The sequence below is a fragment of the Desulfobulbus alkaliphilus genome, from assembly GCF_016918545.1.
Lineage (GTDB): Bacteria > Desulfobacterota > Desulfobulbia > Desulfobulbales > Desulfobulbaceae > Desulfobulbus > Desulfobulbus alkaliphilus.
The window spans coordinates 1-57,671 of the sequence record NZ_JAFFQC010000004.1; the positions used below are offsets into that span (position 1 = coordinate 1).

Below are 57,671 nucleotides of genomic sequence, written 5' to 3' on the forward strand. Positions count from 1 at the left end.
CCTGGGCCCAACCACCCCCGTCCGCTATCGAACCGACAATTTCCTGCCAGCTCCAGGACATCGAACCTGTGCCGGTAAAATACTGAAAACCAACCCGGCTGCGATACCTGTTGGGGCGAACATGCCACAGTTCAATATGACCTTCATGTCCGCCAACATGTTCCTTGAACTCTACTGTCCCACCTATCTGCAGATCACCGGTCGTGCTACCAGCAGAACCTGACAATACCGGTGTATTGTCGATCGTGACGGAATAAGAACTGGAATGGCAGATACCCTTTGAATCACAGGCTCTGGCTGTAAATGTATGGGTCCCCTGGGCCATGGCCCCGCCATCCAGGGTGGTTGACCATTGCGCGGAACCGTTTCCTGAACTACTGCCGATATGGGAAGTGTAGCCATTGGGCCGGGCATGGGTGACGCGCAAGGTTCCAGAGTTATCGTACCAGCAGTCAGGTGGAGTTCTGTTGTTACAGAATTTATGTCTCGTAAAGGAGGCCGAGGCATTCAGCGATATCGCGCCTTCAGTACCGCTCAAAGTTATTGAGGCGCTGGTGGCTGCGCCAATAGCGGGCAGGAAGGCAATCAGACAGACGCTGAACAGCAGGCAGGTGATGATTCGCCTGATCAACATGAAGCAACTCATCGTTTTCCCTCGATTGACAGGGTTACAGGAGAGCATCAGGGGAGGAAAGAGACCACATGCCAGTTTTCACTGGCATTGGCGGCACGAAGACAGACCACCAGGGAAACCGGTTGCTGCGGCAGAGCAAGATTGTGCCGGACGAAAGCGTTCATCAGATCTTTTTTATGCACAGTGAGGGTTGGTTCCCTGGATTGCAGCGAGAGGATGACCCCTTGTTGATAGAAAATGTCCATGGCACCGGCATAGATCTCCTCAGCCGGATGAAAGGAGGCCTTGATGACCTCGATATTGCCCTCTTTATCCACTGTTGTGTTCACTTCGGGGAGGTGATCAACCGCAAAGGAGACAAACCTGGCAGTTTCCTCACCGTTGAGACCATGGGCAGTTATTTTGACGAGATGAATGCCTTGCGGCAGCGTTGCTGTTTTCAAGGGGCTGCCGAGCCATTCCGACAATTTTCTGGTGTTGCCATTGTCCTGGGCGGTCACCTCCACCATGCCGACCGGATGTTCGTCCATCGCCACTTCGAAGAAGCCAACGGTCTCCTCACCCTCTCCAAGAAAGTTGAGGGTTACGAATGGATCGAACCCTTTTTCCCCTTCCTGGTCCCTGCTGATTTCAACGGAAGGCGCAGCACGCAAAAGAAAAGCTACTTCAGCTTGATGGATTGTTCCCAGGCTGTACTGCAACTCGCAGCCAAGAAGATGTTCGCCGCTGGGAACTGTTTGCAACGAGATCTTTCTCTCGATAGCAAGAGTAGTTCCGGTGAAGGCTTCCTGGAAGATGACATGACCATTGAGCGCAAGTGTAAGCAGACCCCCCGGTGGGATTTGAAAATCTTCTTCCGCGGCGGAAGAATGGTGCTCCCCGGTAAAGATGATCCTGGCAACCACACCGGATTGCTTTTCGCTGAGTTCCAACCGCAAAGGAGACAGCTCCCCGGCCTTTTCGTCGACTTTGTCCGGCAAGATTTGAATGAATCCTCCAGCAGGGGTCGATCCAATTGCCGGTTTTGCAAGAGGAGCAAGCAGCAGGAGAACCAATCCGGTCCAGCATACAGTCCATGTACATAGTTTCATCGCGACACCTTTCTTCGATCAGTCAGATACACGCCGGGAAGACTGCCGATCACATCTGATCACATAAGATGCAAAGGCCGTGAGAGCAGTTGTCCTGACAGATTATGGGGGAGGTATAAAAAGATTTTCTACTTCGAGGATAGGGGGGTAAAAAAGTGCGGTCAAGGAAAAATCAACCTGGAATGAATCGATATTTCAACAAGATGTGTTGAAATTGACTGCGCGGCAATGCTTTTGAAGTTTTTGAGGGAAGAGAATTTTTTTTCTGATGCCTGAATCCGTGAGCGTTCGTCCGTGCGTCAGCTTCGTTGTTCGTGGCCGTTCGATTAAAGTAAACTTTATCGGACGGTTACGGGCAATGAAGATGGCGTGCGGACGGATGCCCCGAAGGGCGGCTGGTGAAAGGTATTGCCAAGGGTTCCGCTGCAATTATAAGATGATTACCGCAAGATATATCCGAAACAAGAGTCCAGCCGTCACGGATTCAGGTGATGAGTCGCAGAGCACGGCCTTTTCCGGACAGACTGCTTATGCCTCAGCTATGGTACCAGCAGGTCGAGTGGGTTGTTACCCGTAACCGTTCACCAGCACTCCATCTACGAACGATCAGGTGCCGTGTATGGGAATTCTTTCACTGCCTGCGCAGCAGGAGATAGGCTGCTCCATCCTCTTTCATGCGGCCGGCGGCACGGCCCGCCAGGTCGCCGGCACCCCAGAAAAGATCGACGCGGGCAGGCCCCTTGAGGGCCGATCCTGTATCCTGCACAGTGACAAATCGTTGCAGAGGCTGCCAGCCTTCGCCCTGGTCATCGGTGAGCAGCGGCTGTCTGCTGTCAAGGTAGACCAGAGAACCAGGGGGATAATACCGATGGTCTGCGGCGATGGAACGGCCGGCGGTCAACTGCCGCCCCAGACTGCCGATGACCGGGCCCGCCTCGGCCCAATGAAAAAAAATAAAAGATTGGTTCCAGTGGAGAATCTGGTCAACCTCTTCGGGGTGCTGCTCCAGATAGTGTCGGATGGAATCCATGGTGACATCGGCCAGTTGCATCCGCCCGGTATCCACCAGGTACTTGCCGATACTGCGGTACGGCCGCCCGTTGCTGCGCGCGTATTGCACCCGACGTAGGGAACCGTCCGGGAGGACGATGACTCCCGACCCCTGCACGTGGAGGACAAAGGCATCGAAGCGGTCCTTGAGCCAGACCAGCTCCGATTCCCGCAGCAGGTTGCCGCTCTCGATCTCCTCCCTGGTCCAGAAGGGAACAAAGCGTCCTTCCTCAAGCCGGCCGATCTCCATTCCGGCTCCCTGCGCGGGCCGCACCACCAGACTTTCAGGAACCCCGTAGAGGGGATACAGATAAGGAGCGCGGCGCTGGAGACTACCCTGAAAATAAGGATGATAGTACCCGGTAACCAGCAGGGAACGGGATACCCCGCTGTCAATACGCACAACTGTGTAGTGCTCTTGAATCAAGCGGTTCAATTCAGCTGCGCTGGGTCTTTGGGCGATCAACTTGCGAAAAGACTCCGCCGTGTCGATGAGGCGTTCCACTGTAACCGACTCCCCCGCAACGGTATAACGGGTGGTGCCGGCAAGGTTGCGGAGATGGACAAGGCTGACCACCAGGGCTTGATCGAGACCCTGGTAATCGAGATCATCTTTGAATTTGGGTGTTGATGCGGCAGTCGCAACCGGCAGAGAAAAAAGGAAGAAGACCGAAAACATGATCAGCAAAGCGACTCCGCGGCAGGTACAATTCCCTGACCGGAGGATGGCGGATCGGGTATCTTTTGCCGGAGGGTGGAGAAGAAGAGGCAGCGGATTCGAGGAGGGACCTTGGTGCATAAGCGGGAGCGAAATCAGGACAAAAGTATCACCTTCACCGGGTGGGGAGTACCCGGCCTCATTTCAAGAAAAGTGTTGAAAAAACCGGGAAAGAAACACCTCCAAATCCTGTGAGGCCAAGCGGTTGATTCCGGCGGCGCCGGCCCGGCCGCCACCGGTGAGAAACTGTCGGCACAACGCATCGGCACCTTGAGGGCTGGCCAGCGGTGCCCGCACACTGACCAGCCAGCTGCGGTCCTGATTGGCGATCAAAACGGCATGCGCCATCTCAGGGCGATCCCGGGCAATCTGATTGGAGAAGACCCCCACTACCCGCCTGGCCCAGTCTGCTTCGGGAAGTTGGAACACCCGGCCTGCCGGACCGGTCCGCATGGGCTGCAGCTCGGCCACCCGCTTTATATCATCATGATAGCCTCGGCGGATTTTCTCCAGCAGGCTGGAGTCACGGTGAAAAACCAAGGGGTCTTCAAATTGGAGAGCTTCAATAAACAAATCGGCGGGATGGACAAGCAGGTCGCTCAGGGTTGAACCGTAGCCATTATAATTGAGAAGCAGACCGATCTCATGAAGGCTGCGGGTAGCTTCGGCATCCAACCCGGTTTCCTTGGCATGGGCCGAGGCGATTTCGTCGAGATTATCGCCAAAAGCGCCGGCAATGGCCCAGGAACTCTGCTGCCCGGACAGCATACGGTCAACGAGCAGAGCGGTGCAGACGCGAGGGGAAGGGTCGATGCGGGCGTCAAACCGTGATGAAACAGGCAGAGCGCCGCTGTAATGGTGGTCGATGTAGAGGACGCGGTTGCCGGCTGCCAACAGGCGCTCCAGGTCCTCCCGGTTACGGTCCAGGGAGATATCGAGCACAGTGAGTTCGCTGTTCACCACCCCGGTCAGCCGTTTCAGCAAACGGATGTCACGTTTGACACCGGTAACCAGCCGGGAACCAGGACGAGGCGCATGCAGGCGCAATTGCACCAGAGCACAAATGCCATCCGCATCGCCATTGAAGACATCGATACTGTGCATGGTCTTGCCGACACCGGTCAGACCGGTGGAACCTGATCAGTTTCCGGAGATATTGAATCCAAGTGGAGACCCGATATTGAGAAGATGGAATGTCAACATGAAGGTCTGGTCCCCGGGTGTATTTTCCGCGGTAAATTCAACCGACCAACAAGCAGGCGAATACCTCAGGGTGAAAACTTCTTCCAGGGTCTCGCTGGCTTCTATGGCCCGTTCGATTCTGTAACCAACAGCAAGATAATACGGTAAAAGCTGCCAGATGCCGGCGGTAACAGAGTTGGTATCGGAACGTGAATTGTACCGATAGTCCAAAGAGTAGCGATCTCCCCGCCCACTGTTGTATTCCCCTTCGACTGCATGACGATAAGCCCCGTCCCCGTACATGTCGATATTGGTCCTGTAGCGCAGTCGCATGGCTTGGCGCGGATAAAGGCCAACATCAAAACTCAGATCCGTGAAAGGCTCATCACTTTTTTCGCTGCGCAGATCATACCCCTGTTGCATCCTGACATAGGCATACTGGCGCTCAAACGCGCGACCATTACGCGAACCGGAGGCATCAAAAAAATTATTGATGCCATAAAAGATAATGTTTTCCTCGCCCAGGGTATCGACACTGTCAAATCTGGGCAATGCGACCTTGTTGGGGATATCTGTATACGAGTAGGACACAAAGGGTCTGAGGGTATGGTTCAAGGTGTCGATATCTCCTATGCTCACCCCGAAATCCCGCATCATGGTCGTACCGACATTTCCACCCAGGGTATAGAGGAAACGATTTTCCGAATCAGTGTCCTCCCATGCGGTGGCACCGTTATCCTGAATCAGGTAGTGGGTATTGCGCACCCCCCCTCTGACCGTCGTCTCCAGATATGGCGTCAGCGGTACGGCCACGCTCAAGCGGGGAAAGAGGTCAAAACGATGGGCACCGACCCCCTCTTCCCGCCAGAAATTGACATATTCGGTGTCCCAGGAGAAATCAGCTCCCTGGAGAGCGGCAACCGGCATGAGTCCGGAATACTTCAGAGACGGCAGTTTCCAGGCAGGAGATGGCCTGTCCGGCGTGTAGGTCGCATCGCTGACATCGTTGATGAGCAGGAAATCACCCCGCAAAGAGGAGCCGTTGTCCCAGGACCGGAGAACACTGAAGGTATTGTCACGAAAGGCGGTGGTCCGATCCCTGAATCCGCGGCCAAAGCTCTCCAGATACCGTTCCTGTGAATTTGTTATGCCGGTCGGACCACTATCGAACTCCCGCAGGTAATCCCTGTCCGAGACGATCTCAAGATCAAGGCGGGTCGTCCATTCGTTAAAATCCTGGTCCACCTTGCCCCGGAGCCAGTACCTGTCCTTATTATCATGGGTAAAACCTCCTTCCCGGTAATACTCTACTTCTGACGGATCAGAGAGACTATCGTAGAGATAATTGCCCATGAACATTCCTTTGCTGTTTTCATCGGCAATGTAGCGGAATTCAGCTCCGGTCATGAGACCGCGGTTGACCATGTAGCGAGGATATAGGGTCGCGTCCATATTCGGCGAGATATTGATGAAAAAGGGTAATTCAAACCCGGTTCCATCACGATCCGAGAGATACACAGAGGGAAAGAGGAAGCCGGTCTGCCGTTTCCGTTTTGCCGGCAGAATCATGTAGGGTGTATAGAGGATGGGGACATTCTTGACCCTGAAGGTGGCATGTCTGAGGAAAGCGTAACCACCGTCGGTGATTTTGGTATCGGCGGCGGCAAAACTCCAGGGTGGAGTCTGCCCCTCTTTCAATTTACAGGTAATGATCCAGCCGTCATCAATATAATAGGTCACCTCACCGGTTTTTTCAATCACCCGTCCCTGCAGGTGCATGTCCATATGTTCTCTGATAATGGCGGCGTTTTCGAAAGTTCCGGTGGTATCATTGAGATTGATACTGCCGGATTCAGCCTGCAGCCGATCAGGACCGATATCGATCAGCAGATTGCCCCGGGCCCTGACCTGGCCAAGGTCGATATCATAAGAAATCCAGTCCGCCTTGATGGTGGTCAGAACAGTGGTGCTTGTGTAGGTCTCTGGTTCGACTTCGGGATCCTCCGGTTCTTCCTCCACATCCTCGCCGAGAAGATCGCTCCACCGGGATGGACGAGCGGCGGCCCGCGTCCTGGTCACAATCTCTTTTTTCTCGAGAACGACATTGCCTTCGGCAATGAGCGTGGGGGGATCCTCAAACCTGGTGATCCTGTCAGCCGTGATCTCCCACTGCTCAGCATCGGCGGTGACTGCGGATAACGCCGCAGGGGTATGGAAAAAACTGACCGCAAGAAGAAAAAAAAGTGCAACGATCGGGGAGGACAGGATACAATGCTTCACCTCGATCAGCTCCTCTGGAAGTTGAAGTGAGATAAGGACGGATTTGATCACCAGCTCTCCTGGATACCTCCCTGGCAGGACAGGTCGGCGAGTCCAGACGGATCAAAAACAATAACGATAACAATCACAAATGCCACCGCCGAATGTACGTGGCCACCGTTGCCGTGTCAAGGGAAAAGTCGTAGATTTGCCTTGCACCCCCGGCGAAATTAGTTTAAGTAACAAACGGTTAAAAAAATGGCCAACAGCCTGTTTTTACATGGATTGCGCAAACACCATCTGTATTCGGGACGTTTTGCGGCAGCATCAACCGATTGCGGTGGTGTATGAAATACATCTTCGGACCGGTTCATTCCCGGCGGCTCGGCCGTTCCCTCGGCATTGACCTGTTTTCAAAAAAACTGTGCAATCTCAACTGTATCTACTGCGAAGCAGGGGCAAACGCGGCCCTTGTCAACAAACGAGGACTCGCCACCCCAACCCGGGAGATCATAGCCGAGATCAATACCTTTTGCTCTGATGTCGCCCGCCTTGACTCCATCGATGTGTTCACCGTGACCGCCAAAGGCGAACCAACCCTGCACCTGGGGCTGGGGGAGATACTTCTTCATCTCAAAAAAATAACCAGCAAGCCGCTTGCGATCCTGACCAACAGCACGACCTTGACCCAGGCATCGGTCCGCGACGAATTGATGCCGGCCGACATTGTCATTCCTTCCCTCGATGCTGCCCGCCAGGAAAGTTTTTCTGCTGTCAATCGGCCGGCTTCTTCTCTGGATCTCGACGCGATTATCGATGGCCTGACCCGCTTCAGTCAACAGTTCCCACAACAGATCTGGCTGGAAATCCTCCTGGTCCGGGGGTTGAACGATAGTCCCGAGGATATGGAAGCGCTCCAGGCGGCCATCGCTCCGATGCGTATTGACAGAATTCAGCTCAATACTGTACTCCGACCGCCTCCGGAGGCGACAGCTTTGCCGCTGAGCCATGACCGGCTTCGGGCTATCGCTGCATCCATGGAAAAGGCGACAGGTTTACCGGTGGACTACCCCGAACCTTCGGGTACAGGACATGCCAGCGGCAGCCCGACCTCGGCCAGGCATCAGTTTCGACATTCTTCCCCGGATGCTCTCCGGGAAGAAATTGTCAATATGGTCCAACGGCGGCCTTGCAGCGCCGCCGATTTAGAACGGGTCTTTCAACTGGGAGGCCCTGAACAAGTTGAGCAATTACTCGAACCGCTTGTCAAGACGCGTATTCTGCATCGCTCAGTCCATGCCGGCACGCGCTACTATCAGGCGTCATCGATTCCTTTGGAGCGGCCCAGTTCCACCTCAAAGCCGGATCGTTGACCAGACCTTCGGGACAGGCAGCTTACAAAATTCACCCATGGAACAGACAACGAATGACAGAACACCCTGAAAACGAAAAGAAAAAAAAGACACCTCCCGTGCGCAAAGCGAAAACCGGTGCCTGGTGGAAAAGTGTTCCCACGACCCCGGACCCTGAACCGTCGACAGGCAATGTTGCCGCGGATGCGGTTGAGCCGGTAGCGCGGCTTGAACCCGAGACAGGAATCAAGTCCGAGACCAACCCCTCCACAACAACCGTCCAAACAGACCGGGAACAACGCGACGAACAGGGAAAACAGACGCAACCAGCCTCGGGCATGAGCAATACCCCGCCCGCATCCGTCAGCGAACGTCAAGCAGATACAGCCACCGTCCTGCCGCCCATCGGAGACGAACTGGCCGAAGCCGACCCATTATCACCTGAATTCGACCAGCCGGTTCCGGCAGGGGAAGAGGGCGAAACAGCTGTCGACCAGCCCGCTGCCAAAAAAAGACGGTCACGCCGAAGCGCAAAAAAGCACAACCGGCGCGGCGAAAACAAAAAAATGGACGATGCAGAGAGCAGTGACCAGCCAGCGGAACCGGAAAGAGAAGAGGATTCCGATGTCACAGTACCGGATGAGCCGGAAGCAGATGAAACCCTCGAAGCCACCGCCACTCCCGCCAAGGCAGTTGCCCATAAACTGCTAATCAACGCTGAAGAGCCTGAAGAGTGTCGCATAGCTTTGGTGGAAGACGGCCGATTGGAATCATTCCACGTCACCACCATCGACCGGGAACCAACAAAGAACAACATTTACAAGGGCCGAGTTGTTTCCATTGAGGCCAACCTGCAGGCTGCCTTCGTTGATATCGGTACGGGGAGAAACGGTTTCCTGCCCTTCAATGAAATCCATCCCGAATATTTCCGAGAAGACCTCAACGAACGGAATCGCAATCTCATTGCCCAGCATCAGTGGAAAAAACTGAAAATCGAAGAAGTCATGCAGCGCGGCCAAGAGGTGCTGGTGCAGGTCGTCAAGGAGGTGACCGGTAACAAAGGCGCCAACATGACGACCTTTCTCTCTTTGCCCGGACGCTGTCTGGTGCTCATGCCCGGCAGTGACAGTGCCGGCATTTCCCGCAAGATTGTTGGTGAAGAACGCCGAGCCGCTCTACGGGAGATCATGAGCGAACTCGATATTCCCGAGGGCATCGGCTATATCATCCGCACCGCCAGCGCTGAAATCACCAAGGCCGCCCTGCAGAAAGACCTTCAGTATCTGCTCACCCTGTGGGAAGAAATCAAGAACCGGGGCCAGAACATGACGGCCCCTGCCCTTATTTTCGAGGAGCAGGACACCGTTATCCGTTTTTTACGGGATCATTTTTTTCCGGATATCCAGGAGATCCTGGTGGACACCCAGGAATCGCTGGACAATGTCATCGCCTTTGTCGAGCAGCTCCCGAGCAAACAGCAACGGGTCAAGGTCCGGCTGCATCGTGGCTCCAAGCCTATTTTCAACCAGTACAATATCGAGGAACAGATCGAATCGATCTACAAACCACAGGTTACCCTGCCATCCGGTGGATCGATCGTCATTAACCCCACCGAGGCACTGGTCGCCATAGATGTCAATTCAGGCCGCACCTCGAAAAACAGTGATTTTGAGGAAACTATTTTTCTCGCCAACATGGAAGCGGCAGCAGAGCTGGCCCGGCAGCTCAGGTTACGCGATCTTGGCGGCCTGATCGTGGTCGATTTCATCGACATGCGCAACAAGAAGCATATCAGGGAAGTTGAACGCCAGGTGAAACTCAGCATGAAAAAGGATAAAGCCAAGGTCGATATCAGCAAAATATCCCGGTTCGGCCTCATGCAGATTTCCCGGCAGAAAATGGGTGCCCCCATTGAAAAGGGGAGTTATTTCAAATGTGAAAACTGCCAGGGTCGGGGAGTGGTTCGCTCGGTGGAAACCCAGGCCTTGTATTATCTGCGCCGTATTCAGACCGGTATCACCCGGAAAAAAGTCTCGTGGATCGAGTGTCAGTTGCCCTTGAATGTGGCCCAGTATCTCTTAAACAAAAAACGGGCTGAACTATCCGAACTGGAGGAAAAAAACAATGCCAGGATCGACATCATTCCCAGGGTGGAGATGAAGCCCTCGGAACATCAGATCAATTTCCTTGATGCCGAACCTAAGGGATAAACTGCACCTTTCGTGCTGCCAGCGCCGCAGCCTTTGCGGATTGGCAGCCCAGAAACCTCTTGTACAAACTCTGTTTTCAATGTATAAGGGGCCAACACATTTGCGCCAGTAGCTCAGCTGGATAGAGTGCCGGACTACGAATCCGTAGGTCGGAGGTTCGAATCCTCCTTGGCGCGCCAACAAAAACAGCCACTTATCGCACGGTCGATAAGTGGCTGTTTCTTTTTCATGTGACTTTGCAAGCACTTGCCGGTTATCCGATCAAGAATCAAGGGGCTTCGTTGTCAGCAACGGTGGCCTACATCTCATTTTTATTCTGCATTCCCCCCCACTATTGCTCAGCCTTTCCTTTCAGTCAACATTTCCCCCATCGCCGCAAAATTCGTGATAACCCGGTTCAGGTTGATCCTCTCGCCCCAACCTGCATCCTCGCCGAACTAGTATGTGAGATATGTCTACAGACCGCTGCACGGGGGTCTACCACAGAGGGGTACAGGTAAAAATACCTTCGGATATACAGCCATTTTGACAGGGTTGTCTTTTGAATTTAAATAGGGTAGAGGACTTGTGCATAGGTACAAAAGCTACCGAGGTCCACCTTGTTGATGTTCTGTTATTGGGGGAAGATTTCATGACCAACAAGCCGCAAGACTCCGTACAGCCCTTCGAAGCAGTATCTGTACAGCGCAAACAAGCCGAGGGGCAAACCGAAACCATGGGGTCGATTTTCTCTCCAGCGCAAGCCCCTGCACAACCTCAGCTGATACTCAACGAACTGCGGGTACGCCAGGTCGAACTGGAGAGGCAGAACGAGGAATTACGCACGGCCCGGGCCCAGATCGACGCAGAGCGGGCTCGCTATTTCGGCCTCTATGACGAAGCCCCAGTGGGTTACTGCACCCTGTCCGAGCAGGGAGTTATCCTGGGGGCCAATCGTACCGCCGCCACCCTGCTGGGGATGACCCGGGACGCGATGGTCAGGCAACCACTCTCCCGCTTCATCCACCATGATGATCAGGACATCTACGATCTGCACCACAAACAGCTCTTGAAGACAGGTACCCTCCAGAAATATGATCTCCGGCTGGTCAAGCCCGATGGCGGCTATATCTGGGCGCATTTGAAGGAAACTGTCGACCAGGGGGAAGACGGTGCGCCTGTATGCCGCGTGGTGATCAGCGATATCGGCGAGCGCAAACGGGCAGAGGAAGAGAACAGGAAATTCAGGACCATTGCAGACAAAGCGGTCTATGGCAAAGCGATTGCCGATCTTCAAGGACATTTGTTGTATGTCAACCGGTTCTATGCCGAAACCCACGGGTACAGCCCCGAAGAATTGGTTGGACGGAATGTCTCCATATTTCACAACCGGGAGCAAATGCCGGCAGCGGACCGTCTCATTGCCATGATAATGCGGGATGGGCATTTCCCGCCCACGAAGGTCTGGCATCGCCATCAGGATGGCACGGAATTTCCCTTGCTGATGAGCGGCATCCTTATCAAAGACGAGTACGGCAACTCCAAATGCATCGCCACCTCGGCCATCGATTTGTCCGCCCAGCACCAGGCGGAGGCAAGGCTTGCCGAGAGCGAATCGCTACTTAATGCCGTCGGTCAAATGGTTAATGCCGGGGGGTGGAAATTGGATGTCGATATGCAACGTGTGTGGTGGACCAGGCAAACCTACCATATCCACGGCCTGTCGCTGGACTATCAGCCAACAGTGGAAGAAGCCCTCAATTTCTATCATCCCGAAGACCGTTCGAGGCTGGCCGGGTCGCTCCAACAGGCACGAAGTACAGGCGAACCATTCGATGAGGAATACCGGATCACTAACGCGCTCGGCAAACCACTTTGGGTGCGGATCATCTGTCAACCGCAAATGGATGCGGGGGGAGCGTACAAGCTTAAGGGAACCATTCAGGACATCACTGAACGGAAACTATCCAATGAGCGCATACGGCATTTAAATTCGGTGCTGAAATCCCTTGTCATGGTCAGTGAGATCATTTCCACCTCTCAGGACCAGGGCCGGTTGCTGAAGGATATCTGCCACGCCTTAACCGCAACCAGAGGGTATCATAACGCCTGGATTATACTTGTGGACGAAGATCACAGGGTCACGGACTCGGCCCAGGCCGGGGTGGGGGATGCCTTTCAGGACCTACTCTCCCGATTTCGACAGGGAGAGATGAGCTCCTGCGCATGCAAGGCTCTTGATTCACCCCTGCTGCAGGTTGTTCCAGACCCGCAAACTGCATGTACCGATTGCAATTTGGCCGGTCAGTATTCCGGCAGGGCGGGTTTCGCTGTTCGCTTGGAGGCAGCAGGGCAACCTATCGGTTTGCTTGCCGTTTCCGTACCCAGGGAGTTGGCGCAAGACCGTGAGGAACACGAACTGTTTATGAATCTGGCTGGAACCATTGCCATGGGCGTTCAGAGGATACGTCTGGAGCAAATCCGCCGCGAGCAGGAACGACGTCTTCAGTGCTATGAACGAATCATCTCCAGGATCAACGACCCCATGTCCCTGGTGGATGAGAACTACAGATACATAGTCGTGAACGACGCCTATCTGCAGACATTCAACAAGTCACGCCATGAGATCGAAGGCCATACCGTGGAAAGCCTGGTTGGCAAGGACGTCTTTTTCAACCGGGTCAAGCCGCGCCTGGACCAGGCGCTTGCAGGGCGGGAAGTGGTGTACGAGGACAGTTTCCCCGGCCTTGATGGATCGCCGCGCTAACGGATAATGAATTATTATCCTTTTCATGATGCAAAGAATGAACTTAAAGGGGTTGTCTCAAGGGCCTTGGACATCACTGACCGTAAACGGTCGGAAGATGCTCTGCGGGAGAGCGAGGCGCGTTTCAGGGCTCTCCACAATGCCTCGTTTGGTGGTATCGCCATCCACGACAAAGGCGTTATCCTGGAATGCAACCAGGGACTCTCCGAAATTTCCGGTTTTGGTTATGATGAACTCATTGGAATGGATGGGCTTCTACTGATCGCGGAGCAATCCCGCGAAGCAGTCATGCGCAATATTCGTTCCGGTTATGAGCAGCCCTATGAAGCATTCGGGGTTCGCAAAAATGGGGAGGAATACCCCCTGCGCCTGGAGGCGAGAAACATTCCCCACAAAGGCAAGACGGTTCGCGTGGTTGAGTTCAGGGACATCACGGAACGTAAGAGGGCGGAAGCAGAACACGCAAAGCTTCAGGAGCAGCTCATCCAGGCGCAGAAGATGGAAACAGTCGGCCGGTTGGCCGGAGGGGTGGCGCACGATTTCAACAACATGCTGGGCGTCATCCTCGGGTATACGGAAATGACCCTTGAGCAGGTGTCACCCGGCCACCCGATGTATAAAGCCTTGCACGGCATCCAGCAGGCGGCCCAGCGTTCCGCCGACCTGACCGGCCAGTTGCTGGCTTTCGCCCGCAAGCAGGCCATTGCCCCCAGGATAATCGACCTCAACGAGACCGTGGAAAGGATGCTCAAGATGTTGCGCCGGCTCATCGGCGAAGACATCGACCTGATCTGGCTGCCCGGCCGCAACCTTGAACCGATCAAGATGGACCCCACCCAGATTGATAAGATCCTGGCCAACCTGTGCATCAACGCTCGGGATGCCATCGCGGGTGTGGGCAAGGTCACCATCGAGACGGCCGCAGCCTCACTTGACGAGGCCTGGTGCGCCGTCCACAACGAGACTGTACCCGGCGAGTACATGCTGCTGGCAATCAGTGACAACGGTTGCGGCATGGACCGGGAGACCCTCAGCCATCTGTTCGAGCCCTTCTTCACCACCAAGGAGCAGGGCAAGGGCACCGGTCTCGGCCTGGCCTCGGTGTACGGAGCCGTCACCCAGAATAAGGGCTTTATCAACGTGTACAGCGAACCTGGCCAGGGTACGACCTTCAAGATCTACCTGCGAGCCTATGGGGATCAATCAGCCGGGGTAGAGGGAAAGACGCTGGAACTGCCGGCGGAACACGGAAGCGAGACCATCCTCCTGGTGGAAGACGAGCCAGCTATTTTGGAAATGACCATGATGATGCTGGAGAGGCTCGGCTATACCGTGTTGGCCGCCGCCACCCCCGGCGAGGCCATCCGCCTGGCTCATGAGCATGCAGGTTCCATCGATCTGCTCATGACCGACGTGGTCATGCCGGAGATGAATGGCCAGGAACTGGCTGGATACCTCCTCGCCCATTCCCCCAATCTCAAGTGCCTGTTCATGTCCGGCTACACCGCCAACGTCATCGCCCAGCACGGTGTCCTGGACAAGGGTGTACACTTCATCCAGAAACCGTTCACAATGGAAGACCTGAAGCGAAAGCTGGGCCAGACTCTAAATCGTGAGTAGAACTCCAGGCTTTCGCGTACCTTTTCTCTTGAATCAGGAAGTCGCCGGATTGGTCGATTATCTTTCCAAGATCTCCGGATTTGTCAGGTACTTGCCGAAATTCTCAGACTCCTGGTGCAGTCTTTTCACGCCGGGCAGGCATTCAGCCCCTCTGGAATCTTTAATTTGATTCCGTCGCCGATCAATATGAAGGTACCGGCAACGGGTACGTACAGCCCCATGCCGCAAAATCAAAACCAGCCAATGGGCAAGGGTTTTTTCGTACTTCAGCGCCTCGAAGCGGAAAAAGCCGGGAATCCCTCATAAGAATTGGACAGGATTCGCAACCAGGGAATGCTCGACGACACACCGTGATGATCAATCCGCACGATGAAGCCGAAAACAGCAACCACGAACCACTCAAACGTTGCTCTTCCGGGGAAAGCCCTCGCAAGGTCTTCAGTAAAAGACACAGTTTTCCTATCATGTTCCTGAATCTGTGAGAGTTCGTCCGTGCGTCAGCTTTGTTGTTCGTGACCGTTCGATTAAAGGAGACTTTTATCGGAAGGTTACGGGCCATGAAGATGGCGTGCGGATGGACGCCCCGAAGGGCGGCTGGTAAAGGTTATCTTCAAGAATTCCGCTGCAATTACAATGTGAATACAGCAATATATATTCAAAACAACAAAACAAGAGCCCAGCCGTCACGGATTCAGGATGTTGCTCCCCTCCAATATTCGTACAGACAATAATCAGAATGTTCACTGATCGCCTGGAGTTGATTTCCGGGCAAGAAACCGACGATAGGGACATCAACCGGACCAATACGATGTACACTCGGGCGGTCAGCCCGTTCCGCGGATGCACTGAAAAATCCCTGTCGGTTGCTTCTTTCACTGGAATATGTTTTTGTTATAATATATTGCGATGCATGTCGACTCAGCCCTGCTGCAAATTGACAATGCTCCTTCCACCTTTTTTTCCACTCTTGGCGGTAAACGCAGGAACCAATACACAAGGCGCCGTATAGGAGGAACCACCATGCCCCCCAAAGCCATAACCAGAACCGATGTTGACGCGGTACTGTTCGACCTGGATGGCGTTGTCACTGAGACCGCCAAGGTGCATTCGGTCTGCTGGAAAAAGGCATTCGACGATTTCCTCGAACAACATGCCCAGCAGACCGGTCAACCCTTTACCCCCTTTGACATCAGCTCCGATTACAACCAGTATGTGGACGGAAAATTGCGTCAGGAAGGAGTGCGCAGTTTCCTCGCTTCACGGAACATCGAGCTGCCGTACGGTGACCCGGAGGGACCTTCCGACCAGGCAACCGTCTGGGGGATCGGCAAGCGTAAGGATGAAATGTTCACAACGGTCCTGCGCGAACAGGGGGTGGACATCCTGGAAGACGGCATGGCCCTGGTCCGTCATGTGCGTGCCCTGGGTTGCAAAACTGCGGTGGTCTCATCAAGCAAGAACTGTCTGGCCGTCCTGAAAGCAGCCGGCATTGAAGAGTATTTCGACGTCCGGGTGGACGGAACCACGGTCGATGCCTTGGGCATCAATGGCAAGCCGGCCCCGGACTCATTTCTCAAGGCCGCCGAACTGCTGGGAGTATCCCCGGATCGATCGGTGGTGGTGGAAGACGCTATTGCCGGAGTTCAGGCCGGGAAGAGCGGTAACTTCGGCTTGGTGGTGGGCGTGGCGCGCAAAGGAGATGAGGAGGCGCTACGAGCAAATGGCGCCGACATAGTGGTCACCGACCTACAGACCCTCATCGTATAATTGCCATCATTTCGAATAGCTGCTCTCTATCGACCATGAGTGATGGAGGACAACCCCTGGAGAAAAAAGCATGCAGTACAGATCACAGGACAGGCGAAAAAAGGATCGACGCAACCAGGAACGCCGCAAACAGGCCAACCTGCCCCGCTATATATATCCGGGTGATGAATGGAAAATCATTGAAAAAGAATTCTGCCCAGAGAATATCGGCCAGATGGAATCTATTTTTGCCCTCAGCAATGGCTACCTGGGCATGCGCGGCACCTTCGAGGAAGGGCGGCCCTTTTATGATCATGGAACGCTCATCAACGGCTTTTATGAAAGTTGGCCGATCATCTACCCGGAACAGGCCTATGGCTTCGCCAAGACCGGCCAGACCATCGTCAATCTCCACGATTTCAAGATCATTCGCTTGTATGTGGATGACGAACACTTTTCCCTGATGACCGCTGATTTAAAATACTTCAATCGTACCCTGGACATGAAGGAGGGGATCCTGACCAGGGATATTGTCTGGGAAATGCCCTCGGGTAAACTGATCTCTATCAAATCGACCCGCTTGGTTTCATTTGAACATCGCCACCTGGCGGCCATCCACTATGAAGTGACAGTGCTGAACAGCAAGGCACCGGTGGTGATCGTCTCGGAAATCACCCCCCATCGGACCATCCGCGGCACCAGCGGTGATCCGAGGGATACCAAGGTTTTCAGAGAAAAAGTGCTGGATCCGCAATGCAACATCGTCGATGAGCTGCAGATTATTCTCGGATTCAAAACCCGCAACAGCCAGATGACCCTGGGATGCGGTTTCGATCATACCGTTGACAGCGAAACCCCCATTACCAGTGAAAATGAGGCCTCGAACGATGACGGCCGCATCATTTTTTCCGTGGATGCGCAACCGAATGTCCCTATACGGATCACCAAGTGGATAAGCTTTCACACCTCGCAGAAATCCGACCCTGGGGATCTCTGCAGGCGGGTCCAGTGGACTCTGGCCCGGGCGAAACAGGACGGATTCGAATCGGTTGTCCGCAGACAAAAACAGTTTCTCGACAAATTCTGGCGTAGCTGCGATGTACATATCAAGATCAATCAACAGCGAGGTATCCGCTCGTCAAAAGATTGGCAGCAGGCGGTGCACTGGAATCTGTTTCAGCTCTGTCAAGCGGCAAGCCGGACCGAGGGGACAGGTATCCCGGCCAAAGGCCTGACCGGGGACGGGTACGAAGGCCACTATTTCTGGGATATTGAGATTTATGTTCTCCCTTTTCTCATCTACACCAATCCCCGCATCGCCAGAAACCTGCTTCGCTTCCGCTACAATATGCTGGACAAGGCGAGACAACGGGCCCAGGATGTCAACCAGAGAGGCGCCCTGTTCCCCTGGCGGACCATCAATGGGGATGAGGCCTCGGCCTATTATGCCGCCGGCACCGCCCAATATCACATCAATGCCGATATCATGTTCGGCATGAAAAAATATGTGGAGGTCACCCGAGATTACGAATTTCTCTACCGGGAAGGGGCTGAAATGCTGGTGGAAACGGCACGCCTGTGGCTGGACCTCGGTTTCTATTCACAACGTAAAAACAACAAATTCTGCATCCATGGAGTGACCGGTCCAGATGAATACAATACCGTGGTCAACAACAACGCCTATACCAACCTCATGGCCCGGGAAAACCTCCGCTTCGCAGTGGCAACCATTGAGGAGCTGCATCATAAAGATGTGGAAACGTACCGAGACTTGCAGATTAAAACCGGTCTGGAAGCCACGGAAGTGGAAGAGTGGCGGCGGGCTGCCGATAACATGTACCTCCCCTATGACAAGGACCTTGGAATCCACCCCCAGGATGACAATTTTTTAGAAAAAAAAGAATGGGATATCGACGGCACGCCCCTGGAGAAATTTCCCCTGCTGCTCCATTATCATCCCCTGACCATCTACCGTCACCGGGTGATCAAGCAGGCAGATCTGGTCCTGGCCATGTTTCTGTTGGGCAACGAGTTTTCAATCGAAGAAAAAAGACGAAACTTCAAGTATTATGATCGACTCACCACCGGAGATTCTTCCCTGTCCATTGGTATCCAGAGCATTGTTGCCTCTGAAATCGGCAATCACCGCAAAGCAGAGGAGTATGCCCGGTTCGCGGTCCTGATGGATCTGGCCAACATCAACAACAATATCCGCCACGGTTGCCACATCGCTTCCATAGGGGCGGCATGGATGGTGCTGGTGTACGGGTTTGCCGGCATGCGGGATTACGGTGGTAAGATCACTTTCAATCCCAGGCTTCCCGACGGCTGCACCCAGTTGCGTTTCCGCCTGACCTTCAGAGGCAGCCTGATCGAGATCGAACTCCTTCCTGAAACCTCCGTCTATCGACTCCTGGAAGGCCCGGACCTCATCTTTCATCATCGGGATAAAGAAATTGAGCTGAGCCAGCAAAAACCTGAAATAGTATGCGCATCTGCCTGTGTGCTGCCGACCTGAACCGAAACGCTGCATGTGGCCCCGCTCAAGACCGGCTTGGCACCGCACAGGGAAGTTTGGTTCGCTGGTCTTAAGCCTGGCTTAACAGCGCAGGCAGGCTTTCATCCTTACCAGGAACAGAGAGTTCATCTTTCCTCATCATTTCAAGACCATACGAGACCCGCCAGCTTGTGATGCCGAGCCGCACCGCCAGCGGACCAACCACCCCGTGCAAGGCTCACGGAGCCAGACCGAACAAAACAAAGGAAGACGATTATGCCGCAATTCATCATGCCTGATCAAGTGCATACGCCCGCGGGCGATATCCGCCACGTTGGGATCGAACTGGAGATGGCCGGCCTGGACCTCATGGACATGGCCAAAGCCGTGGCAGTCGTTTTCGGCGGCCAGGTCACATCGAAAAATTCGTTTGAGATCGAGGTCACAAACTCCCGGTACGGGACCTTTCATATCGAACTGGATGCCAGTCTTCTTAAGGATCATGCCTACCTGGATTATCTCGCCAAAATAGGCATTGAACCGCAGGACCTGGAAGAGCAGAAAGATATCGAATCGACCCTGTCCCGACTGGCTCGAAGTGTCGTCCCCAGCGAAGTCGTCGCTCCGCCCATTCCGGTGACCGCACTGGCGGAAATGGATACACTACGCCAAAGGCTGCATCAGGCCGGCGCCAAAGGCACCCGGGCAGCATTGATTTACGCTTTTGGCGCCCAGTTCAACATCGAAACAGCCAGTGCAAGCGCTTCCTATTTTCGCGATATCCTGCGCGCCTATGTTCTGTTGCATGATCGGCTGTCCGAACGCGGCACCGTGGACATTGCCCGGAAGGTCGCGCCGTATATCCGCGCTTTTCCCGGTGAGTACATTCGGCTGATCCTGAGCGAAAACTACGCGCCCAGTCTGACCGACCTGATTGGGGACTATCTCCTCCACAATCCAACCCGCAACCGTCCCCTCGACATGCTGCCTCTCTTTGCGCATCTGGCCCATGATCAGGTGATGGCCGCTCCGGTGGAAACCCACCTGATCAAACCGCGCCCCACATTCCACTATCGATTACCGAATTGCCAGATAGACGAACCTGACTGGTCGCTGGACCAACCATGGAACGACTGGGTCATGGTGGAAAAACTGGCGGCGGATACAAAACGCCTGGCACAACACTGCCATACCTATCTCGAACAACCTGGAGAGATCGTGGCCGGCATGGTGGACGAGTGGATGAACAACCTTGGAAAATGGTTGAACACTTGAAGAGCCGCCGTCCATTGATCGGTATTACCGGACCGGACCACGGCGGCCTGGCGGCCTGGTGGTTCACCCGGATCGCCGTGTGGCGCGCCGGGGGACGAAGTGTGCGCATCACTCCGCAACACCCCCGATCCATCCATAATCTCAGCGGGCTGATTCTCGGTGGCGGCGCTGATGTCGCTCCGGACCTGTATGGAGCCAAGCTCCTGACTCCGGAGGAAATAACCGTGGGAGAACAGGGCTGGGTTCGCCGCGGCATTGCTTTCTTGGTTTTCCCACTCATGCTCCTCCTCCGACGGATTCTCACCACGCGCAACCCGGGCCTCAACAAGAATCGTGACCAACTGGAGCAAAAGCTGCTCCAGGAGGCATTGGCGCACGATATCCCCATCCTGGGCATTTGCCGCGGAGCACAACTGCTCAATGTGACCACAGGGGGGACTCTCCACCAGCATCTAGCCGGGTTTTACCAGGAGAGTCCAAACATACGCAGCCTGCTGCCGCGGAAAATCATTGCTGTCCAGCCCGAATCCCGCCTGGCGGACATACTCCGCTGTACAACATGCCGAATCAATGCCCTCCATGATCAGGCTATCCATCAGCCGGGAACCGCTGTGCGCATTGTGGCCACCGAAAGCAACGGTGTTATCCAGGCTATCGAATTAACGGATAAACACTTTGCCCTTGGCGTCCAATGGCATCCGGAATACCTGCCCCATCATCGCCGTCAGCAGCGACTGTTCAAAGCGTTGATCCAGGCAGCGAAAAGTAGCTCGCGGACAAGCGGGCCAGAAGACTCCCTGGGTCCGTGAAAAGTAGGAGAGCGCCTCAATCCTGGTGATCAGGGGCTCGATGCCGCGCACCGCCTATTTCAAATCCTTGCCCGTGGTTGTGGTGACCAGTTTCCCATGCTTGACCCCTTTGGTGCCGATGAGTTCGTCGGCAAGTCTTTGCACCTCACGGGCCGTACCGCGCACCACCGCCACCTCCAGACAGTTGTGGGCATCAAGGTGCACGTGGAGTACGGAAATGATGGCATGATGATGACTGTGCTGATGTTCGGTGAGTTTGTCGGCAAGATCACGGGTATGGTGATCATAGACCAGGGTAACCGTGCCGACGGTCTCCTCATCTTCCCGGGTCCATTGCCGTTCCACCAGTGCGTCACGCATCAAGTCTCGAACCGCTTCGCTACGATTCTGATATCCCTTTTCCCGGATCAATTCATCAAATTGTTGCAACAGACTCTCGTCAATGGAAACGCCAAAACGGACCGTTGTCGCCATAAAAACCTCTCTGTGTAAACGCTGACCGGTGGAGCGATGCCTGTCGATGGCGCAACAGGCTTTCGTTTCTCCGTATTTTCTAGTCACGCATTTTATACCGCACTTCTCTTGCCTGTCATCCATTTTCCGCATCAGCTTATTGACGACATCCTGCAAATTCCTTTGACAAACCCTGGATTATTATCTACTGTTGCTTCGTGTCACCAACCATTCAATCGTGCTACGCGCACCGGTTGTGCATCCCCCCGCACAACCGCACCAAGGAGAATTCCATGGGTCTTTGCAAACAGAGCATTTTTCGTTGTCTCTTCGGATGCCTGTTCATCTTCTCCATTATGGCGGCACCGGTTCAGGCCGGGACGCTGACCTTCTACGCCAGCGGTGAAGATCTAGCCACTGAAGGATTTCAAGCCCCCCGCCTGACCAAGGACGGCTGGGCCCTGACCTTCAGCCACATCTTCGTCACCCTGACGGACATCACCGCCTATCAGACCGATCCCCCCTATGATCCCAACCAGGGCGGCCCCATCCCCGGAAAGACTCAGGCCACATTACCAGGCGTCCATACCCTGGATCTGGTCATGAGCGCCCAGGAGGATGACCGGGTCCTGGTCGGCGCGGTCATGGATGCCCCCGCCGGGCACTACAATGCGCTTTCCTGGAAAATGACCAGGGCAACGGAAGGCATCCTGGCCGGCTATTCCATGGTCCTGACCGGCACGGCGGAAAAAGAGGGAGAAACCGTCCCGTTTCAGCTCTATTCCGAGGAAGAGCGAACCTATCGCTGCGGCGAGTATGTCGGCGACGAACGGAAAGGATTGCTGGCGGAGCAGGGGGAGGCCGACCTGGAGATAACCTTTCATCTCGACCATATCTTCGGCCGGGCCGACAAGCCCGCCGACGATCCGATGAACACCGAAGCTCCCGGCTTTGCCCCCTTCACCAATGGCGACGGCAAACAGACTCTGACTCTGCACGGCCTGCACATCGGTCATGCAGGGGAAGGACACTGCAACGTCGAATGGCACTGAAACGATCCCTTTACCAACATATCCGGCAGGTTGTACCGCTGAGGCAACGCCTGACCTTTGGCGGATTGCTCCTGCTCATTGCTCTGGCGAACGGGTTGAGTCTCTCTCTGCCCGTTCCGCTCCTGGCCCACGGTGCTCTGCTCAAGTATACCCATACCGCCGCTATCACTGTTCAGGCAGTCTACGATACCGGCCAATCCATGACAGGCGCGCAGATAACAGTTTATGCACCGGATAACCCGGCCCGCCCATGGCTGACCGGCATCAGCGATGCAGAGGGACGCTTCAGTTTCGTCCCCGACCCTGACCTTCCGGGGACCTGGAGTGTCCGGGCCAGGCATGCCGGACACGGGGCCATGGTACACATTCCCATCAACCCCGAGCAGCCGGAGCATAGCCTGAGAAAGCAGGGCTATACCGCCGGACAACGGGCTCTGATGGCGGCCAGTGTGGTCTGGGGATGCATTGGCACGGCGCTCTATTTTTCCAGGCGGAGAACATCCTGATGCACATCCCCGATGGCATCCTGCCCCTCCCCATCACCCTGGGCGGCTATGTACTGGCTGTGTCCGTGACCTGGGCCTGTCTCCACAGGATCAACCAGCGTGAGGACCCGCGGGAAGGTATCCCCAAAGCGGCTCTGCTCACTGCGGCCTTTTTTCTTGCCTCCCTCATTCATATCCCGCTGCCACCGGCCAGTGTCCACCTGGTTCTCAACGGCCTGCTTGGCATCCTGCTGGGTCCTTTTGCCTTTCCCGCCATCATCATCGGCTTGTTTTTCCAGGCGGTCATGTTTGGCCATGGGGGGTTGACCACCCTGGGTGTCAATGCCATCATTCTCGGAGGACCAGCCCTGGCGGCGGCTGCCCTGTTCAGCGTGCACACCCGGGTCAATGGTCCCTCTCCTGGAAAAGTGACCGCATTTGCTTTCCTGGCCGGCGTGGTCGCGGTGAGCTTTTCGGTGCTCCTCTTTGCCGCCTGCCTGTTGATCGGCATGCCCGCCCACATTGATGCGGTGGTGGAACGTTCCGCCCTCACGCTCCTGGTTTTGTCGCATATCCCGCTGATAGTCCTCGAAGGCCTGATCGTCGGCCTGGTAGCCGCTTTTCTCTTTCGGGTACGCCCGCACCTCCTGGAAGGTCTATGAGCCACCAAGACAACAGGCCCGATGCCGCCCTGCTGTACCGTTGGGATCCCCGTTTGCGAATCGTGGCCCTGCTGCTCCTGGCCTTTGCCTTTTCCTCGATCAAAGAACTGCACGCCATCCCGGCTATAACGGCCCTGACTCTGTTTTTCTGGGTGATCTCCGGCCTGCCGGCTCGAAGGCTGTGGCATCGGTTGCGATACCCTTCGCTTCTCATCGTGCTTTTGGCTGTGACCCTGCCTTTTGCCGGCGGTTCGACCCCGTTGCTCAACCTTGGCCCGCTGACCATGACCCAGGAAGGCCTGGAATCGGCCCTGCTCATCACTGCCCGGTTCTACGCCATCCTCATCCTGGCCCTTTGTTTTCTCGGCAGTACCCCGGTACACCAGACCATTCGGGCCTTTCAGGCGCTGGGCCTGCCGGGTATCATGGCGGATATAGCTCTGCTTATGGTACGATATCTGGAAGTTTTGGCTCAGGATCTGCAACGGATGCGCCGGTCCATGCAGGTCCGCGGATACCAGGGGCGGGCCTGTTCCTGGAAGACCATCCGGACAACGGCCCTGCTGACCGGCAACCTGCTGCTGCGCAGTTACGAACGGGCCGATGGTGTTTACAAGGCCATGCGTGTGCGCGGGTACGGCCACAAGAGACCCACTCGAGGCGGATTCTCCGCCACCATGGCCGACAAAGCAGCCATTGCCGCCGTGACCGTCATGGCCATAGGCTTGACCTGGTTCGGGTAAAACATAATTCCATAAACCTGTGATGCCGCCCTCCATGCCCCCTGCTGTCCAATTTTTCAACCTGGATTTTTCCTATCCGGACAAAACCGATGTGCTGCGCGACATCAGTCTCAGCATCTCTCCCGGGGAACGGGTCGGCCTGATTGGTCCCAACGGAGCGGGGAAAACCACCCTCTTCCTCCTTGCCTGCGGCCTGCTCAAGCCAACGAGCGGAGAAATCCGCCTGTTGGGACAACCGGTTGTCAAGGGCGGGTTCAACCCTGACATCGCCCTGGTTTTCCAGCGGTCCGACGACCAGCTCTTCTGTCCAACGGTCGGCGAGGATGTGGCTTTTGGCCCGGAGAACCAAGGCCTGACATCAAGGGAAGTCGACCTGCGTGTCCAGGAAGCTTTGACGGCTGTTGGTGGACAACACCTCTCTGCCCGTCCGGTGCATCACCTTTCCGAAGGAGAAAAACGCCTGGTCGCCATTGCCGGGGCCCTGGCGCTGCGACCTCGGATCGTCATTTTTGATGAACCAAGCGCCGGTCTCGATATCCGCGGCCGACGACGTCTGATCCCACTCCTGCAGCAATCGGCGCCGACAGTCCTGATCGCTTCCCATGACCTGGAACTCATCCTGGAAACCTGCACCCGGGTTCTGCTTATGGATATGGGGCAGATCATCGCCGACGGACTCCCCCGCGATATCATGAGCGATGAGGTTCTGATGACCGCCCACGGCCAGGAAAAACCCCATTCCCTGGTGCCGCATCAGGTTGCCCATCGACATACCGCTGCCTGAACAACTCAAGAGAGCCGCACTCTTTTGCCCAGCCATTCATGGATGGTGCAATTCCATGGTGGACAACGCTTCTCTCTTGTGAGCGGCCCAGGTATCCCTGGCCTGCCCAGACGGAGCTGTTGGCCATGGCCCCCAATGGGCAGGTAAGCAGTCGCGACTGTGCCGTGATGGCCACCCCGATTCCCTGGCTTTTGCCTGCCGCTCACCACGCAAAAAAATCCTGCCGCCTTTTTTTGTTTGTTTCGCCTGGATCTCCTTTTTTTTGTACAATGAACCAAATGTATTTGCAGCGGCCATCAACCATGTTTTCGCGCCAGGAGTTGTGCCTGTGAAACCCAAGGATATCGAAGATTCGCACTCTTTCCTCAAGGTGATCGACTGCCAGTACGTCTGTCCGCATTGCTCCATCTGCGCGGAACGCTGCCCGACCTCGGCCTGGAAGATGCGGAAATCCCTCTCTCATGCACCCCAGGCGGGACAACCATGACGTACCTGCACAGCATCAACGATTGTGTGATCCGTTTTGCCAACATCAACGGCTCCGGGTCGGCCAGTGCCAATAACCTCTTTGCCAGGGCGGTATTCCGCATGGGGGTGCCGGTCAGCCCGAAAAACATCTTTCCCTCCAACATTCAGGGCCTGCCGACCTGGTATGAGGTGCGGGTCAACGAACAGGGGTATCTGGGCCGACGCGGGGATTATGACCTGGTGGTGGCGGTCAACGGCAAGACTCTGCAGCAGGACTTTACCGGCCTGGCGCCGGGAGGGTATTTTCTCTTTGATTCTTCCCAGCCGCTGCCGGAGATGCTGCAGCGCAACGATGTCCGGGTGATCGGCATCCCCATGACCCTGCTCTGCAATGAACATGTGGAGAATCCGCGCCTGCGCCCCCTGCTCAGAAACATCCTCTACGTCGGGGCGCTGGCCTTTCTGCTCGACATGGAGTTGCCGGTCTTCAAAGATGCCCTGACCAGTCAGTTCGGCACAAAGGACAGCCTGGCGGCAACCAACATCCGTATCCTCGAACTTGGTTACACCCATGCCAGGGAGCACCACCCCGAGACCTGCCATCTCGCGGTACACCGCCGCGACCGGACCGGAGAGGCCATCATCATGGACGGCAATACGGCTACCGCCCTGGGAGCCCTGTATGGCGGGGCCACGGTGGTCGGCTGGTACCCCATCACCCCTGCCACCTCAATCATCGAAGCCTTTGGTCGCGCTGTCGAACAATACAGAAGGGAAGCGGACACCGGCCGGTTCACGGCCGCCATTGTCCAGGCGGAAGACGAACTGGCGGCGATCGGGATCGTTATCGGTGCCGCCTGGAACGGGGCCCGGGCCTTTACCGCCACCTCCGGGCCAGGCGTATCCCTGATGGCCGAATTTCTTGGCCTGGCTTATTTCGCGGAGATCCCGGCGGTGCTCATCAATGTCCAGCGGGCCGGGCCCTCCACCGGCATGCCCACCCGCACCCAGCAATCAGACCTTCTTGCCTGTGCCTATGCCTCCCACGGCGACACCAAAAATCCCCTACTCCTGCCCGCCGACCCAGATGAATGCTTCACCATGACCGCCGAGGCCTTTGATCTGGCGGACCGCCTGCAGACACCGGTGATCGTTCTCAGCGATCTTGATCTGGGCATGAACGATCATCTCTGCGCGCCCCTGACCTGGGACGATGAACGCCCCTACGACCGGGGCAAGGTGCTGGATGCCGAGCAACTGGACGCGCTGACCGTCCCATGGGGCCGGTATCTCGATGTCGACGGGGACGGCATCTGTTACCGAACCTATCCGGGAACCCATCCCACCAAGGGTGCCTATTTCACCCGGGGAACCTCCCGCAATGAGTATTCCGCCTACAGCGAAGACAGTGCCACGTACCAGCGCAACATGGAGCGCCTGCTGCTGAAATGGGAGACCGCCAAAAGCCTGATGCCCCGACCGGCGATCACTATCCATGACCCGGCTGCCCGTCTGGGGGCTCTTTTTTACGGCACCACCAGCGCAGCCGCTGTCGAGGTGCTCGACGGTCTCCGTGCCCGGGGACTGCCCATTAACACCTTGCGCCTGCGCGCCTTTCCCTTTCAACAGGAGGTGCTCGATTTCATCGCCCAACACGAACTTGTTCTTGTCATCGAACAGAACCGTGACGGTCAGATGCGCACCCTGCTGATCAACGAACTCAACCTGGAAGCCGGCAAGCTGGTGGCCATCACCTGCTTCGACGGCCTGCCCGTGGCCAGTCGTGCTCTTGCCCGGACCCTGGAAGCAGCCTTGAGCGAACGTGGCCTGATGCCGCCATCGTCCCTATCCGAGCAAGGAGACGTATCATGACCTTTTCCCGACCGACTTTCCGCCACCCTGATCTACCGCCCAACAGCGCCGGATTCCTCCGCCAGGACTATGAAGGGGCCGTTTCAACCCTGTGCGCCGGTTGCGGCCATGACTCAATCAGCAATGCCATTATTCAAGCCTGCTTCGAATTGGCGCTGCCACCGCACCGGATCGTCAAAATCTCCGGCATCGGCTGTTCCTCCAAGACGCCGGCTTATTATCTGGGCAGATCACACGGTTTCAACTCGGTACACGGCCGCATGCCGGCGGTTGCCACCGGGGCCAACATGGCCAACCGCGACCTGATCTACCTGGGGGTCTCCGGGGACGGCGATACCGCCTCCATCGGCATGGGGCAATTTGTCCATGCGGTGCGCCGCAACCTGCACATGCTCTACATCGTCATGAACAACGGCTGTTACGGTCTCACCAAGGGCCAGTATTCGGCCACCGCCGATAAAGGCTCCAGAAGCAGAAAAGGTGGAGTCAACCCCCTGGAATCCATCGACCTCTGTGAACTGGCCATTCAGCTGGGAGCGGGCTTTGTCGCTCGCAGCTTCTCCGGCGACAAACAGCAGCTGGTGCCCCTGCTCAAGGCCGGGTTATCCCACAGCGGTCTGTCCTTCATCGACGTTATCTCGCCCTGTGTGACCTTCAACAACAACCCCGAATCGACCAAAAGCTACCACTGGGTCCGGGAGCACAGCGAGGCGACCAATACCTTTGATTTCGTGCCCTTTCGCCAGACCATCACCACCGAGTACCCGGACGGGACAACCAAGGCCGTGACCCTGCACGACAACTCGACTATCTACCTGCATAAACCGCCTGAGGGCGCCGATGTCACCGACCGGCGGCAGGCCATCGATAACCTGGAAGACCACAAAGACAAGGGAGTCGTGCTCACCGGGGTGCTCTACATCAATCCGGAATCCGCCGACACCCACGAAATCCTCCACACCACGACAAGAGCGCTCAACAGCCTCACCAGGACCGACCTCTGCCCGGGAAGCGCCGCCCTGGAAGCCATCAACGCCAGGTACCGATGAATAAACAAGCGATGCGAGAGGACCTGTTTTCGAGCTGAGTCTGGGTGCAACGCTCCTCGGGTAACCGGCGATACCCCGCAATTCAGGTGCTATTCCCCCTGCTCAAAAACAGTCCTGATGGCGATGGCGAGTTTCTGCATGGAAAAGGGTTTCTGGATGAAATGAACTTCGGCATTGAGCACACCGTGATGGGCAGTCCCCTCGATTGACCGGTATGGCAAGAACCTGAATCCGTGACGGCTGGACGCTTATTTTGGACATATCTTACTGTAATAATTTTATAATTGCAGCGGAACCCTTGGCAATATCTTTCACCTGCCGCCCTTCGGGGCATCCGTCCGCACGCCATCTTCATTGCCCGTAACCGTTCGATAAAGTGTACTTTAATCGAACGGTCACGAACAACAAAGCTGACGCACGGACGAACGCTCACGGATTCAGGAAGAAAAGCATCCACACCCAACTCGGAACAATTCCGTTCCAGCTCGTTCCCGGCAAAGATAGCGGAGACCACGAGTATCGGGATCTGCTTGCATGGAGAGCAACCTCAGACAGCAGAAGAGGACGGCTCAAATCTCTTGTCGATGGGCAAGACCCTCATACTCCCCTGGAAATAGCAGTCAATGATTTTCCGGTCCGCTGCAAAGGCATAGTCCATGCGCTCATGCTGATCCCGATCGATCCATCGCAGTTCGGTCAGATCATCCCCCGGCTGTTGCCGGCCACCTGCAACATCCCCAATCAAGATAATGACAATGGTATGGTGGTAATCATCAAGAAGATTTGATACCACATTGACAATCCCTTCGATGCGTATCTCCAGGCCGGTTTCCTCCCTGACCTCTCGATGCGCTGTTTCAATGAAGCTTTCTTCATATTCAATGTAGCCACCCGGCAGGCACCATTTATTACCATAACGCGCTGTTGACGATCGTTTGCCGATCAATATTTTCTTCTCGGACGACCTGATCAAGACCGTAATGCCGGGATCAGGATTGAGATACGACACAAAATCACATTGGCGGCAGGTCTGTCTGGCAAATTCTTCCAGCTCTTTTTCCGCAAAGGCCAGCCCGCACCGGGGGCAGAACTGCAGGCGCTTGTTGTTGCCGGCCAGGGTACTCGAACTCCTGAACACCTGATACAAGTGCATTAAACAATCCTCACAGCAAAAATCGTGGCGTCCCATGCAGAGGTCGGCATAAAGTCCTGAAGCACTCTGCCTGGAGGAACACTGGCCAGGATCAAACCGTTCTCAACGGTGACCGGTGACTATAGAATCAAGGCAGGATTGAATTACTGAAAACAGGAAATTCAACCATCTGTTTGTTCCTGGCTGCGATCCGGAAAAACCAGGGTCCATCGCGTGCCGGCCCTGCGATCGACATGGTATTGCCCTCCCAGTTGATGCTCCCCGAGCATTCTCACCAGGGTCAGGCCAAGGGTTTTGGTCGTGTCCAAATCGAAATCAGGCGGTAGGCCAACACCATTATCAGCAACAGACAGGGTGAAACTGTTGTTGTCATGGGTCATGGAGATCTGGAGACAGTCCTTCCCGTGCTCGGTTGCCCGCTGCTCCCCGGGAAAAGCGTACTTGAGGGCATTGGTCACCAGTTCATTGATGATCATGCCACAGGGTACGGCCAGGTCAAGCGGCATATCAACCCCATGAGCGTTCACCTCACAGTGAAGATCGGCACTGCCAAACGAGGTGCACAGGCTGGTGACCAGCGACTGGAGATATTCCTGAAAATCGATTCGGGCCAGGGACTCGGAACGATAGAGTTTTTCGTGGACCAGGCTCATGGCCTGGACCCGGGAACTCAATTCGGTCAGCACGGACCGGGCCTGGGGATCGGCGATGGCTTTGCATTGGAGATTGAAAAGTCCGACCATGGCCGCCATATTGTTTTTCACCCGATGATGCACTTCGCGCAGCAACACTGCTTTCTCATCCAGGGAGGCCTGCAGGGCGGCTTCAGCCTCTTTTTGCTCGGTGATGTCGGTAGTTACGGTGGCAAAATGATTCTGGTGTGGAGAAACCACGGAGATGGCAAAGTGCTTACCCATGGGCTCGTACCAGGTGGTGTATACATAGGGTTCACCGGTCAGCGCCACCCGGGAGAATTCCTGCAGATACGGTGGTTCTTCAGTGCCGTACACATCGGTGGCCAGCCGACCCACAGCCTGATCCCGGGGGATACCGGTGACCTGGGTGAAAGCATGGTTGGCGTCAATAATGCGATAGTTGACCGCTTTCCCCGCCCTGTCAAAAACCAGTTCGTGCAGCACCACCATTTCACTCATGGCGGCAAAAAGAGTGGCCAGTTTTTCTTCACTTTGCTGTAAACGCTCTTCCTGGGCATACTTCTCGGTCACATCGCTGAAGACCAGCACCACTCCGGTGACATTGCCTGCCCGATCGCGAATAGGGGCTGCACTGTCGGCAATCTGATATTCAGCACCATCCCGGGCCAGCAGCAAGGTGTGGTTGGCCAGGCCGACCATCTGCCCGGAAACAAGGACCTCCTTGACCGGATCCGCAGCCGGCTGCCGGGTCTTGGCATTGACAAGGGGCAACACCTCGCTGAGCGTTCTGCCCTGAGCTTCGGATAATTCCCAGCCGCAGAGTTGTTCAGCCACCGGATTCATGTTGACGACCCGACCCCGGGCATCGGTAGCGATAACACCATCACCGATGGAATGCAGGGTGGTGGCCAGATTTTCCTCATTCTGCCCCAGGGCATTAATGGCGATGTGCCGCTGGCGCAGACTGGTGGCCAGACGGCCGACCAGGATCAGCAGTACGATAATACCGCCTGCCAGAATGACCATGAACCAGCGGGTGCGAATAGCCAGATTTGCTTCCGCCAGCTTGCGGGCAGTGATGTCGAGCACGGTGAAAGTGACCCCCTGGGACAGGTCGTTGGGATCAAGCGGGGTGGAAGAAAGGATCACATGCCGAATGGAGCCGTCTTTGTGCTGCCAGCGGGTTTCCACCGACCCGGTCCCGTGCGCTGATATCTGGTGGTATTTTTCCTCACCGACAAAATCATAGTCTGCCTGGGTGGGGTAGAGGATGCGCGCATTTTGACCGAGCAATTCCTCCCGCTCGTACCCGGTCAAATCGAGAATATAATCATTGACCTGCGTCAGCACCCGATGCTGTACCATGCCGATACCGGTGGGCGCACTTTTGTGAATGCTGGCCAGAATCTGTTCTGATCTGGCCAGGCTGCGAACAGTGAAGGGAATCCTGTCTCTGAGCCGCTCAACAGCACTGTGGTTGAGGCGGAGACGAGGTTCCGGGTCATTGAGGATAGGCATCTGGTCAATGGGTCTGCCGTTGACCAGGTGATCGACCAGCATCATGCCAAGCATCCAGCCAAGCTTGTGCTCATCGGCCACTATCCCGGCCAGGGCACCCTGTTCCACTGCCTGCTCTGAATGGCTGAAGACAACACGCTCTTCTGCCGCTTCCAGCAGGACAGCGGCATTATCCATCAGCAGTTCCTGAACACCAAAAACAAGGACGTCATCGGCTTCCGCGGTACGAATGGCAGCAATGCCATCCTCAATGGTTGCGCAGAACACCGGCCGAGCGGACAATCCCATGGCTATGGCCGCATCGGTGGTCTCCTTGACATCGATCAAACTGCCGGGGTGACCGGCTTCCACCAGCAGGAGAAATCTGGTCATCGCCGGATAGACCTGGCGAAGGGTCTCAAGTTTAAGTCGGCCAGGTAGATAATAGGTCACCCCGCTTATATTGGCCTTGGGTCGGTTCAGACTCTCCGCCACGCCCAGTTCAACGGGATTATTGATCCCCCCGATAAAGGTGGGGATGGCAACGCCTCGCCGTCCGAGCAGTTCCGCGCCGTTGCTGCGCAGAATGACCATCGCCTGCTTGCCGGCCTCGAATTCATGTATCACCGCCTCCAGAGCGACCAGATTCTCCAACTCTTTCCTGATCTCCAGCCTGATCCAGGGAGCATGCTCATTGAGGGCATTCTCTACACCTGCAAGCATTCGAACAGGCATTTCTGACTTGCCCTGCCAGGCCACTCCGACATCGATGACCTGCCTCTCCCTGTCATCCGCCCACAACGGCATGGCTGTGAACAATATCAAGACAAGAAAGCAAAGAAGACCTGGCAGCCCTCCCCCATGAGACAACACCTGGACGTACGACTCCGGATTGAGATCCCACTTCCGCGATATCTGGCCCCCACTTTTCTTGCGCATCACCCCTCCCCACCCCATCTTCCCTGGTGTCCGCACATGATTCGCCGGCTTGCTAGCGAAAAACTGCCTGGCACCCGCCGCCTGGATCCATGATCGAAACGACATCGAATGGATGCTTCAACTACAGCACCGGCTTCACAGGCCTCAGGTCCGACCCGGCAAGGGTGCCGGCCCTGGACGTTGAGACAATTGCAGACAATCAGCTACCCGAAATGCTCCGTTATTCCCCCCTGGACAGGCTTCCGGCTGGATGCCACCTCCTTGATCTCCCGTGCGGAAAGGCGTGCTTTCTGGATTTCCGTGCTGCCAACGCTTCACTGATACTCAATCCGTACCCGCAATTCCTGCCGGCCCCACTGTAACGCCTCTGTATGGGAGGAAAAATAAAGATCTATCCGATCCCTGCCCTTGATCGCGCCGCCACGATCCTCCACCCTGCCCCAGCCGTATCCAGGCACATACATCCGGGTACCAAAGGGATAATAGGCGGTATCAGCAGCGATTGTCCCATCCCTGGGAAGCAGCGCCCAGGGGAACAAACGAAAGGGTATCATCCAGGGACGGGTTACCGAGTCCATGGAAAACAGGCCGGGTGCCGGCTCACGGGGGACGGTGCCGCTGGCGGTCAAACCGCTGTACGGTTGCCCCTGCTGCGGACCGGCACTGACATACCGGTTCCAGAAATCCAACTTGAGATATCGCCAGCTTCCCCTTTCCCAACTGCAGCAAGAAGAACAGCCGCAATAGGCTGTTGTTTCCATGACCCGCTCAACCCTTGTTCCAGCACAGCCTCCCAGCAGCAGGCACAAGGCCGTTACGATCAGGACAGCATGCCCGCGGCAGGTCTTTTTCGCAATTCGTAAGATGTTCACACTCCTTTCAAAACAACATGTGCCGGCAGTCCAGTTTTATAGACACTGTCTAAAAAAGTAGACAGCACAACTCTTTTCTATCATCACCCCAGATTTGAGGCAGCATTTCCCTTGCCACGCTCGGCATCATGGCGGCTCCCGTCTCTTCCCCCAAAAAACAACCGGGAAAACGACGAGTAACATATTGATTATTTCAGGCTGTTACCCTGTGAATCGCCCGCTTGGCAAGCGTCGGGAAAAAAATGACTTTTCCTGAATAAACCTCATCACACCAAAAAAAACAAGACAGCTGTTTACCGTCTGCATCGGTAGGAATGAATGGCCAATGCAGTACCATCTGCTGGCCCTTGCGGCGCACATTTTAAAAAAAATCCTGAATTCGTGCCGGCTGAACGCTTGTTTTGGATATATCTTGCTGTAATCAGATTGTAAATGGAGCTCCATTCTTGATAATACCCTTCACCAGCAGCCCTTCGGAGCGTCCACTCACGGCTCCAGGAACGTATCAACAACAAGCCATTCATTTAAAATCTCAACTGGCCTTAAATTTGCTAATTGCTCTGGTACGGTGCCTCCATTCCCACCCCTTGACAAGCAGAGAGAGATCCGAAAGAAGATATCTTCCTGGATCCGTGACGGCTGGACTCTTGTGCTGATTCTCGGCACGCCGATGCGTTGCACCGCACACATACAACTGCTCTTCCGAGGATACGGTTTGCGGATGCTGAAAAGAATCATCGGAACATAACCAGTTTCAGCAACAAACCGCTACCACTCACCCTTAACAGGAGATCGCCCATGGCCCCTCAGGACGAGACCTACCCGCCGCCAGACAGCCCACCGATCACCCCAGACCCATTAACCGCAACGGATAATGCCTCGGTCACTGTCCATGACCAGGGCCCGATCAGCGAGACCCTCCCTGACGGGGCCGACAAATCCCCCGCCGCATCGACAGCCGAGAGCAGTATCCGGGTGTCCGTCACCCTGCTCGATCAATTGATGAATCTTGCCGGCGAGCTGGTCCTGTCCCGCAATCAATTGCTCCAGACCATCAGCTCCGGAAGCGTCCACGAAGCAGAGGCCGTGGGCCAGCGGATCGACCTGGTAACCTCCGAGTTGCAGGGGGCCATCATGCTCACCCGCATGCAGCCCATCGGCACCATCCTCGCCAAGATCCCCCGCCTGGTCAGGGACCTGGGCAAGGAACAGCACAAGGAAATCGGCCTGTCCCTCATCGGTCAGGAGGTCGAACTCGATAAAACCATCCTCGAGGCCATCAATGCGCCGCTGACGCAACTGGTCCGCAACAGGGTCATCCATGGCCTCGAATCGGCCCGGAACCGACAGGACCTGGGCAAGGATCCGTGCGCTTCCCTGACCATCAAGGCCTACCACGCCGCCGGCCAGGTGGTCATCGCCATCAGTGACGATGGCCGGGGCATTGATGGCAAACAACTGGCCGAACGCGCCGTGGCCAAGGGCGTTCTCACCGCCGAACAGGCGCAACTGATGTCGACCAAGGAACGGCTGCACCTGCTCTTGCTGCCGGAACTCTCCACCGATGAACAGGGGGTCGACCTGGCGGCCATCAAGGAGAGCCTCGATCAACTGGGCGGCTCCATGGACCTCGATTCCGTGCCTGGACAGGGGGCCACCATTGCCATCAAGCTGCCGCTCACCCTGGCCATCATCCCCTGCCAGATCGTCATGACCGGTAATGAACGCTATGCCATCCCCCAGGCCAACCTCGAGGAGCTGCTGCGCATTGCCGCTGCCCAGATCAAGGATCGGGTCGAGCGGGTGGGCGATGCCGAAGTGGTCCGTCTGCGCGGCAACCTCCTGCCGCTGATCCGCATGGCTGATGTCCTCGGCATCGAGCGAACCTATCTTGATCCTGAACAGGGTGATCGCAAAGCGGATCGCCGCCACAACATCGCTGACCGCCGCAGCCGGAAAACAGAGGCCACGCAGGCAAGCAGCCCTGCCCCGGTCCCGGCGGACCAGCAGCGACAATCGCCGGATCGTCGCCAGAGTCCTGCCAGCGCCCTCAATATCGTGGTGGTGTCCACCGGATCACTCAAATACGGTCTGATCGTCGACCGCCTCCTGGATTCGGAGGAGATCGTCATCAAGCCCCTGGGCCGCCACCTGCAGCAGTGCCAGGGCTATGCCGGGGCGACCATCATGGGGGATGGCCGCATCGCCCTCATCCTCGATGTGGCCGACCTGGCCCGCATGGCCGGGCTGACCTCGGTCGAAGGCTCGAAACGGGCCGCCGAGGTGGCCAGTGAAGCCCTGGCCCAGTCCCGGGAGCGGCAGGCCTTTCTCACTTTCCGCAGCGGACTGAATGAGCAGTTCGCCGTCCCCTTGAACCTGGTGGAACGGGTCGAAAAAATCGACCGGAGCGAGATCGAAGTTCTTGGCAGCCGCCGGGTCCTGCAGTACCGCGACAGCAGCCTGCCCCTGGTCCGTGTCGACGATGCCGCCGCGGTCGAACCAGTGGCGGACCAGGACAACCTGCTGGTGATCGTCTTTCGCCTGGAGGGCCGGGATGTGGGCCTGCTGGCCTGCGGGCCGGTGGATGCGGTTGAAGTGACCAGCGACATCGACACCGATACCCTGCGGCAGACCGGCATCAGGGGCTCGACCATCATCGGCGGCACAACCACCATGCTGGTGGATATCCATGAGATCGTCGGCTGCCTCCATCCGGAATGGTTTGCCGAGCCCTTGCCCGCGTGACCGGACCAGAAGGCAGCCCATAATTCCGGCGATCATGACCGCCCGCATCAACCGTGGTCAATCGCCTGAATCCGTGATGGCTGGACGCTTGTTTTGGATATATCTTGCTGTAAGCATAGTATAATTACAGCTAAACCCTTGAAAAGAACTTTCACCAGCCGCCCTTCGGGGCATCCGTCCGCACGCCATCTTCATTGCCCGTAACCGTCCGATAAAGTCTACTTTAATCGAACGGCCACGAACAACGAAGCTGACGCACGGACGAACGCTCACGGATTCAGGAATCGATCAACCATCATTCAGGAACAGCCATGACAACCACGAACACCAGCAGTCAATTGACGGAACTGGCCACCTTCCAGGTCGGCGAGGCCATTTGCGGCATGGAGATCCTGCAGATCCAGGAAATCAACAAAGTGACCCAGATGACCCGGGTGCCGCAGGCGCCGGAGGATGTGCTCGGCATCCTCAACCTGCGCGGCCAGATCGTCACGGTCATCGACCTGGCCCGCCGCCTGGGTCTCGTCGCCATGGAACCACCATCCCAGGCCCGGGTGATCATCGTCAACACCAGCGGCGGCAAGGTCGGCATCCTGGTCCATCGGATCAGGGACGTGGTCGCCGTGGACCTGCTCCAGAAGGAGGCGGCCCCCGCCAATATGCGCGGCATTCAGGGTCGGTACTTCACCGGGGTCTGCAAACAGGACAACAACCTGATCGGCCTGCTCGACATCGACAGGATCCTGGCCATCCAGGAGGATTCCTGAGGACAAAAGACGAGGACGACAGGCGCTGCAGGAAGCGAATACAAACGAGGGCCTTTTGAACAGGCGTACCAGGGATCGGCACGGGCAGCACACCGAGACCGCACAATCAACCACAAGGAGAGAACGATGTTGAAAAATTTCAAGATTGGAACACGGCTTGGTTTGGGATTCGGTGCCATTCTGGTGCTGCTGATGGTTGTCGGCGGCGATGCCATCATGGAGATCCGCTCCCTGCACCGACAGATTGACCTGCTTGTCACCGACCGGATGGTCAAGACCGAACAGGCCAACAGTGTCATCGATGATCTCAATGTCATTGCCCAGGCATTACGCAATATCTACATTGACACCAACAGGGAGCGCCAGGGAGAAGAACTGCGCCGGATCGCCGATGCCCGGCAAAGGATCGCGACCCAGGTGGATGAATTCAGCCGAACGATCACCTCCGAGCGCGGTGTAGCTCTCCTCAGGGCGGTGACCGCTGTCCGCCCCGAATACATCCGCCACACCGAAGCCTACATGGATTTGATCAGGACGGAGCAGCTCGAACCTGCCAGAGCGCTGCTTCTCAGCGAAATCCGTGAGGTGCAAGGGGCCTATATTAACGGCATCAATGAACTGATCGAGTATCAAACCTACCTGGCCAACAGAGACGGCCAGCAGGCGGGTCAGGATGCCTCCCGGGCCACGACCGTGATCGGCATCCTGCTGCTGGTCGCCCTGGTGCTGAGCATCGGTCTGGCCTTCCTCATCATCCGCTCCATCACCGGCCCGGTGGGCAAGGCCTCGGTCCTGGCCGAGACCATGGCCAAAGGGGATTTCACCGCCAAGCTGGACATCAATCAGAAGGACGAGATCGGCCTTATGGCCACCTCCCTCAACACCATGGTGACCCAGCTCAGCACCATGATCCGCGACATTATCAGCGGCGTCGATCGGCTCGCCGCCTCCTCCAACGACATGGCCGCGGTGTCCAAGCAGCTGTCGACCGCGGCCAAGGATACCGCGGACCGGTCCAGCGCCGTGGCCGCGGCGACGGAAGAGATGAGCACCAACTTCCAGTCAGTGTCCGCCGCCATGGAGCAATCCTCGAGCAACGTCAACATGGTGGCCTCCTCCACTGAAGAGATGACCGTCACGGTCAACGAGATCGCCCAGAGCGCGGAAAAAGCCCGCTCCATCTCCGAGAACGCGGTCAAGCAGTCCCAGCAGACTTCCGAGAAAATGACCCATCTGGGCGAGTCGGCCCGTAAGATCGGCCGGGTCACCGAGACCATCACCGAGATCTCCGAGCAGACCAACCTGCTGGCCCTCAACGCCACCATCGAGGCGGCCCGGGCCGGCGAGGCCGGCAAGGGCTTTGCCGTGGTCGCCAACGAGATCAAGGAACTGGCCCGCCAGACCGCCGAGGCCACGGTGGACATCAAGAATCAGATCAGCGAGATGCAGGCCACCACCACCACCACGGTGGAGGATATCGAGAAAATATCCGCGGTGATCAACGAAATCAACAGCGTCATCAACGGCATTGCCACCGCTGTCGAGGAGCAATCCGCCGCCTCCAATGAAATCGCCAACAATATCTCACAGGCCTCCCAGGGCATTGCCGAGGTCAATGAGAATGTCGCCCAGAGCACGGTGGTCGTTGCCGAGATCACCCGCGACATCAATGGCATCAACGAGCAGTCCGGTCAGGTGGGCGACGGCAGCGCCCAGGTGCAGCAGAACGCCCAGGGGCTGGCCGAGTTGGCCACTCAACTGGATAACCTGGTGAAACAATTCAAGGTCTGACAGCAGCTCCAGGGTCAAACTTCAGGGGCGAATGCAGCAGTTGTGCATTCGCCCCTGTGTTTCTCGCCCAATCGGCTCAGTGTACCTCTCACCGAACGATTATCCACGCTTGGTCATCGCGATCCTTTTACATATTCAGGGTACAATTTTATAACGCATTCGGGGCAAATACCATGGCTTAATTCAGCTTCGGGATGGCGAATAAGATAATGCTCAACGGGGTGCCAATTATCTTCTTTGTCTCTGATGCTTTTGCAACTCGAACAAATCGGCACAATGCCTCGCAAGGCCTGCAGTTCCATCAAATAGTCTGTCAATTGCTTGTTCTCATCGACAAGAGCTTGATTTAAAAAAATCAGTTCAAGGTGAGACTCGATCATATCCTTGAATTTCAGCATGAGTTGCTCGACGACCGGAGAGTATTCATTCCGCTTGTTATCCAACACACAAATCGTGCCAAAAGGTTTCTTCGTTGGCAGAAAAACCGGAAACCCCAAATAAGAAATCATATTCAGCCTTATATCCGGGTTGTTTTTCCAATTTTCGTCCGCCAAGGCATCAGGAATCAGAAGTTTGCCCCTGGAGTTAATCACAGTTTCACAATACAGTCCTGAACCCTGGAAATGTTCTTTATCTCCGAGACGATAAGGATTATCCTGGCTGCGATTTGAAACAAAAACTTCAATATCAGACTCGTCTAATCTCATGATCAACCCGACAGGCACGTTGCAAACCTGCGTGAGGATATCAACGATTTCCTGCCAGTTATTCTGAACATCCTCGGGAATGGTAATTTCAATTCTTTTATTCAGCATCTTCAGCTCTTAAAGTGGGTCATCCAACGGACAGGGGCTTTTTTTGCGGTCTCCTTCGCACCAGCAAATTCCAAAACCTGATCATTAAATTGACGTCAGTGTTTTTTTCACGCTGCGGTTTCTGCCCGTTTTTTTAGCCTCATACAAGGCGTCATCAACGATTTTCAACATCTGGTCAGGCTCGGCTATTTCTGGAGTGTAGACTGTGACTCCAATACTTACAGAGATATGAAACGGGTCGAGGTCGGCTGGAATCGGGCTTGTTTCCAGGTATTTCCTGAGTCGTTCCGCTATGAAGTAGGCTCCATCAAGGTCGGTCCTGGGCAGAAGCAGCATGAATTCTTCACCGCCGGTTCTGGCAAAAATATCCACTTTGCGGATGTTTCCGGTGATGACCATGCTGAAATGCCGCAGGGTGGCATCGCCCACGTCATGACCGAAACGGTCGTTAATGGCCTTGAAGTGATCTATATCCAGCATCAGCAGAGAAAAGGGCTGTCCATACCGCCTGGCGCGCAGTATTTCCTGTTGCAGCGCCTGCATGAAGTGTCTTCTGTTCCAGAGACCGGTGAGTTCGTCTGTTGCGGCAAGGTAACTCAGCTTTTCTTCAGCCGCCTTCCGGTCGCTGATGTCAATGATCAGCCCTTCTATGCCCAGCACGTTGTCATGATCATCATAAATCAGGACACCCTTTTCATAAACCCACTTCACTGTCTTATCCGCGGTGATAATCCTGTATTCCAGCTCAACCGGAAGTTTTGAACTTCTCGCCTTTTCCCATTGTTCAACAATACTTTCCCGGTATTCAGGAACAATAAGACTATTGTAGGAGACAACCCGGTTGTCAACCAGCTCCTCGCTTTCGTAGCCGGTCAGCTCCCGACACCCTCTGGATACGAACTGCATGGTCCAGTCCCGGTCATACAGACACCGGTAGGCCATGCCCGGAATGTTGGCAATGAGCACTGACTTGCTCCGTTCGGTTTCCCGCAGCGCGGCAAGGGCATTCTTCAACCGATGATTCCAGTAAAAAGACACCGTGAGCAATACACCAATAAAAACAATCAGACGAATGAACCAGGCCAGGTCAACCGCCTGGACGAATTCGATATTGACATGGCGGTTTATGATTTCCTCCCGTTCCCTCGGCGTAATGGTGAGGATGGCCTTGTTGAGAATATCCGTCAGCTCGTGCGTTTCCTTGAGCACCCCCATGCGCAGATGGTTGACATAATGAGGCTCAGGGGGTTGTCCGGCAATTTTCAGGTTGAACCAGCCGTCTTTGCGGATGGTGTAGGCAGCTATGGTCAGGGAACGGAGGGTCATGTCCGCCTTGCCCTCGGAAACCATGCGGTAACACGCATGTTCACTATCCACGGTGATGATGTCCAGGTTGGGATAATCCCGGCGCAAAAACTCCTCCATGGATGTACCGTGAGGCAGGACCACTGTCCTGTCCACCAACTCGGAGGGATTTGAGATGAAGTCGTGCTCGTTCCTGGTGATGAATACATTGGGGGCGACAAACAGAGGCTCCGTGAAATCCAGCCACTCTTCCCTTTCAGTGGTCTGATTTAAAAAGGGGATGAGCATGCAACCGCCTTCTCTGGAAACCACAAGGGTTTCCTGCCAATCCACCGTGGGCACGATCACAAAGGGGATACCCAGGCGCTGTGAGATAATCTCCACAAGGTCCGATGCAATTCCGGTAAAGTTGCCCTGTTCATCCATGTGCTCATACGGTTGCCAATCCGGGTCCACGCACATGGTGACCTTGCCCAGCCGGTCCAGGTACGCCCGTTGCTGTGCAGTTAGTTCCATTGCGATTGCCGATGAAAGCGGGAGGAACATGATCGCCACGACCGAAAGAAATCTCATGCCCACGTTCAGCACTGCCCTGCCAGACATCTTGGCAAGGTCATTCGGTCTCGTCTGAAAAAGTACATAAAGGGTATTATCCTTGCCTGCATTCTTAAGCGAAGGGCGGCTGGTGAAGGGTGTGAGTCATGGGCCCGAGGCCTCCGGTCAGCCATGCAGTGAATCACCTTTTTTCCTGTCGGTGAAAGTCAGGGTGATGCTGGTGCCATTATCCTGGTCAACAACGTACTGGCCGCCGAGTTGGTGCCGACCCAGCATGCGAACGAGCGTCATGCCCAAGGTTTTGGTTTCCGTCCAGTCAAATCCAGGCGGCCAGCCGATACCGTTGTCGGCCACAGTGAGAGTATAGGTATCCTTGTCCCGGTGGAAGCTGACCAGAATTCGGCAATCATTGTTGCCGGGGCGGGGTTTGCCCTCCGGAAAGGCGTATTTGAGGGCATTGGTCACCAGTTCGTTGACAATCAGGCCACAGGGCGAGGCCAGGTCCAAGGGGATATTGCTCCCCGGAGCATCGACCAGGCAAGTGATCTCAGGAGAGCCGAAGGTGGTGCGCAGGTGGGAAATCAGGGCCTGGGTGTAGTCATGAAAATCGATGGTGGCCAGTGAATCGGCCCGGTAGAGTTTTTCATGAACCAGGCTCATGGATCGGATGCGGTTACTCAGCTCGGTGAAGATGACCTGGCCGTTGGGATCCTCGAGGGTCCGCCGTTGCATGTCCATGAGGCTGATGATGGCGGCCAGGTTGTTTTTCACCCGGTGATGGATTTCGCGCAGCAGGACCTCTTTTTCACTGAGAGCGGTGGCGAGCTGTTGTTCGTAACGTTTCCGCTCGGTGATGTCAAGGATGACACCGGAAATCCTGACAGAATCACTCACCCTGTTTTGTTCAATTTCCGCCATTGAAAAAATGTTTTTTAATTGGCCAGTGTTTTTGGTGATGATATCATATTCCAGGTTGCCCGGTTTGCCATTTTCAATCAGATCAACCATCGCCTGATGAACCCTTGCCCGCTCAACAATGCAGCTTTCCACCTCCTCTGCACTGAAACTCTCTTTGTCCAGGTCAAACCCAAATATTTTTCTTGCTTCATCGGAACCCCAGTATTTTCCGGTTTGCGGGTTATATTCCCAAATACCCACCTTGGCCAGCGCCTGGGCCTTTTTGTACCGTGATTCACTGAGCCTTAGGCGCTCTGTCTGGTGTTTGCTTTCTGTAATATCGACATGGGTCCCTATCACCCTGTCAGGTTTCCCGGTGGCATTTTTAAAGATGTTCGCCCTGGAGAGGATGTGCATCCAGTGTCCGTCTTTATGCCGCATCTGAAATTCCACCTCAAACCGTTCGCGCTTCCCTTTCAGGACCTCCCGCATTATCTGCCAGGATTTTTCAACATCTTCTGGCCTGGTTAGTTTTTCCCACACCGAAAAATCATCGGGCAGTTCATGTGGTTCGTAGCCAAGCATGCGTTTCCATCCAGGAGAATAGTAAATTTTCCTGGTCTCCAGATCCCATTCATAAACACCATCCCTGGTCGCATCCATGGCTAAATGAAAGCGTTCCTCGCTTTCCTTCAGTGCCTTTTCCGTCTGCTTTTTCTCGGTTATATCCTCGATGGCGGCAATATGCACCGCCCTGTTGGCAAGATAAAAATGTTCGGAGGTGACTTCTACCGAGAGTAACCGCCCATCCTTTTTTCGATAGACTCGTTCTTGTTTTGATACCTTTACCCGACACGCCTGGCGGGTCGCTTCAGGGGTCGTAGACAGGTCTGCCATCTGCATGGATACCAGTTTTTCAGGGGTATAACCGAACAATTGCGAGGCTTTGGTGTTGCACTCCAGGATTTGGGTGGTCTCATTGTCGACTAAAAACATGGCATTCACACCCATGTTAAAAATCAGGCGGTATTTTTCCTCACTCTCTTCCGCCTTTTTCCGCGCCGTGACATCCGTATAAAAACCTTGATGCGCAACGATTTGCCCATCCTCTCCCCGTACCGCGTGAACATTGCTGGAGACCCACAACTCGGTGCCGTCCCTACGTCGAAATCGGCATTCGTGGTTGACCACCTCGCCCTGTTCTTCCATCAGGCGCATGAATTTCCTCCTGTCGACGGGGTCGGCATACACCTGAGTGGCCATATCGGTGACCGACTCGATCAGCTCTTGCCGGGTATCGTAGCCAAGCATTTTCGCTGTCGCGGGATTGACCGAGATATAGCGCCCTTCGGGCGTGGAAGTGAAGACACCCACGGGGGCCCTCATGAAGAGGTCCTCAAGATCAGAGTCGGGCATAGGGCCACTGCCGGTGCTGGAAGTAGTTGATTCGGACATGGACGGCTCCTCGGGATGGCAACCGCTTCCCTCGGGAAAACAGCGACCGAGATCGGAAAACCAATCTTACGGCCTGAAGTGTTTGCACATATTTTCCAGACACGACGCCAGGGCACCAAACCCGTCTTCAGCGAAGAATATCAGTCGGGGAGCAAGCAACCAGGTATCATGACTGAAAAGTTGTTCTTCCTTTTCCAGCACTAAAAGTATTCTGAAGGAAAGATACTCTGACCGTGATTGTATCAATTGGTCGAGATCCATTTCATTGGCGGCGAAAAGGATCATGACATCATTACTGCGCAGCTGCAGGCTCACGGGAGAAGTCAAACCTGAACCCGGCGGCAACACGCATAATCTGCCGTTGAACGGAACCGTCCGCAGATATGCCTCGAGCCGACGATACTCGTCCGAGTCACTGGTGCCGTACAGAAAAACCTTGTTCATCTTGACCTCCGGAACGGATCAGACCCTGTATGCTCATGCATAACGCCTCTGCAACCGTTCTCTGCATGATTCCTGCCTGAACAACCGGATCAAAACTTATTCTCAAAAAAACCTATTTTCAGCACATTGAGAATTTTTCATCGCCACGGGAAGTTTTGGAGATCATCGGTGGACATCGCCTGGGACGAGTCAGTCTATTTTTCCAGACAGATATTGTCTGATTTTATGGACAGCCATGGAGGCTGCGAGCAAACCAGAAATGCCGTCAGGACCATGACGGAAAAAAGGGGGCGTAGGAAGGAAAAAGCTTCCCCTGGATTCAGTCGGAATTGAAGGGAGAGGATTTGGGCAGGTTGTGAATGTTGATCAACTGGTAGAGTCTGGCTCGGGAGAGCCCGGAAATTCGGCAGGCCTCGATGATGTTGAACCCGGTGCAATCAAGCAGGTGCTCAAGGTAATTCTTCTCCATGGTACTCTTGAACTCCTTCCATGCCGGCAGAGCTCTTGCCACCTGAGAACCGTCATCAGAATGCTCTTGCTCCTGCTCCGCGGCCATCCCTTCCAGGGTTTTGCGCACCCGGAAATGCTCAGGCAGATGGAAGGCGTACAGGGTTGGATGGCGCACAGCAGCGGCGAAGACCTGCTCCAGGGTCTGCTGAAGCTCCCTGATGTTGCCAGGCCAATCATAGGCATGCAGATGTTCAAAATAATCCTCGGTTATGCCTTTATGGGCGATTTTCAAACGGTCACAGAGGCAGGCCAGAAAATGCAGGGTCAATTCACGGATATCTTCCTTTCTTTCCCGGAGCGGCGGCAGATGAATATTGAAAGAGCGCAGGCGAAAAAACAGGTCGGAACGAAAAATCGCGTTTTCCGCGTCGTGCTCAAGATTGCGGTTGGTGGCAGCTATAACCCTGAAATCACTGTATTCTTCTTTGTCGCCGCCCACCGGACGGTAGCGACCCTCCTGCAAGACCCGCAGGAAGGTTTTCTGGATTCGCTCGGGCATTTCGCCGACTTCATCGAGAAACAGCGAGCCACCATGGGCCATCTTGATCAAACCGCCGGCACTTCTGTCAGCCCCGGTGAAGGCCCCACGAACGTGACCAAACAGGGCGCTTTCAATCAAAGTCTCCGGGAGCGAGGCGCAGTCAACCACGACGAAGGGATGTTTGGCCCGGGCGGAATTGTCGTGCAGTGCGCGGGCAAAGACCTCTTTCCCTGTTCCGGTTTTCCCAGTGATCAACACGCTGGCATCGCTGGCCGCTGCCTTGGCCAGTTGATCCAGGCAGTACTTCAGCAGGGGGCTCTTGCCGATAATCGCCTCCCGTTTCAAGGCAACGGGCACCGCGCCGATTTTGTTTTTCTCCTGGCGGTATTGCAGGACTCTGGTGAGCGGCAAGAGAAGATTTTCCAAAACGTGTGGTTTTTCCAGATAGCTCCAGGCCCCTGAGCGGATAGCCTTTTTCGCGCCGTCAGGATCTCCGCTGCCTGTCATGATGATAATTTCCGGATTTGAAGCCACGGTCTTGAATTGTGGAAAAAAATCCAGGCCATCCCCGTCAGGCATCTGGACATCGAGAAAGATGACATCAAAGGCACGGCTGCGGGCCAGGTCGACCCCATCCTTGAGCGTGTTGGCTATTTCAGCCCGATACCCGGAGCGTTGGAGTTTGGTGGCCAGCATCTCGGCCAGCATGACATCATCGTCAACAATGAGAATTTCAACCATATCTCAGCAGGAAAGTGTGGAAAAAGTTCCGTGGTGTATTGCCGTTATCGTCCATCACCGCCAATCATGACTGCCCTTCGCCGATATCCTTGTGATCCAATACTGTTCTCAGGCGTGTTGCAATCTCTATCCTGGTCATCGGTTTCATGACAAACCCTTTAATACCGTACGCAGCGACATTTTCTTCGCTGACCTGATTGCTGAAACCGGTACAGAGGATGATGGGCAGGTCAGGCCTGATCTCAAGCAACTTCCGGGCAAGATCAATCCCGGTCATACCTGGCATGGTTTGATCGGTGATGACGGCATCAAACAGCTCCGGCCGGTCGGCAAATGTGGCCAGCGCCTCTGCACTGCTTGTCTTAACCGTCACCTCATAGCCCAACCCCTCCAGTATACTCTTGCCCAGTTCAGTCAGAATAACTTCATCATCGACAAAAAGGATATGTTCTTTTCCTGTTGACGCTGAGGCCTCCAGGGACTCTTCAGAGCTGGCATCCTGATCCAGGGCAGGCAGGAAAACCCGAATAACCGTTCCTTGACCGGGCTCACTTGCACAACGGACAAAACCGCCGGAAGCAGTCACGATACCATGGACGATGGCCAGGCCCATGCCGGTACCCTTGCCGATTTCCTTGGTAGTGAAGTAAGGATCAAAAATTTTACCTTGCACCTCAAGGGGTATGCCCGGGCCGGTATCCGCAACCATGAGCATGACAAAGGGGCCGGGTTTGATCCCCGGGTATTGGAGCAGATCCTCTTGAGTCAGTCGGCAATTTTTCAGGCCGATTGTAAGAGAGCCACCATCCTGTTCCATGGCATGAAAGGCGTTGGTGCACAAATTCATGACTATCTGGTGAAGATGCGTCGGGTCCGCAAGCACGGGTTTGGTTTTTTCAATGTCCTGTTTGATGGTAATGGTTGATGGCAAGGTCGAACGCAGCAGTTTGAGCGCCTCCATGACAGCGCGCCCCGGTTCCAAGGGGATACGGCTCGTTTCGGCCTGGCGACTGAAGGCAAGGATCTGCTTGACCAGGGCCGCGGCCCGTCTCGCCGCTTCCAGGACCTTGTCCAGATCTCTGGCTATCCTCGATCCCGCGGGACTGGCCTCCCTGGCCATTTCAGCATAGCCGAGAATTGCACTGAGAATGTTATTGAAATCGTGCGCAATACCTCCAGCCAGGGTACCGATGGATTCCATCTTTTGCGCTTGAATCAATTGAGCGTGGAGTTCTTTCCGCTCTTTTTCCGCCTCTATTCGACCGGTAATGACTTCAGTATAGAGGATGATTCCGCCAATTGCACCATCTCCCTGATACCAGGGACGACATTGCCATCGAGTATGATCGATGGTCCCGTCCTCACGGACAAATTGATCATGTTCAGCACTTATCACCTCGCCGGCAAGAGCTCTTCTGTGAATATCCCGCCACTTCTGCGGGATATCAGGGAAAACATGGTAATGGTTTTTGCCTATGACATCCTTTTCCCGTACCCTGTAATCGTTGAGGTACCGTTGACTGACAAAAATATAGTTCATGTCCCGATCATGAACAGCGATGGCGCTCGGGTCATGCTGAATGATGGACCGCATCAACTCGTTCATCTCCTGGATTCTCTGCTCCGCCCACTTCTGCTCGGTCACATCCACCACCGTTGACAACCACAGCGGTCCATCCGGTATCTCGGTTGCGTACGCCGAGATGAAGCGCGTTTCTTCACCGGCTCGAGGGATGGGGATCATTTCCCAGGCCATTCTTGTGGGGTCGCCACTGGAGACATCGTTCAGAACACGGGATTTGATTTGTTGGCGAAAATCAGGGTCCTCGTAGACGGCATCCCAAAACTGGTCGGGCTGGGAGAGCGCTTCACGGGTTGTGCGATAAAATTTGACGAAATTATCGTTCATGTACACGAATTCAACCGCGGGAAACACGGAATTGACGGCAATACCGATGGGAAGATGGTCCATTATTGTCTGACTGAAGGCCTCACTTTTTCTCAAGGCTGCCTCGGCCTGCTTTCTTTCCGTGATATCACGAATAATATGCTGAAAAAACCAGGACTCATTGATACGTATGCGTCGGACACTTGACTCCACCTGGAATCTTGTCCCATCCCCGCGGACATGCACTGCCTCGTACATATAGCCGTTGTCAACATTGGCACGACCTTGTATCAATTCGTACGGTGGGCTGTGCTCGGGGTCCCGTAATTCCTTGATATTTTTTCTCAGCAATTCGTCCCTGGAAAAACCGTAGACCAAACTGGCCCGTTCGTTGGCTTCAACAATCCTACCGTCTTCAGTGATCAAGAGAATAATATCGTTTGCATAGCGGGTCAGGTATTCAAACCGCTCCAACATCGCCTGCCGTTGTTGTTCATCCCGCAGCTGCTGACGGAGCAGCGAGGTGTGCTGGTGCCGTCGATAGAGAAACAGCACCAGGGAAAACACCAGGGCCAGGGTAAAAACAGCCAACCATCGTAATCGGTTCTGTTGCCTGATGATATCCTCGGTTTTCAACAGCACCAGTTCTTCAAGGCGATTTCTGTACCGGCTCAGTTCCTCGGTATCGAGGATTTTCGCATCAGCGTCATGGATAATGGAAAGCAGGAGACTCTCCCCGCTTGAGGAGACAAACGGGGCGCTGTAGACCTCAACCATGCGGATGGTGCCATCAGCAAGGCGGTGGGGAAAGATGAAATAGGTGCGGGTCTCATCCCGGGCCCGCTGATACTCAGCTTCAATCTCCTGGGGGGACAACATGTTGATGTCCTCTATGTTCATACCCCGCAGGCGATCCCCCGGATACCCGTAAAAAGCAAGAGCGGTTTCGTTGGCATCGACAATTGCCCCATCCCGAGGATCGATAATCAGGACAACAGCAACATGATTGTTCAAGGCGGGCGGCAAAGTCGTCGAATACCCTTTTGGGGCAAAGGAAAAAAGAAAAAACGAACAGATAAGAAACAATAAGCAAGAAGAAAATGTTTTGAACATCTTATCTTTTTAATCCTCGACATTTGTTACGAACAAAAAAAAGCGGCCAGCTGTCCAGGGTCACCCGGCTTTTCAGCCAACTCGGTCAATTTTTAGACAACTTTTAACACCATCCAAACATATTCAAGATACCATGGCAGTACAATAGATCCACGCCCAAAATTCAACCTACAACCAACCCCAGGCCAGCGCGATAAAAAACAAATGAGAGTGCTCCCCTGATCCCAGGCAGCCCCGCGTCAATTCAGGTTGGAGATACCGCATCCATCAAAAAAAGGAGACACACCATGATGAACGTCCTGTTTGTCTGTGAACATAACTCGGCCCGCAGTCAAATGGCCGAGGCTTTTCTCAATCGACTCGGGGGCGACTCTTTTCTTGCCGAAAGCTGCGGCCTTGAAGCCGGGACCCTCAATCCTCTGGTGGTCGAGGTCATGATGGAAATCGGCTATGACCTGCGGAGCAAGACAACCCAGTCCGCGCTCGATCTGTTCAGGCAAGGACAAAGTTACGATATGATAATCACCGTCTGTTCACCGCAGGCAAGCGAAGGTTGTCCGCTCTTTCCCGGCCGGGCGCTGCGGTTCAACTGGCCCTTTGATGACCCGTCCCGTGTCGTTGGCGACCGGGAAAGCCAACTGGCCGCCATCAGGACAATCAGAGATCAGATCAAAGAGAAAATTGAGGAATTGATCGCCCAATACCGCGACAAAGGACTGAAAATGTTTCTGTGAAGGTCTTCTGCACCAGGGATGCCAGGGACGGAGAACGATACCCAACCAGGTCATCGGAGCCGGGGACCAGGTGTCCACTTGACTCTTTTTTCACTGCCGAACCTGAACTGTGCAAGAACAAGCAGATTTATGTTGTTTTCGCGGCATCGCCTCGATTCAGCACCAGATATCGGGTTTCCGAGGGGGGATTCTCCTTGAAAAGAAGGGTAAAGCGACCAGACTGGCTTCCGGGGCTGCCGAGTCTGGTTTTGGCCTGTTTCTTGATACAAAACTGATTCATTCATAGCCGGAATCTAACAGGCAGCCGCTACTGTGGCCATCAGGATAGTTTTTTCAGATCTCCACAGCCAAAGGCAGCCATGACCATTTCGCTTCCGGATCTTGCTCCCCCCATCGCCACAAGAAAATTCCAGCAACGGATCGAATCGTTGCGCCAGCAGTACGCAACCGCCAACAACGTGCTTCCATTCCATGGAACAGATGTCTCCGTGGGGGTGGAAAATGAATTCCAGGTGGCTGTGGAAGGCAATAACGACCAGGTTGATCTGCCCAGAACCATTATCGAATCCAACTATTACCGGAACCTCACCCTGCGGGCACGACGCGGCGATCTCAACCCTCGTCTGCTCACCGAACTGAACAGTTTTTTACATGATCAAAACAACGGGATCTGGGAAAATTCCTGGGTCCGTTTTCCCCGCCACCTGCTGAGCGCGTATTCTTCTTCAGTTCTGAACCGCGACCTGCTGGCGGACAAGAACAACCCCACCGGTCCGGCCCGAAAGGACAGCCATCGTTTTCTCTATACCGAAAAAGGGGAACCCTGGTTGCGCATACCGGTCAGTTATCTTCTCAAACTCGCCCTGGCGGAAGTCATCGGGCGATTCGATTCAACCGCACCACTTCTCCATGATACCGGCGAACACCTCATGGAGCATCTGCTCAACGACAACTGCTCCCCGGAAATAACCAGTTTTACTGTGAGCAGAGAGCAAGGCTCGGCATCGGCGGGCCATTGCACTGCCGCCGAGACAAGTCGACGCTTTTTCAGCCTCCATCTCCTTATCAGCTTTGCCAATCAGGCGTTTCGCCTGCAACATCACGGCCAGACCTGTTACCTCTATCTGGCCCCCAATCCTCCGGCACGACAAAAACAGCTCAATGAGCTCATTTCCGATCAGTTTTACCGTGAACTGTTTCTCAACCCCTGCCTGTCTGGTTGGCAGCAGGGAGAGATCAAAAAAGAATACATGGGTCTCTGCCACCGCACGCTCTCCCGCAGCCAGCTCAACACCATCACCAAACTCAAGGAAGCCGGAATCATTGTCAACAATCTGGTGGTGCTGCCCAACACCAGTTCAACCTCGCTGGCCAATAACGGGACCCATATCACCCTGGGCAGCCGCGCCCTCACGCATTGGTACCACCAACCAGAAGGTTTTCTGCTGGAAAAATATTTTGGCGACCTGGTGATCAAGATTGTCGAGCATTTTCTGCCCTTGTTTGTCACCACCTGTTCAGCCGCCCCCTACCGCCTGGCCTTTACCGATTTTCATCCGGAAAAAGTGCTGGGGTACCTGCCGCACGAACTCGATTACACCCACCTGCGCATGCTCTGGCGGCGTTGGAAAAAGAAGGCCTCCCTGCGCTTCTGCGGCCACAGCCTCACTCCGGTGGGGCCGCTTTGGCTCGACCGGCTGATCAGCACCCTGCTGCGACTGCACGGTGATTATCTGCCCGATGTGCGCCTGATCGATTATCTGGTGGCCCTGCAGAGCGTTGAGCAGAGCCCGGCCCTGGACGGGATGATGCACAACCAGGAACGACTCAAACGGGATCTCAGCGAAATGGGCGTGTTCGACAGCCGCATGGCCATCTATCTCCCCTACCGCATGCGGGCCTTGGCTGCCTATGGTTTTTCTGGATTCGAAGGACGGCACTATTCTCTTTTCCCGGATCTGGGTCCGACTTTTGCGCTCGCTGTGGACCTGCAGATCCTGATCACCAAACTGGCATATCGCTGGGTGCTCGCAGGATCAATTCATCATGGCGACATTCCTGATGATCCCTGCACCGAGAGCGAGCGTCGGCAGATCTTCTTTGCCGCAGCCATCGGTGTACCGACCGTGTTCGTCCGCGCGAACACCGGCAACACCTTCTTGCGAAGGATCATCGATCAGGTGGAACAACGACGACCCAGTCGCCGTTATCGCGGTTTCATTCGCATCGAAGTGGCCGCCTATCAGCAATCCTGCCTGAAATTGCTGCAAAAAGAATGCGCCATGCAGGATGATCAAGCCATGGCGGCGATGATCCTTGATCCCCTTGAGGCCATGCTCAAAGGCACCGCACCCACGGCAGCGGCTCGACTGACAACCGAAATTCTTTCCGAAATGGGCCGGAATACAAACCCGATGCATGTCAGGGCAGCGGACTTCAACCGGGCGGCCGAGATCTACTATCGCACCAATCTCTTGCAGACGCACCTGAAAAACGGTCTCGAAACCCTGATTGAAGACGGCCGCCGCCTTGATGCCTGTAGCGCTCCCTCCGTCTGTCTCATCAGGGAACAGCTGACCGGGACCATTCCGGCAGCATTGCTCATTGGTCAAATCGGCAGCCGGGTGTTGACCGGCAAGGCGGCAATCGATGAAATCCAACGCCTGTTGCTGCTGATCCTGCTGATAATCCATTGCGAACGGCAGACCACCGCAACTACCTGAGGTTATACGCGGCATGCAGCATCAATATATCGTCCGGACGACCGGCGAGATCATCAATGAACAGCTTATTGCTGATCGGTTCATCAGATTGCTGTATCATCAGGTACGGGAACATGCCCCGAGCCTGTTCCGCATCCTGACGGCAAAACGGATGTCCGGTGTATTGGGCTCTGTCATGTTTGATTGCAGCCTGCCGCTGAAAAGTCGCCGTGGCCTGCCTTTGCTCGAGAAAATGGGGGTCAACTGGCAGGAATGCGTCGATCCTCCTCACCTGTTTACCTCGCCTCGACACGTCTTCGAACGAAAAATACGCTACTGGGACTGTCGGCCCATGGATTCTGATCCACGGGCCGTGGTTTCTCCGGCTGATGCGCGCCTTCTTTTCGGTTCGCTGGCGGACTCGCCGGAGCTGTTTATCAAGAATACCTTCTTTTCTCTTCCTGAGCTGCTCGGGGAAAAAACATCCTGGATGACCGCTTTTTCCGGGGGAGATTTTGCCCTATTTCGACTGACGCCGGATAAATACCACTACAATCATGTTCCAGTGACTGGAGATGTGGTCGACATATACAGCATCGACGGCTGCTATCATTCCTGCAATCCTGAAGCAGTGATCGCCTTGGCCTCCCTGCATGCAAAAAACCGGCGAATAGTCACCATCATTGACACGGATGTAGCGGGAGGCACCCGTATCGGTCTGGTCGCCATGATCGAGGTGGTGGCTCTGATGATCGGTGACATTGTGCAGCAATACAGTGCCATTGCTTATGAAAACCCGCTGCCGGTGGTCAGAAAAATGCGCTTGCAGCGAGGATGCCCCAAAAGTCTGTACCGACCGGGCAGTTCCACCGATATCCTCCTTTTCCAGAAAAATGCGGTCACTTTTGCCGAAGACCTGCAGCGCAACCTGGTTCGCGGTGATGTCCAAAGCCGATTTTCCGCTGGATTGGGCCGTCCGCTGGTGGAAACCGACCTCGAAGTCCGATCAACCATCGCGGTACCAGCCGATCGCATGACAACGGCTGGTACTCTCTTGTTCTCCGTATCCTGACCTCTCACCTCATGAACGAATGGCTCTTTCTCAGTCTTGCGACCCTTGTTTTTTCGGTTTTCATAGTGCTCGGCTGGTGGTTGTTGCCTGGCGAGCGCTGGCAGATGCTGGCGTCCGTTCCATGGACCCGACGGAGCGACACCACCTGGACCGGTATCAACCTGACCAGCTATGGATTACTTGTCGCAACCTCTGCTCTAATCAGCATTGTGTTCGTGTTGCTGCTGACCGGCTCCACCGCCACATCTCTCCTGCCCGTCCTGGTCACCCTGTTTCTGGCAGTGGCCATATGTGTTCCGGCTTCCCGTCTTATTGCCCGCTGGGTGGAAAAAAAACCGCACACCTTCACTGTTGGCGGAGCCTTTTTCTGTGGGTTGGCCATCATCCCTGTCCTTGTTCTGCTGGTCAATACTGGTTGTCGATTCATGCAGAGCCCTCCCTTAGACATGGCAATGATGTTGGCGGCGATCAGCATCGGGTACGTGCTCGGTGAGGGACTGGGTCGATTGGCATGTATCAGTTTTGGCTGCTGTTACGGCAAACCGCTTGCACAGTGCCACCGCTTTACGGCCCTGCTCTTCGATCGGGTGGCTTTTGTCTTTTCAGGAACAACCCAGAAGGCGGTGTACGAAGGAGGGTTCAAAGGGGTCAAGCTGGTGCCGATTCAGGGCCTGACCAGCATGTTTCATACGATAACCGCGCTCATCGCTACCCATCTTTTTTTTCAGGGAGCGTACGGAGCGGCCTTTCTCCTCTGCCTCATCGCCTCACAGGCATGGCGTATTGTCTCCGAAGTGCTGCGGGCCGATTTTCGTGGCGGCGCCAGGATCTCCGCCTATCAGAAAATGGGGGGCGCGGCCATTCTCTACAGTTGCGGCCTCACCCTGCTGTTGCCCTCCTCTTCCCTTCCTCCCCCGGATATCACCAGAGGCCTGGGTCAAATCGCCGATCCATTGCTGCTCCTGGGCCTGCAGGTGCTCTGGTTTTTGCTCTTTGTGTTTTTCGGCCGCAGCATGGTTACAGGAGCCACCCTTTCCTTCGAGGTCCACCGCGATCGAATCTGACCTGCCACGGAACCAATAAATCCAAACAATCTCCATACTGAAAGACAATGAAATCCTGATCAAAGAAAAACAGAGCAGAGCTACACTGACCGCACAGAAGGAAAAGATGGATCCGACGCGGCGATCAAGGTGGTTTCTTGTTGATCATGCATCCGGCGCCGGCCACCTGAAACCACGGACGGCAAAGCCCGAAGGAGAACCCCATGCCGAAACTTCATTTCAGGACTCTCTGGATTTCCGACCTCCACCTGGGCACCAGAAACCTGCAGAGCGAAAAACTTCTCGATTTCCTCCTGCGGACTGAATCCGAATTTCTCTATCTGGTGGGAGATATTTTTGATCTGGTTCAAGCCCGGAGCCAATGGTACTGGCCCGAGATCAACGACCAGATCGTGCAGGCCATTCTCGACAAGGCGGAAAACGGTACCAGGGTTTTCTACATTCCGGGAAACCACGATCAAATGCTGCGCAAGTTCAACGGCACCAGCATTAACAAGATCCGCATCGTCAATAATGCGGTGCACGAAACCGCCGACGGCCACCGCTACCTGGTGCTGCACGGCGATGTTTTCGACCCGGTGGTCCAGAACATTCCCTGGCTGGCCAGTATCGGCGGCAGAGCCTATGTCATGCTGCTGGCGGTCAATCGCTGGTTCAATTTCGGCCGACGCGTCATGGGCCGTGAATATCGCTCCATATCCGCCTGGATAAAGCATCAGGTGAAAATCGTGGTCAACTACATCGGACGCTTTGAAGAAGTGGTGGTGCAGGAGGTGAGAGAACATAAGGTGGACGGTTTGATCTGCGGGCACATTCACCGCGCCGCCATCAGGGAGATCGGCAACATTCTCTACACCAATTCAGGAGACTGGGTGGAAAGCTGTACCGCTCTGGCTGAAAACACCGATGGCCGGCTCGGAATCATTGAATGGCATAATCAACAACCTCTGCAGGAAAGCACCGCGGTCAAAACCTATGAAGATCTGTATCGCCACCGATGCCTGGCATCCACAAATCAATGGAGTGGTCACCACCCTGAGCCAGACTGCACAGACCTTGCAATCCTGGGGACACGAGGTGCTGCTGATCACTCCAGACCGGTTTAAAACCCTTCCCTGTCCAACCTATCCGGAAATTCGCCTTTCCCTGGTGGTTCCAGCGACCATCAGGAAGATACTGGACGATTTTGATCCTCATGCGGTGCACATCGCCACTGAAGGCCCTATTGGCTGGATGACCCGATCTGCCTGCAGGCAACGTGATTTTGCCTTCACCACCTCCTACCATACCCGTTTTCCTGAATATGTCCGCATGCGGGCTCCGGTTCCCCTGCCCATGAGTTATGCGGTGATCAGAGGATTTCATCGCGCCGCGCGGCGAACCATGGCGGCGCCGACCATCCTCGACGAGCTGGAATCCAAAGCCTTCACCAACCTTGTCTCCTGGTCTCGAGGTGTTGACATTGACCTCTTCCGGCCTCGGGCATGGTTGGGCGACGCAATTTCCAGGCCGCTGTTTCTTTACGTGGGACGGGTAGCCGTGGAGAAAAATCTTCCCGCCTTTCTCGATCTCAATCTGCCGGGGACCAAGTGGGTGATCGGTGACGGACCTGCTCTGGAATCACTGCGCCGGGCGTATCCCGAAGTTCATTTCACCGGAGCAAAACAGGGGGTGGATCTGGCCACACATATAGCTGCAGCCGATGTATTTGTGTTTCCCAGCCGAACCGACACCTTCGGTATTGTCCTCCTCGAAGCCATGGCCTGCGGGGTCCCAGTGGCCGCTTTTCCAGTAACCGGCCCAAAATATATTGTTCGCGAAGGGAGCAACGGCTGTCTTGATATCGATCTGGGGGCTGCCGCCCTGCGGGCTCTCGCCGTATCCCGGCAACAGTGCCGGGATTATGCCACCAATCATTCATGGGAGTCCTGCACCCGCCAGTTTCTTGATAATCTGGCGGTCAACGCCTGAGAGGATCAACCGCGAATACAATTCTAGTACAAAGGAGCTACCTCACAATAGATCACTGGCCAGCATGGCGAGTTCGGAACGTTCTCCCTTCTCAAGATTGACATGGGCATACAGAGCCTGCCCCTGCATTTTTTCGATCAGGTGGCTGAGGCCGTTGGATTGACTGTCAAGATATGGGTGGTCAATCTGGTGGATGTCACCGGTGAAGACGACTTTGCTCTGTTCTCCGACCCGGGTGATAATGGTCTTGACCTCATGCGGAGTCAGGTTCTGGGCTTCATCGATAATCATGAATTTCTTGATCAGACTGCGGCCGCGGATATAGGCCAACGGCTCGATGATCAATTTTTTATCTTCAAGCAGCCTGCCCAGGCTCTGCCCCATCTCACTCTGCTCGGAAAACTGATTGCGGATCACAGCCAGATTGTCATAGAGCGGCTGCATATATGGACTGATCTTGGATTGAATGTCGCCGGGCAAATAGCCGATGTCCTTGTTGGAGAGTGGCACGATAGGGCGGGCCAGCATGATCTGCCTGTACAGGGAGAGCTGCTCAAGCCCGGCTGCCAGAGCAAGAAGAGTTTTGCCGGTCCCTGCTTTACCTGAGATGGAAACCAGCGGCACCTCGGGATTGCAAAGAGCATGGACGGCAAAACTCTGTTCAGCATTGCGGGGAAGGATACCGCACACCGTTTTTCGATTGATTCTATGAAGTCGTCCGTCCCTGGAGTTGAACCTTGCCAGCAC

42 protein-coding genes and 1 tRNA gene (1 of these 43 running past the window's edge) are annotated in these 57,671 nt (G+C 55.2%); 26 read left to right on the plus strand and 17 right to left on the minus strand.

The window, feature by feature from the left end; all coding sequences use genetic code 11:
• From JWG43_RS03125 to JWG43_RS03145, 5 genes are all read right to left on the minus strand, one after another.
• Nucleotides 1-634 (minus strand): hypothetical protein (locus JWG43_RS03125; protein ID WP_205241361.1); only part of this gene is annotated, 634 nt, incomplete at its 3' end.
• Between the two features lie 47 nt (nucleotides 635-681).
• Nucleotides 682-1,614: a hypothetical protein gene (locus JWG43_RS03130; protein WP_205241362.1), complete on the minus strand. Its 933-nt coding sequence runs from the start codon at nucleotides 1,612-1,614 to the stop codon at nucleotides 682-684.
• A gap of 742 nt (nucleotides 1,615-2,356) precedes the next feature.
• Nucleotides 2,357-3,454 carry a murein transglycosylase A gene (gene mltA, locus JWG43_RS03135; protein ID WP_240193365.1) on the minus strand — a complete coding sequence of 366 codons (1,098 nt, stop codon included), beginning with the start codon at nucleotides 3,452-3,454 and terminating at the stop codon, nucleotides 2,357-2,359.
• A gap of 183 nt (nucleotides 3,455-3,637) precedes the next feature.
• Complete coding sequence (locus tag JWG43_RS03140; protein WP_205241364.1) at nucleotides 3,638-4,597, minus strand: acetyltransferase; 960 nt, start codon at nucleotides 4,595-4,597, stop codon at nucleotides 3,638-3,640.
• 36 nt (nucleotides 4,598-4,633) lie between these two features.
• A complete protein-coding gene (locus JWG43_RS03145; RefSeq protein ID WP_205241365.1) occupies nucleotides 4,634-7,006 on the minus strand; it encodes an LPS assembly protein LptD in 2,373 nt (790 codons plus the stop codon).
• A 275-nt stretch (nucleotides 7,007-7,281) separates the two neighbouring features.
• Between JWG43_RS03145 and JWG43_RS03150 the strand changes: the two genes are divergently transcribed.
• From JWG43_RS03150 to JWG43_RS20025, 9 genes are all read left to right on the plus strand, one after another.
• Nucleotides 7,282-8,307 (plus strand): radical SAM protein, encoded by a 1,026-nt coding sequence (locus JWG43_RS03150; RefSeq protein WP_205241366.1) that lies wholly within the window; start codon nucleotides 7,282-7,284, stop codon nucleotides 8,305-8,307.
• 53 nt (nucleotides 8,308-8,360) lie between these two features.
• Complete coding sequence (locus JWG43_RS03155; RefSeq protein WP_205241367.1) at nucleotides 8,361-10,496, plus strand: Rne/Rng family ribonuclease; 2,136 nt, start codon at nucleotides 8,361-8,363, stop codon at nucleotides 10,494-10,496.
• A 102-nt stretch (nucleotides 10,497-10,598) separates the two neighbouring features.
• A tRNA-Arg gene (locus JWG43_RS03160) sits at nucleotides 10,599-10,675 on the plus strand.
• 452 nt (nucleotides 10,676-11,127) lie between these two features.
• Nucleotides 11,128-13,242 carry a PAS domain S-box protein gene (locus tag JWG43_RS03165; RefSeq protein WP_205241368.1) on the plus strand — a complete coding sequence of 705 codons (2,115 nt, stop codon included), beginning with the start codon at nucleotides 11,128-11,130 and terminating at the stop codon, nucleotides 13,240-13,242.
• A gap of 6 nt (nucleotides 13,243-13,248) precedes the next feature.
• Entirely contained in the window at nucleotides 13,249-14,862 is a 1,614-nt protein-coding gene (locus tag JWG43_RS03170; protein WP_205241369.1) for a PAS domain S-box protein, read from the plus strand.
• 1,020 nt (nucleotides 14,863-15,882) lie between these two features.
• A complete protein-coding gene (locus tag JWG43_RS03175; protein WP_205241370.1) occupies nucleotides 15,883-16,629 on the plus strand; it encodes an HAD family hydrolase in 747 nt (248 codons plus the stop codon).
• A 70-nt stretch (nucleotides 16,630-16,699) separates the two neighbouring features.
• Complete coding sequence (locus tag JWG43_RS03180) at nucleotides 16,700-19,126, plus strand: glycoside hydrolase family 65 protein (protein ID WP_205241371.1); 2,427 nt, start codon at nucleotides 16,700-16,702, stop codon at nucleotides 19,124-19,126.
• A 255-nt stretch (nucleotides 19,127-19,381) separates the two neighbouring features.
• Nucleotides 19,382-20,380, plus strand: coding sequence for an amidoligase family protein (locus JWG43_RS03185; protein WP_205241372.1), 999 nt, complete (start codon nucleotides 19,382-19,384; stop codon nucleotides 20,378-20,380).
• The gene (locus tag JWG43_RS20025; protein WP_371925145.1) at nucleotides 20,365-21,189 is read left to right on the plus strand and encodes a gamma-glutamyl-gamma-aminobutyrate hydrolase family protein; all 825 of its coding nucleotides are present in this window, start codon (nucleotides 20,365-20,367) and stop codon (nucleotides 21,187-21,189) included. The genes JWG43_RS03185 and JWG43_RS20025 overlap by 16 nt, the downstream gene beginning before the upstream one ends.
• A 54-nt stretch (nucleotides 21,190-21,243) precedes the next feature.
• Here the strand turns inward: JWG43_RS20025 and nikR are convergent, their stop codons facing one another.
• Complete coding sequence (gene nikR / locus JWG43_RS03195) at nucleotides 21,244-21,663, minus strand: nickel-responsive transcriptional regulator NikR (RefSeq protein ID WP_205241513.1); 420 nt, start codon at nucleotides 21,661-21,663, stop codon at nucleotides 21,244-21,246.
• A 272-nt stretch (nucleotides 21,664-21,935) separates the two neighbouring features.
• On the opposite strand from nikR, the gene JWG43_RS03200 reads away from it, so the two are divergent.
• The 8 genes from JWG43_RS03200 to JWG43_RS03235 all read left to right on the plus strand — a co-directional run bounded on the left by JWG43_RS03200 (nucleotide 21,936) and on the right by JWG43_RS03235 (nucleotide 28,757).
• Complete coding sequence (locus tag JWG43_RS03200) at nucleotides 21,936-22,694, plus strand: hypothetical protein (RefSeq protein WP_205241374.1); 759 nt, start codon at nucleotides 21,936-21,938, stop codon at nucleotides 22,692-22,694.
• The gene (locus JWG43_RS03205) at nucleotides 22,685-23,200 is read left to right on the plus strand and encodes a carboxypeptidase-like regulatory domain-containing protein (protein WP_205241375.1); all 516 of its coding nucleotides are present in this window, start codon (nucleotides 22,685-22,687) and stop codon (nucleotides 23,198-23,200) included. The genes JWG43_RS03200 and JWG43_RS03205 overlap by 10 nt, the downstream gene beginning before the upstream one ends.
• Nucleotides 23,200-23,841, plus strand: a complete 642-nt coding sequence (gene cbiM, locus JWG43_RS03210; protein ID WP_205241376.1) for a cobalt transporter CbiM — start codon at nucleotides 23,200-23,202, stop codon at nucleotides 23,839-23,841. The genes JWG43_RS03205 and cbiM overlap by 1 nt, the downstream gene beginning before the upstream one ends.
• Nucleotides 23,838-24,584, plus strand: a complete 747-nt coding sequence (cbiQ, locus tag JWG43_RS03215) for a cobalt ECF transporter T component CbiQ (protein WP_205241377.1) — start codon at nucleotides 23,838-23,840, stop codon at nucleotides 24,582-24,584. The genes cbiM and cbiQ overlap by 4 nt, the downstream gene beginning before the upstream one ends.
• A 34-nt stretch (nucleotides 24,585-24,618) precedes the next feature.
• On the plus strand, nucleotides 24,619-25,368 hold the full coding sequence (locus tag JWG43_RS03220) for an energy-coupling factor ABC transporter ATP-binding protein (RefSeq protein ID WP_240193356.1): 750 nt from the start codon (nucleotides 24,619-24,621) through the stop codon (nucleotides 25,366-25,368).
• A gap of 328 nt (nucleotides 25,369-25,696) precedes the next feature.
• Nucleotides 25,697-25,855 carry a hypothetical protein gene (locus tag JWG43_RS03225; RefSeq protein ID WP_205241379.1) on the plus strand — a complete coding sequence of 53 codons (159 nt, stop codon included), beginning with the start codon at nucleotides 25,697-25,699 and terminating at the stop codon, nucleotides 25,853-25,855.
• The gene (locus JWG43_RS03230; RefSeq protein ID WP_205241380.1) at nucleotides 25,852-27,708 is read left to right on the plus strand and encodes a 2-oxoacid:acceptor oxidoreductase subunit alpha; all 1,857 of its coding nucleotides are present in this window, start codon (nucleotides 25,852-25,854) and stop codon (nucleotides 27,706-27,708) included. The genes JWG43_RS03225 and JWG43_RS03230 overlap by 4 nt, the downstream gene beginning before the upstream one ends.
• The gene (locus JWG43_RS03235) at nucleotides 27,705-28,757 is read left to right on the plus strand and encodes a 2-oxoacid:ferredoxin oxidoreductase subunit beta (RefSeq protein WP_205241381.1); all 1,053 of its coding nucleotides are present in this window, start codon (nucleotides 27,705-27,707) and stop codon (nucleotides 28,755-28,757) included. The genes JWG43_RS03230 and JWG43_RS03235 overlap by 4 nt, the downstream gene beginning before the upstream one ends.
• 89 nt (nucleotides 28,758-28,846) lie before the next feature.
• Here the strand turns inward: JWG43_RS03235 and JWG43_RS19875 are convergent, their stop codons facing one another.
• The 4 genes from JWG43_RS19875 to JWG43_RS03250 form a co-directional block, all read right to left on the minus strand.
• Entirely contained in the window at nucleotides 28,847-28,978 is a 132-nt protein-coding gene (locus JWG43_RS19875; protein WP_275888419.1) for a hypothetical protein, read from the minus strand.
• 326 nt (nucleotides 28,979-29,304) lie between these two features.
• Nucleotides 29,305-29,910, minus strand: a complete 606-nt coding sequence (locus tag JWG43_RS03240; protein WP_205241382.1) for a nucleotide triphosphate diphosphatase NUDT15 — start codon at nucleotides 29,908-29,910, stop codon at nucleotides 29,305-29,307.
• 161 nt (nucleotides 29,911-30,071) lie between these two features.
• Complete coding sequence (locus JWG43_RS03245) at nucleotides 30,072-33,002, minus strand: ABC transporter substrate binding protein (RefSeq protein WP_205241383.1); 2,931 nt, start codon at nucleotides 33,000-33,002, stop codon at nucleotides 30,072-30,074.
• A gap of 314 nt (nucleotides 33,003-33,316) precedes the next feature.
• Nucleotides 33,317-33,874 carry a 3D domain-containing protein gene (locus tag JWG43_RS03250; RefSeq protein WP_338033222.1) on the minus strand — a complete coding sequence of 186 codons (558 nt, stop codon included), beginning with the start codon at nucleotides 33,872-33,874 and terminating at the stop codon, nucleotides 33,317-33,319.
• Between the two features lie 798 nt (nucleotides 33,875-34,672).
• Between JWG43_RS03250 and JWG43_RS03255 the strand changes: the two genes are divergently transcribed.
• The 3 genes from JWG43_RS03255 (at nucleotide 34,673) to JWG43_RS03265 (ending at nucleotide 39,177) form a co-directional block, all read left to right on the plus strand.
• Nucleotides 34,673-36,619, plus strand: a complete 1,947-nt coding sequence (locus JWG43_RS03255) for a chemotaxis protein CheW (protein ID WP_205241384.1) — start codon at nucleotides 34,673-34,675, stop codon at nucleotides 36,617-36,619.
• Between the two features lie 311 nt (nucleotides 36,620-36,930).
• Entirely contained in the window at nucleotides 36,931-37,386 is a 456-nt protein-coding gene (locus JWG43_RS03260) for a chemotaxis protein CheW (RefSeq protein WP_205241385.1), read from the plus strand.
• Between the two features lie 126 nt (nucleotides 37,387-37,512).
• Nucleotides 37,513-39,177, plus strand: coding sequence for a methyl-accepting chemotaxis protein (locus JWG43_RS03265; RefSeq protein WP_205241386.1), 1,665 nt, complete (start codon nucleotides 37,513-37,515; stop codon nucleotides 39,175-39,177).
• A gap of 113 nt (nucleotides 39,178-39,290) precedes the next feature.
• Here JWG43_RS03265 and JWG43_RS03270 read toward each other — a convergent pair whose 3' ends face one another.
• The 6 genes from JWG43_RS03270 to JWG43_RS03295 all read right to left on the minus strand — a co-directional run bounded on the left by JWG43_RS03270 (nucleotide 39,291) and on the right by JWG43_RS03295 (nucleotide 49,282).
• Nucleotides 39,291-39,992, minus strand: coding sequence for a GAF domain-containing protein (locus JWG43_RS03270; protein WP_205241387.1), 702 nt, complete (start codon nucleotides 39,990-39,992; stop codon nucleotides 39,291-39,293).
• A gap of 84 nt (nucleotides 39,993-40,076) precedes the next feature.
• Nucleotides 40,077-41,813 carry a diguanylate cyclase gene (locus JWG43_RS03275; protein ID WP_205241388.1) on the minus strand — a complete coding sequence of 579 codons (1,737 nt, stop codon included), beginning with the start codon at nucleotides 41,811-41,813 and terminating at the stop codon, nucleotides 40,077-40,079.
• A gap of 204 nt (nucleotides 41,814-42,017) precedes the next feature.
• On the minus strand, nucleotides 42,018-44,204 hold the full coding sequence (locus JWG43_RS03280) for a PAS domain S-box protein (RefSeq protein ID WP_205241389.1): 2,187 nt from the start codon (nucleotides 44,202-44,204) through the stop codon (nucleotides 42,018-42,020).
• A gap of 66 nt (nucleotides 44,205-44,270) precedes the next feature.
• On the minus strand, nucleotides 44,271-44,648 hold the full coding sequence (locus JWG43_RS03285; protein ID WP_205241390.1) for a hypothetical protein: 378 nt from the start codon (nucleotides 44,646-44,648) through the stop codon (nucleotides 44,271-44,273).
• A 319-nt stretch (nucleotides 44,649-44,967) separates the two neighbouring features.
• Complete coding sequence (locus tag JWG43_RS03290) at nucleotides 44,968-46,380, minus strand: sigma-54-dependent transcriptional regulator (protein WP_205241391.1); 1,413 nt, start codon at nucleotides 46,378-46,380, stop codon at nucleotides 44,968-44,970.
• Between the two features lie 64 nt (nucleotides 46,381-46,444).
• The gene (locus tag JWG43_RS03295) at nucleotides 46,445-49,282 is read right to left on the minus strand and encodes a PAS domain-containing hybrid sensor histidine kinase/response regulator (protein ID WP_205241392.1); all 2,838 of its coding nucleotides are present in this window, start codon (nucleotides 49,280-49,282) and stop codon (nucleotides 46,445-46,447) included.
• A 386-nt stretch (nucleotides 49,283-49,668) separates the two neighbouring features.
• Here JWG43_RS03295 and JWG43_RS03300 point away from each other — a divergent pair, with 386 nt between their 5' ends.
• The 6 genes from JWG43_RS03300 (at nucleotide 49,669) to JWG43_RS03320 (ending at nucleotide 56,924) form a co-directional block, all read left to right on the plus strand.
• The gene (locus JWG43_RS03300) at nucleotides 49,669-50,115 is read left to right on the plus strand and encodes an arsenate reductase ArsC (protein ID WP_205241393.1); all 447 of its coding nucleotides are present in this window, start codon (nucleotides 49,669-49,671) and stop codon (nucleotides 50,113-50,115) included.
• Between the two features lie 359 nt (nucleotides 50,116-50,474).
• Nucleotides 50,475-52,838, plus strand: coding sequence for a hypothetical protein (locus JWG43_RS03305; RefSeq protein ID WP_205241394.1), 2,364 nt, complete (start codon nucleotides 50,475-50,477; stop codon nucleotides 52,836-52,838).
• 13 nt (nucleotides 52,839-52,851) lie between these two features.
• Nucleotides 52,852-53,889 (plus strand): phosphatidylserine decarboxylase, encoded by a 1,038-nt coding sequence (locus tag JWG43_RS03310; protein ID WP_205241395.1) that lies wholly within the window; start codon nucleotides 52,852-52,854, stop codon nucleotides 53,887-53,889.
• An 11-nt stretch (nucleotides 53,890-53,900) separates the two neighbouring features.
• Nucleotides 53,901-54,953, plus strand: coding sequence for a prolipoprotein diacylglyceryl transferase family protein (locus tag JWG43_RS03315; protein ID WP_205241396.1), 1,053 nt, complete (start codon nucleotides 53,901-53,903; stop codon nucleotides 54,951-54,953).
• Between the two features lie 203 nt (nucleotides 54,954-55,156).
• Nucleotides 55,157-56,059: a UDP-2,3-diacylglucosamine diphosphatase gene (locus tag JWG43_RS19535; protein WP_240193357.1), complete on the plus strand. Its 903-nt coding sequence runs from the start codon at nucleotides 55,157-55,159 to the stop codon at nucleotides 56,057-56,059.
• Entirely contained in the window at nucleotides 55,977-56,924 is a 948-nt protein-coding gene (locus tag JWG43_RS03320) for a glycosyltransferase family 4 protein (RefSeq protein ID WP_338033226.1), read from the plus strand. The genes JWG43_RS19535 and JWG43_RS03320 overlap by 83 nt, the downstream gene beginning before the upstream one ends.
• Before the next feature lie 42 nt (nucleotides 56,925-56,966).
• Here JWG43_RS03320 and JWG43_RS03325 read toward each other — a convergent pair whose 3' ends face one another.
• A protein-coding gene (locus tag JWG43_RS03325; protein ID WP_240193358.1) for a PhoH family protein crosses the window boundary here: on the minus strand, nucleotides 56,967-57,671 show its 3' portion. 636 nt of this gene lie beyond the right edge of the window; only the last 705 of its 1,341 coding nucleotides appear in the window; the start codon falls outside the window, past its right edge; it ends in the stop codon at nucleotides 56,967-56,969.

What these genes read in the sequence shown, in the direction of transcription:
- JWG43_RS03300 (WP_205241393.1), top strand. Translation starts at nt 49,669, where the DNA reads ATGATGAACGTCCTGTTTGTCTGTGAACATAACTCGGCCCGCAGTCAA.
- JWG43_RS03310 (WP_205241395.1), top strand. Translation starts at nt 52,852, where the DNA reads ATGCAGCATCAATATATCGTCCGGACGACCGGCGAGATCATCAATGAA.
- JWG43_RS03140 (WP_205241364.1), bottom strand. Translation starts at nt 4,597, where the DNA reads ATGCACAGTATCGATGTCTTCAATGGCGATGCGGATGGCATTTGTGCT.
- JWG43_RS03175 (WP_205241370.1), top strand. Translation starts at nt 15,883, where the DNA reads ATGCCCCCCAAAGCCATAACCAGAACCGATGTTGACGCGGTACTGTTC.
- JWG43_RS03205 (WP_205241375.1), top strand. Translation starts at nt 22,685, where the DNA reads ATGGCACTGAAACGATCCCTTTACCAACATATCCGGCAGGTTGTACCG.
- JWG43_RS03255 (WP_205241384.1), top strand. Translation starts at nt 34,673, where the DNA reads ATGGCCCCTCAGGACGAGACCTACCCGCCGCCAGACAGCCCACCGATC.
- cbiM (WP_205241376.1), top strand. Translation starts at nt 23,200, where the DNA reads ATGCACATCCCCGATGGCATCCTGCCCCTCCCCATCACCCTGGGCGGC.
- JWG43_RS19535 (WP_240193357.1), top strand. Translation starts at nt 55,157, where the DNA reads ATGCCGAAACTTCATTTCAGGACTCTCTGGATTTCCGACCTCCACCTG.
- JWG43_RS03305 (WP_205241394.1), top strand. Translation starts at nt 50,475, where the DNA reads ATGACCATTTCGCTTCCGGATCTTGCTCCCCCCATCGCCACAAGAAAA.
- JWG43_RS03185 (WP_205241372.1), top strand. Translation starts at nt 19,382, where the DNA reads ATGCCGCAATTCATCATGCCTGATCAAGTGCATACGCCCGCGGGCGAT.
- JWG43_RS03240 (WP_205241382.1), bottom strand. Translation starts at nt 29,910, where the DNA reads ATGCACTTGTATCAGGTGTTCAGGAGTTCGAGTACCCTGGCCGGCAAC.
- JWG43_RS03275 (WP_205241388.1), bottom strand. Translation starts at nt 41,813, where the DNA reads ATGGAACTAACTGCACAGCAACGGGCGTACCTGGACCGGCTGGGCAAG.
- cbiQ (WP_205241377.1), top strand. Translation starts at nt 23,838, where the DNA reads ATGAGCCACCAAGACAACAGGCCCGATGCCGCCCTGCTGTACCGTTGG.
- JWG43_RS03265 (WP_205241386.1), top strand. Translation starts at nt 37,513, where the DNA reads ATGTTGAAAAATTTCAAGATTGGAACACGGCTTGGTTTGGGATTCGGT.
- JWG43_RS03150 (WP_205241366.1), top strand. Translation starts at nt 7,282, where the DNA reads ATGAAATACATCTTCGGACCGGTTCATTCCCGGCGGCTCGGCCGTTCC.
- mltA (WP_240193365.1), bottom strand. Translation starts at nt 3,454, where the DNA reads ATGTTTTCGGTCTTCTTCCTTTTTTCTCTGCCGGTTGCGACTGCCGCA.
- JWG43_RS03235 (WP_205241381.1), top strand. Translation starts at nt 27,705, where the DNA reads ATGACCTTTTCCCGACCGACTTTCCGCCACCCTGATCTACCGCCCAAC.
- JWG43_RS03155 (WP_205241367.1), top strand. Translation starts at nt 8,361, where the DNA reads ATGACAGAACACCCTGAAAACGAAAAGAAAAAAAAGACACCTCCCGTG.
- JWG43_RS03245 (WP_205241383.1), bottom strand. Translation starts at nt 33,002, where the DNA reads ATGCGCAAGAAAAGTGGGGGCCAGATATCGCGGAAGTGGGATCTCAAT.
- JWG43_RS03315 (WP_205241396.1), top strand. Translation starts at nt 53,901, where the DNA reads ATGAACGAATGGCTCTTTCTCAGTCTTGCGACCCTTGTTTTTTCGGTT.
- JWG43_RS20025 (WP_371925145.1), top strand. Translation starts at nt 20,365, where the DNA reads ATGGTTGAACACTTGAAGAGCCGCCGTCCATTGATCGGTATTACCGGA.
- JWG43_RS03285 (WP_205241390.1), bottom strand. Translation starts at nt 44,648, where the DNA reads ATGAACAAGGTTTTTCTGTACGGCACCAGTGACTCGGACGAGTATCGT.
- JWG43_RS03290 (WP_205241391.1), bottom strand. Translation starts at nt 46,380, where the DNA reads ATGGTTGAAATTCTCATTGTTGACGATGATGTCATGCTGGCCGAGATG.
- JWG43_RS03170 (WP_205241369.1), top strand. Translation starts at nt 13,249, where the DNA reads ATGAATTATTATCCTTTTCATGATGCAAAGAATGAACTTAAAGGGGTT.
- JWG43_RS03200 (WP_205241374.1), top strand. Translation starts at nt 21,936, where the DNA reads ATGGGTCTTTGCAAACAGAGCATTTTTCGTTGTCTCTTCGGATGCCTG.
- JWG43_RS03180 (WP_205241371.1), top strand. Translation starts at nt 16,700, where the DNA reads ATGCAGTACAGATCACAGGACAGGCGAAAAAAGGATCGACGCAACCAG.
- JWG43_RS03260 (WP_205241385.1), top strand. Translation starts at nt 36,931, where the DNA reads ATGACAACCACGAACACCAGCAGTCAATTGACGGAACTGGCCACCTTC.
- nikR (WP_205241513.1), bottom strand. Translation starts at nt 21,663, where the DNA reads ATGGCGACAACGGTCCGTTTTGGCGTTTCCATTGACGAGAGTCTGTTG.
- JWG43_RS03270 (WP_205241387.1), bottom strand. Translation starts at nt 39,992, where the DNA reads ATGCTGAATAAAAGAATTGAAATTACCATTCCCGAGGATGTTCAGAAT.
- JWG43_RS03165 (WP_205241368.1), top strand. Translation starts at nt 11,128, where the DNA reads ATGACCAACAAGCCGCAAGACTCCGTACAGCCCTTCGAAGCAGTATCT.
- JWG43_RS03230 (WP_205241380.1), top strand. Translation starts at nt 25,852, where the DNA reads ATGACGTACCTGCACAGCATCAACGATTGTGTGATCCGTTTTGCCAAC.
- JWG43_RS03220 (WP_240193356.1), top strand. Translation starts at nt 24,619, where the DNA reads ATGCCCCCTGCTGTCCAATTTTTCAACCTGGATTTTTCCTATCCGGAC.
- JWG43_RS03280 (WP_205241389.1), bottom strand. Translation starts at nt 44,204, where the DNA reads ATGTCCGAATCAACTACTTCCAGCACCGGCAGTGGCCCTATGCCCGAC.